Here is a 57671-nt window from a genome sequence, read left to right as displayed (position 1 = left end):
TGTTTTGGCGCGGACAGCGAAAGCCCACCAGAGCGAGCAAGGTGCCTTGAAACAAGGCGGCATTGATCTTCTGATCATGCCGCCGAAGTTGAAAGGCAGATTGCCGCTCTGGCGGGCTTGCAGCGTCGACCGGTCCGCCGTTCGTTAGAACGGCGGAACCAAAGGCGCAGCGTCGAGCCGTTACGCCGTTCGGCAGAACGGCGTAACCTACAGATCCCCGCCGGCGCCCAGCAGCTTGCGCATGACCTGTTCGGGGTTGACTGAGCCGTCGCGCGGGGCCAGGGCGGTAATCTTCTTCTGCATCTTGTACTCGTGCAGCTCGTCCTCGAGCTGGCGCACGCGGGCGCGGAGCTTCTCGTTTTCGCGCTCACGCTCCTCGGCACGCTCCTTCATATCGAGAATACGCACCACGCCGGCAAGGTTGATGCCCTCGTCGGTCAGCTGGTTAATGAGCTCCAGGCGCTCGATATCGGCACGCGAATACAGACGCGTGTTGCCGCCCGAGCGCTGGGGATTCACCAGGCCCTTGGACTCGTAGACGCGCAGAGTCTGCGGATGCATGCCGGTCAGCTCGGCCGCCACGCTGATCATGTACAGCGGTTTGTTCCTATTGTCCTCGGCCATGCTACCTGACCCCTTTCCGTCTCGTTATCGTCCATCATAAGCCCGCGGGCGTGGGCGTGTGCCACGACCGCCCTAGTACGTCGCCTTGTAACGGTTGACCTTCTCGCGGTAGTCGCGCGTGTCGGCCTCGCGCAGCTTGGTCATGGCATCGCGCTCGTCGTCGGACAGGTTCGTGGGGACCTGTACCTTGATCTCGACGAGCAGCGCGCCCGTACGGCCACGGTGCTTAACGTCGGGCGCGCCCATCTCCTTAAAGCGGAACTTCTTGCCTGTCTGGGTACCCGCGGGCACCTTCAGACGAACCGTCGCACCGCCGGGCGTCGGCACGTCCACCGTACAGCCGAGCGCCGCCTCGTAGACCGAGACCGGTACCTCCATGGTCACGTCGGCGCCCTTGCGCTTAAACAGCGGGTGCTCCTCCACGTGCGTGGTCACGACCAGGTCGCCGCGCTCGCCACCCGCAACGCCATACTCGCCGCGACGCTTGTAGCGCAGCTTGCCGCCGTCGACCGCGCCCGCAGGCACCGAGACCGTAATGGTCTGCTGCTCGCCTGTCGAGGGAATGCGATAGGTGACCTTGTGCGTCACGCCGCGGAACGCGTCCTCGGCCGAAACATCGACGGTCAGCGACAGGTCGCCGCCCTTGCGAGCACGGCTGCGGCCCGCGCCGGCACCGGCAGCGCCCGCAGCCCCGGCAAAGCCCGAGCCCCAATCGCTGCCCCAAGCGCCGTTGCCGCTAAAGATGCTGTCGAAGATATCGCCCCAGCCGCTGGCGCCCGCGCCGGCACCGTAGCCGCCGCCATACGCGCCGCCCGCGCCCGGCATGCCGCCAAACATGAGCATCTGGTCGTACTCTTTGCGCTTCTTCTCGTCCGAAAGCGTCTCGTAGGCCTCGCTGATCTCCTTAAACTTGGCCTCGTCGCCGCCGGCATCGGGGTGATATTTTTGCGCGAGCTTGCGAAACGCACTCTTAATCTCTTTGTCGGAGGCGCTCTTGGATACGCCCAGGATGTCATAGAAGGTTTTGCCTGCAGCCATCGTAGCTCCTCTCCTGTTATATCCGCCGCCCCTGCGGACGGCGGCTCATACTGTCATATGGCACTAGGCCAGAAAGGGCCCCGGGTGTTGCCCCGGGGCCCTTCTCAATTACTCCTCGGTGCTCTCGGCCGTATCGGCCGTAGCATCCTCGGGCGCCGCTTCGGGCTCCGGTGCGGGGCGCTTCTCGCCACCGTAGGTCACCGTCACCATCGCGGAGCGCAGGATACGATCCGCCATGCGGTAGCCCTTCTGGTACACATCGTTGACGGTCTCGTCATACTGCGATGCGTCCTCGACGCGACCCACAGCCTGGTGCTCGAGCGGATCGAACGCCTCGCCCTTGGGGTCGATGGGCTCAACGCCCTCGTGCGCAAACACGTCGAGCAGCTTGGCATGTACCGCGTCAACGCCATCGACGAACTGCTTAAAGTCGTCGGAAAGCTCCTGGCTGCGGGCATGGTCGATCGCGCGCTCGATATCGTCGATCACCGGCAACAGCGCGGTGACAAGCTTCTCGGTCGCGCGCTCGCGCTCGGCGATGCGCTCGTTGGCGGTGCGGCGACGGAAGTTCTCCCAGTCGGCCTGCAGACGAGCGGTTCGCTCGGTAGCGTCCTTCGCCTTGTCCTCGGCGGCCTTCTGGGCCTCTGCCGCAGCATCGAGCTCATTGCGCACGTCGGCAAGCTCCTTTTGGGCCTGCTCGAACTTGAGCTTAAAGTCGTTGTCGGCGGCTTCCTCACCGGCGCGGATAGCGGCTTCCACCATCTCGTCCTCGGTCATCGTCGCCTCCTTGTTGGAATCCTCTACCTGGTTCTCGGCAGCCTCGGCGGCCGGGGCCTCGTTGGCCTCGGTATCGTCTGCGGCCTCTACGGGAATCTTCACGTCCTTCTCCTCAGAGTCAACGGGGGCGGCGCCAGCGGCAGCCGCCTCCGTGCGAGCTTTACGGGCGGACATGATTACTTGTCCTCGTCGTCCACAACCTCGTAGTCGGCGTCGACAACGTCATCGTCGGCAGGCTGGGCACCGGCGGCACCGTCGGTCTGCTGCTGAGCGTCGGCGTAGACAACCTGGGCCAGCTCGTAGGCCACGGACTGCAGGGACTCGCCGGCGGCCTTGATGGCCTCGACGTCAGAGCCCTCGAGCGCCTTCTTGGCGTCGGCGATAGCGGCCTCGGCCTTGGACTTCACGTCAGCGGAAACCTTGTCGCCCAGCTCGTTGAGGGTCTGCTCGGTGGAGTAGCACAGGCTGTCGGTCTGGTTGCGGACCTCGACCTCTTCCTTCTGCTTCTTGTCCTCCTCGGCATGAGCCTCGGCGTCCTTGACCATACGATCGACTTCGTCGTCGGACAGAGCGGTGGAGCCGGAAATGGTAATCTGCTGCTCCTTGCCGGTGCCCTTGTCCTTAGCGGAGACCTTGACGATGCCGTTGGCGTCGATGTCGAAGGTGACCTCGATCTGCGGCACGCCGCGGCGGGCAGCCGGGATACCGGTCAGCTGGAACTTACCGAGCGACTTGTTGTCGCGGGCAAGCTCGCGCTCTCCCTGGAGCACGTTGATCTCGACGCTGGTCTGGTTGTCGGCAGCGGTGGAGTAGACCTCGGTCTTGGAGGTCGGGATCGTGGTGTTGCGGTCGATCATCTTGGTCATGATGCCGCCCATGGTCTCGACGCCCAGCGACAGCGGGGTAACGTCGAGCAGCAGGATGCCCTCGACGTCGCCGGTGAGCACGCCGCCCTGGACGGCAGCGCCGTCGGCAACGACCTCGTCGGGGTTCACGGACATGTTGGGCTGCTTGCCGGTCATGGTCTTGACGAGCTCCTGGACGGCGGGCATACGGGTGGAGCCGCCGACGAGGATGACCTCGGTCAGATCGGAGAGCTTAAGCTTGGCGTCGCGCAGGGCGTTGGTGACAGGCTGCTTGCAGCGCTCGAGCAGGTCACGGGTGATCTTCTCGAACTCGGCGCGGGTCAGCGTGTAGTTGAGGTGCAGCGGGCCGGACTGGTTCATGGTAATGAACGGCAGGTTGATGGTGGTCTGCTGGGCGGCGGAGAGCTCCTTCTTGGCGTTCTCGGCGGCCTCCTTCAGACGCTGCAGGGCCATGGGGTCCTGACGCAGGTCGACACCGTTCTCCTGCTGGAACTTATCGGCCATCCAGTCGATGACGCGCTGATCCCAGTCGTCGCCGCCCAGGTGGTTGTCGCCCGAGGTGGACAGAACCTCAAACACGCCGTCGGCGAGGTCGAGGATGGAGACATCGAAGGTACCGCCGCCCAGGTCGAAGACCAGGATGCGCTGGTCGGTGCCCTGCTTATCCAGGCCATAGGCCAAAGCAGCAGCGGTCGGCTCGTTCACGATACGCTTGACGTTGAGGCCGGCGATCTTACCGGCGTCCTTGGTGGCCTGACGCTGGGCGTCGTTGAAGTAGGCCGGGACGGTGATGACGGCGTCGGTGACGGTCTCGCCCAGATACTTCTCGGCGTCGGCCTTCATCTTTGCGAGCGTCATGGCGCTCACCTGCTCGGCGGTGTAGTCCTTGCCCTCGATGTCGACGACAGCACGGCCACCCTGGCCCTCCTTGACCTCATACGGCACGGTCTTGATCTCGGAGGTGCACTCGGAGTACTTGCGGCCCATGAAGCGCTTGATGGAGAACACGGTGTTCTTGGGGTTGGTGACAGCCTGGTTCTTAGCGGCCTTACCCACGACGCGGTCGCCGTCGGCACGGAAGCCCACGACGGACGGGGTGGTGCGGTCGCCCTCGGCGTTCACGATAATGGTCGGAGAACCGCCCTCGAGAACGGCCATTGCGGAGTTAGTAGTACCAAGGTCGATACCAAGAATCTTGCCCATTAGAAATTCCCTCTCTCTTGTGCGTTTGCACCGACTCGGCGGTCTGCCGCGCGGTGTTTCGGCTTGTCTTTCAGGATGTAGTGTATCCCCTTATGGGCCGGAATATACAAAATCTAAGTCAATTCATATAAGATTTCTTATTGCTGAGAGTTTAGGTTCACAAATGCGCAGGTAGACGCACTGATTGAGTTCTCGGCAAATCTATCGAGATCTATGTAGAGATGGCTGAGGTTTGGGCCCGAGGCCGCATGGGGTGGCTTGAGGCGACCCCGGGGGAAAGCGCGACCCGTTTCGAGCGTCGATTCCGGGACACGCTTTCCAAAAGCGCGCTCAATCGCTCAATATTTCAAGTCACCTTTAGCTAACATTTGCGCAGCTCAACGGCCCCACCTGCACGTTTTTTAGTAAACCTTGGCATACTCGGCGAACGGTATGAAGATGCCGGCCAGAGGGTATTGCAAACGGTCGCTCCCGTGGTATGTTTTTGCCCGAATCAAACCGGCGCGCATCGTCTGTAGCGTCGGTCAACAGAGAGGAAACTACCATGGCTCATCCCGTAATTGATGCCGACGAGTGCATCGCTTGTGGCGTTTGCGTCGACACCTGCCCCGCTGGCGTTCTGGAGCTCCAGGACGTCGCCACCGTCGCTGACGAGGACTCCTGCGTCGCCTGTGGCGCTTGCCAGGACGCTTGCCCCGCTGGCGCGATCACCGAGATCGTCGAGGAGTAACAACTCCCCCGCTTGCACACTCAAAAGTACACCGTGCACAAAAAGGAGGCCTCCGCATCGCCGCGGAGGCCTCCTTTTGTTTGTGAGGATAACTAATTTGGCACCGCCGCAGATTGCCGCTTAGGAGCGTTTGCAGCGTCGGCTAAGAGAGATCGTCCTCGTAGGGCATTAGATCTGCCAAGTAGCCTTTCTCTTTGAGCATGGCCTCGATCTCGTCGAGGGTTTGCTCGTCATCTGCCGCAATGCGATGGAAGTGATAGCCACTCGTCACCGTTAATAGCGGAAAGCTCTTGCCGCTCTCGATATCGTGCAGGTAGCGCTCAACATCGCGACGATTGCGAATGTCCAAGTCGGCCGTGATCTTACCGTACACGCGGTGATTGACGATCACGTTGAGCACGGCGCCACCGGCGTCGACGATGCTCGTGAGCTCATCGCCTGCCTGCTCCACGCTGTGGCGAACCTTGACCAAGCGCGTGGGCACGGCGGGGCTGCTGGGGGCCTCCTGCAGCACATAACCACGGTTGGTCGCCACGATATCGTGCCCATCGGCACGCAGCAGGGCAATATCCTGCACCACGACCTGACGGCTCACGCCCACCTCGCGGGCAAGCGCACTGCCCGAAACGGGCCCCGTGGCTCCCTCGAGCACGCCCATGATGGCACGGCGACGCTCGCGGGCGTCCATTATTTACCGTCCAGCAGACGCAGGTGCTTAAGCGAAAGGTCGAGAATCGGCGCAGAGTGCGTCAGGGCGCCCGAGCTAATATAGTCGACACCCAGATCGGCCAGGGCGCGAATGTTGCTGGCGTCCACGTTGCCCGAGCACTCGGTCTTGGCGCGGCCGTCGATAAGCTCAATCGCGGCAGCCATGTCGTCGTGGGTCATGTTGTCGAACATGATGATGTCGGCGCCGGCTTCCACGGCCTCGCGCACCATATCCAGGTTCTCGCACTCAATCTCGACCGTCGTGGTAAACGACGCATGGGCGCGCGCCATCTCAATCGCGCGCGCCACGCCACCGGCGGCGTCGATGTGGTTGTCCTTGAGCATGACAGCCGTCGACAGGTTATAGCGGTGGTTGCTGCCACCGCCGATCTCGACCGCGGCCTTCTCGAAGACACGCATGCCCGGCGTGGTCTTGCGCGTGTCGACAAGCACGGTCTTGGTGCCCTCGAGCGCAGCCGCCATCCGATGCGTGTAAGTTGCGATGCCGCTCATGCGCTGCAGGTAGTTGAGCGCCACGCGCTCGCCCGAAAGCAGCACGCGCGCGTCGCCGCGCACCTGGCCCACGTGGTCGCCGGCGTGCACCTCGTCACCGTCGGCAGCATCAAACAGCACCGAGCTCTGCGAATCCAGCAGCTCAAAGGTGCGAGCGAACACGTCCAGACCGGCGATAATGCCGTCGGCCTTGGCGATGAGCTCAACGGTAGCGGGGCGCGCCGTGGGGCACACGCTCACCGTACTCACGTCCTCAAACGTGATGTCCTCGCGCAGAGCCTGCAAAATCAGGTCATCGACGACGAGCTTCATAGTAATGGGATTCATGGTCTACTCCTCCACGGCCTGCGTGCCGGCGGCACGGGCCAAATCATCGATTGCAAGGGCATCGGCGCTCAGGGCGCGGTGGCGCCCGTCAAGCGCGGGCTCACCGGCCTGCTCCACGGCTAGCGACTCGCCGGTGCGCATATACCACGCGGCGCGGCGGCCCCAAACCAGAGACTCGAGCAGGCTGTTAGAAGCCAGGCGGTTCTTGCCGTGCACGCCATTGCAGGCCGTCTCGCCGGCGGCGTAGAGTTCGGGCATCGAAGTGTGGCCGTCCTTGTCGACCCATACGCCGCCCATAAAGTAGTGCTGCGTGGGTGTGACGGGAATGGGCTCGTCCAAGATGTCGCGGCCGTCCTCCAGGCAGCGCGCGCGGATATTGGCAAAGTGCCCGGTCACCACGTCGCGCTCGACGGGAGCAAAGCTCAGCCACTCGTGCTCGGTGCCGTCCTGCTTCATCTGCTCGCGAATAGCGGCGGCGACAACGTCGCGCGGCTGCAGTTCGTCGGTAAAGCGCTCACCGGCGGCGTTGAGCAGAATCGCGCCCTCGCCGCGGCAGCTCTCGCTGATCAGGAAGGTGCGGCCCGGCTGCGGCGAAAACAGTCCCGTGGGATGAATCTGCACGTAGTCCAGGTGCTCCATCGTGATGCCGTGCTCCTGCGCGATGTAGCAGGCATCGCCTGTGAGCTGCGGGTAGTTGGTCGAATGGTCGTATACGCCGCCGATGCCGCCCGTCGCCCACAGCGTGTGGCGGGCATGAATCTTAAACGGCTCGCCAGCATGCACGCCCTCGGCGGCATTTGCCAGCTCGTCGGCGGGACGAACTGAGTTGCCCTCGTCCACGGAAACGGCGACGACACCGGTGCACACCGTGGCGCCATCGCGCTCGCCCGTCAGGATGTCGGTCATGGCCACGTGCTCCAAAATCTGCACGTTGTCCAGCTTGCGAACGGCCTGGAGCAGCTTGGTTGTGATCTCCTTGCCCGTAATATCGGCATGGAAGGCAATGCGCGGGCGGCTGTGCGCGCCCTCGCGGGTAAAGTCGAGGCTGCCGTCGGCCTTGCGCTCAAAGTCCACGCCCATGGCCAGCAGGTCGTTGATGACCGAGCGGCTTGAGCGGATCATGATGTCGACGCTCTCGCGGCGGTTCTCGTAATGGCCGGCGTGCATGGTGTCCTCAAAGAAGGCATCGTAGTCAGAACCCTCGGGTAGTACGCAGATGCCGCCCTGCGCGAGCATCGAGTCGCACTCGTCGACCGCGCCCTTGGAGAGCATGATCACGCGCGTGCTCGTCGGCAGATTGAGAGCCGCATACAGGCCTGCCACGCCGCAACCGGCAATGACGACGTCGCACTCCATATCGGGGTATTGTTTGGTTTCCACAGGAATCCTCTCCCTTGTAATGTGGCATAAGGGATGGTCCCTCATGTCACATTGGCTTAGCGCGCCGCGTACTCGAGCATGCGGTCGAGCGTGAGCTTGGCCTGATCGGCGGCCTCGTCCGACACGCCAATCTGCACCTCGCCCTCGCCCGTCTCCAGGCAGTGCACGAGCTTTTCGAGCGTGATGAGATCCATGTTGACACAGGTGGGCTGCACCGCAGGGAAGTAGAACTTCTTGCCGGTGCCCTGGCAGCGGCGCTCAAGTTCGTAGAGCACGCCGCGGACCGTCACGATGATGAACTCGCTCGCGTCCGACTCCTCGGCATATTTGATGATGCCGGCAGTGGAGCCGATGTAGTCGGCCTCGGCCAGGACGTCGGCCTTGCACTCGGGGTGCGCCAGCACGAGCGCGTCGGGATGCGCCTCCTGTGCATCGACAATCTGCTCGACGGTAATAATGTGATGACGCGGGCAGTAGCCATTGTTGAGGATGACGTGCTTTTGCGGCACCTGCTCGGCTACGAAGCGGCCCAGGTTTTGATCGGGGATGAACAGGACGTGTTGCTGCGGCAGCTCGGAGACGATCTTGACGGCGTTGGAGCTGGTAACGCACACGTCACTCCAGCTCTTGATCTCGACCGTCGAGTTGACGTAGCAGACCACGGCAAGGTCGTCGCCGTACTCGGTGCGCGCCGCGTCGACCGTCTCGCGCTTGACCATGTGAGCCATGGGGCAGTCCGCGCCCGGCTCGGGCAGCAGCACGGTCTTGGTGGGATTGAGCAGCTTGGCGCTCTCGCCCATAAACTCCACACCACACAGCACGATGGTCTGCTGCGGCAGGCTCTTGGCGAGCTTTGCCAGGTAGAAGCTGTCGCCGACGTAATCGGCAACGGCTTGGACCTCGGGCGCCACATAGTAGTGCGCCAGGATCACCGCGTCACGTTGAGTTTTTAGTTGCTGAATGGCCTCGACGAGCTCTGTGGGCACCAGTGCCGCGCGCTCCGTTGCCGTCGTTGCCGATGCTAGGCCGGCCGCGATATCGCGTGCAAGCTCCGACGCATCCATGTTCGCGCTCTGTGCCATCAAGGCCCCTCTCTTTTGGCGAATCTTGGAGCTTTAGTATGACACCTGGCTTTACAGCTGACAAGACAGCTGTAAAGCCAGGTGTAAAGTTGAAATAAAGATTCAATCATGCGGCAGGCCCATTTTCGAACTGGCAAACTGAGGATAGCCGAGCTCTCGATAGCGTAGGAGGCATCTTTGGACGGCCGCCGCGCATGGTCGACGGCATGCCCGCCAGGCAATCGCTCGCCGGCGCCAATCCGCTACAGTGGAGCAGCCGCCGGGGTCAGCTGCTTGATATAGGCCCACATGCGCTGCTTGGCCGCTTTGTCGGTCAGCGCCGCCTCAAAGCCATCGAGCGCGAGCACGCGGCGGCCCTGCACATGGGCGATCAGACCGGGCTTGAGCATGGCGGTGTCGAAGTCATCAATCGCCACGAGCATGTCGGCGTAGGTTTCGCGCATGACATCGGCCGCGCTGTTATCGAGCAGCAGCACCGCCTCGGGGTCCAAGGCCTCAAGCGCCTCGCGGAACAGGTCGCACGGCAGGGCGTGGCCCACCGCCACAGCTCCGTCGCCTGCGCCGGCAACACTCGCCAGCACGCAAAAATCTTCGGGCGCGTAACCGATTGCCCCGAGCGCCTTGCGCAATGCGGCACCATCCGCGCCGGCGGCAAGTTCGCCGCCCGAACGCTCGGCATCATCCAAATCGCCTTTGACCAGTACGATCGGCGAGCACGCGTTGCCCGCGATACGCACGCCACGGGCCGCAAGCGATGCAAGCTCCTGCTCGGCCGCCTGGGCGATGGCTTCTTTTTTCTGGCTTTGTGACGTGGGCATGCGCTCTCCAATCGTTTGCGTGCCCACCATTATATAAAAGAGCCGCCCGCGAGTGGTTGCTTTGCGGGCCGCTGGGTATAAGCACGGTCGTACTGAGTTTTACGCGGCCGAGCCGCGTCGCATCATGGAGGTCACCATGGCTGACATTAAGCAGATTACCCCCGAGAACTTCGATTCCGTCGTTAGCGACAACCTTCCCGTACTGGTTGATTTTTGGGCGCCCTGGTGCGGGCCCTGCCGATCGCTCTCGCCCATCGTTGACGAGGTGGCAGACGAGCTGGCCGGCAAGCTGGCTGTAGCCAAGTGCAACGTCGATGACAATCAGGACCTGGCCATGAAGTTTGGCGTCATGAGCATCCCCACGCTGGTTGTCTTTAAGAACGGCGAGGAGGTCGACCGCTCGGTCGGCGCGCTGCCCAAGGCAAGACTGCAGGCACTGCTGGAGAAGCACCTGTAATACGCTGGTTACATTTTGACGTCCTGCCGCCGTCCATGAGCGCTTTTGCACCGCTCGCCGGACTTCTGGGTGCACCGCATGCGACCACGGATAGTATGGTAGATACAAACAGCCCCCAGTGAACGGGTGCGGGTCAGACGGACTCGCACCCGTTTTCTTATGCGGTAGCGCCCCGTGCGGGCGTAGTAGAATCTGAACCACTGGATTGCCTCGAGCATAAGGAGATTTCCCATGCATGACGTCGGAATGAACATGAGCCAGCTTGCCATGAGCGTCAAGCAGGTCGACGACACCATCGAGCTCGCCCACGAGTGGAGCCATCAGCTGCTGCATGCGACCGAGAATTTTGACATGGAGCGCATTGGTGCCAAGCTCGAAGCTGCCATGACCGCACTGCACGAGGCGCATGACGCGCTCGAGGGCTACGAGGAAGCCATCGAGGCTGACCACAACTCCGTCGGCTCCGTAAAGCTGGTGTAGGGTGTCCGAACACGAACACGAGCACGGCTGCGGGCACGACCACCGCAACGGCACGGGCGACGAGGCGAGCTGCCGTTGCGGCGGCGGCTCCGAGCTGGTCCGTTTTTCGGTCACCGCGCCCGATGACCTACTGCGCCGCTTTGACGAGCAGATCGCACGCCGCGGCGACGTGGCCAACCGCTCCGAGGCAGTGCGCGATTTGATTCGCGCCTCAATCGCCAAAGAGCAAATGCGCACGCCCGATGAGCACGTTATCGGGTCGCTCACCATGATCTACGACCACCATACCGGCGACCTGACGCGCCGTCTGGACGAAGTGCAGCACGACTACACCGACGAGATCGTATCGACCATGCACGTGCATCTGGATCACCACAACTGTCTGGAGATTCTGGCGCTCAAGGGTCGCGGCGAGCGCGTCTACGAACTGGCCGACCGCCTGCTGGGCCTGCGCGGCGTTAAGCACGGCGAGCTCACCTGCGCCGCCACCAAGCAAAGCCTGGGGCTATAGCGGGATTTCCCGCAGCGCACCTGCCAAAAAGGGACAGGTTTGTTTTGGCGGGTTTAGAAGTTTTACCTACCAAAATAAACCTGTCCCTTTTTGGTCGGTTTTGATGAGGGGTGTCGCATGCGGCATGCGCATATTCATGTGACGGGCATTGTGCAGGGCGTTGGCATGCGACCGTTTGTGTATCGCGAGGCCATGGCGCATGGCATTTGTGGCTGGGTGCTCAATGCGGGCGACGGCGTGCACATCGAGGCGCATGCTCCGGCCGATGCGCTCGATGCTTTTGTTGCCGCGCTTTCTGAGCATGCGCCTGCGGCAGCCCGCGTAGAGCATATCACCGTTGCAGACCTGGAGCCCGACGCTTGGGATGCCGACGATGAGCAGGTCTTTCGTATCGTAGCGTCGCAGGATCAGACCGTGCACACGACGCTCATCTCCCCCGATATCGCCACCTGTGACGACTGCCTGCGCGAACTGTTCGACCCCGCCGACCGCCGCTATCACTACCCCTTTATCAACTGCACTAACTGCGGCCCACGCTTTACCATCATCCGATCGCTGCCTTATGACCGAGCGGCCACGTCGATGGATTGTTTTCCCATGTGTCCCAAGTGCGCCGCGGAGTATGCCAACCCACTCGACCGGCGTTTTCACGCACAGCCCGATGCCTGCTTTGATTGCGGGCCACATATTACCTGGCGCGAGGCAGAGGGCGACATGGAGCTCGAAGGCTCGGGGGCGACGCCAGCCGTCGGCAGCACGTGCGAAACCAGCGATGCCATTATTGACCGCTGTGTCGAGTTGCTGGCCAGCGGCGGTATTGTCGCCATCAAGGGCCTGGGCGGATTCCATCTGGCCTGCAACGCCGCCAACGAGCAGGCGGTGGTCGAGCTGCGCCGTCGCAAGCGCCGCAGCAACAAGCCGCTTGCCGTTATGGTGCGCAGCCTTGCCGATACTGAACGCCTGTGCCATGTCGATGATGCCGAGCGCGGCTTGCTAACCGGTAGCATCCGCCCCATCGTGCTATTGCGCCGGCGTGCTGTTGGCGAGGGAGATTCCCCCGACGCCCTTACACTCGCGCCATCCGTCGCGCACGACCTTCCCGAGCTCGGCGTCATGCTCCCCTACACTCCGCTTCAGCATCTGTTGCTTGCCGCGGCAGAAGCCCGCGGTATGCACGCGCTCGTCATGACCAGCGGAAACCTGAGCGAAGAACCCATCGAGACCGACGATGACCTTGCCTGGGAACACCTCGTTGCCGCCGGCATTGCCGACGCGCTGCTCGGCAACGACCGCGCAATCCTCTCGCGCTACGATGATTCCGTGGTGCGCACGGTCGGTGGGGTCGTTATGCCCGTGCGCCGCGCTCGCGGATATGCGCCTCGGCCGTTGCCGCTGCCGGCACTCGACGCTGTCGCGCCCTGCGTGCTCGCCTGCGGCCCACAGCAAAAGGCAACGATTGCATTCACACGCGAGGACGCGAACGGCGAGGCGGCCTGTTTTGTGTCGCAGCATATCGGCGATGTTGAAAACGGCGGGACCTTCGATGCCTGGAACGCCGCGCGCACGCGCTTGGAAGATCTCTTTGACTTGGCGCCCGCCGCCTTGGCCTGCGATCTACACCCCAGCTATCTATCGAGCCAGTGGGCGCGCGAGCAGGCGCGAAAATGCAATCTGCCGCTCGTCGAGGTGCAGCACCATCATGCGCATATCGCGAGCGTAATGGCCGAGGCTATCGTCGCGGACCAGCTTACAACCGACGCGCGCGTCCTTGGCATCGCCTTTGACGGCACCGGCGCCGGCACCGATGGGACCATTTGGGGCGGCGAGTTTCTTGTTGCAAGCCTTGGCGGCTTTGAGCGCGCCGCGCATTTGCGCACCTGGGCGCTCCCCGGTGGGGCGGCCTCCGTGCGCGACGCCCGCCGCAACGCCTTTGCCCTGCTCACTGAGCTCGGCCTGCTTGAACACCCGGGGGCCGATCGGCTCTTGGGCAGCCTAGACGAGCAAACACGTAGCGTGACGGCAACGATGATCGAACGTGGCATCAACAGCCCGCGCACCAGCAGTATGGGTCGCTTGTTTGATGTCGCAGCCGCGATCCTGGGCATTTGCGGCCAAGCGACCTACGAGGGTGAACCCGCCATCGAGCTTGAGGCCGCCGCCTGGCGCGCGCTCGGCGGTAAGACCGTTCGTCTCGACGGCAATCATGCAGGCGTATTCACGTCTGCCGACGACTCCCCCATCTTGGACCCCCAACCGCTCATCGAAGCTCTTCTGAATGGAATCGAGGCAGGCGCGCCGGCCGACAGGCTCGCCCTCGGGTTTCACATCGCCATTACGCACGCTACGACCCACATCGCAAGCGAGATCTGCGCCCGTGAAGGCCTCGACACCGTCGCGCTCTCGGGCGGCGTGTTCATGAACCGACTTTTGCTCCAGCTCCTCACCCGTGAGCTCAAAAGCGTGGGTCTCACTGTCTTGGTTCCCCACTCCGTGCCCGTCAACGACGGCTGCATCGCCTACGGTCAGGCCGCCATCGCTCGCGCTCTCCTCGCGCAGACAGCATCGCGATAGGCGTTTTTCCAGCCTGCGCGCCACCGTCTCACAGGTGTAACGCGTTTGCTCGTGACTCCCGCGAGCGCTACCATCAACTGATGGGTAATTAGGCGCCTATCCAGCGCAAAACGTATAAAGGGGAACATTATGTGCCTTGCCGTTCCCGGTAAAGTGGTCAAACGCGACGACGACCTTAAGGCGACCGTCGACATGATGGGCATCGAGCGCCCCGTTTCGCTGCGCCTCGTGCCGACGGCACAGGCAGGCGACTATATTCTCGTGCACGCCGGCTTTGGCATTCAGATTGTCGACGAGCAGGAGGCCCAAGAGACCCTCGAGCTCGTCAATACTATGACCGAGCTGGCCAAAGAGGACCAACTCGCCACCAACCCGGTCGAGGCATACTAGTGGCGGCGACGCAGCCGGCTCGCTCCGGTATCGACTTTTCGGTATTTCGCGATTCCAAGCTGGCCCGCGAGCTCATCGAACGCATCCGTGAACTCGTCGGCGACCGCACCATCAACCTTATGGAAGTCTGCGGTACGCATACCGTGAGCATTGGCCGCTATGGCTTTCGCTCCATTATGCCGACGGGACTCAAACTGCTGAGCGGCCCGGGGTGCCCCGTTTGCGTCACCGCCAACCGTGACATCGATCACGCAATCGCGCTTTCCAACATGGACGGCGCCATCATCACCACCTTTGGCGACATGATGCGCGTGCCCGGATCGTCCACCTCGCTTGCCGCGCAAAAGGCGGCGGGGCGCGACATCCGCATCGTTTACTCTCCGCTCGACGCACTCGACATTGCCGAGCAAAATCCCGAACGCCCGGTTATCTTTATGGGCGTCGGCTTTGAGACCACAACGCCCACCATTGCCGCCGCCATCCTGGAGGCCGACGCGCGCGGGCTCCAGAACTTCTCGGTCTACTGTGCTCACAAGACCACGCCGCCGGCTCTGCGCGCGATCTCCAACGACCCCGAGACGACCATCGACGGCTTTATCCTGCCTGGTCACGTCGCTACCATCACAGGCCTGGCACCCTTTGGGTTTTTGGTCGATGAGTTCGAGACCCCGGGCGTGGTCACCGGGTTTGAGCCGGTCGATATCTTGCAGGGCATCTGCATGCTGGTCCAGATGGTTGTCGAAGGCAGGCCGGCGATCGACAACGCCTACCGCCGCGGCGTCAATGCAGACGGCAATCCCGTAGCACGCCAGCTGGTCGAGCAGGTATTTGAGCCGTGCGACGCCACGTGGCGCGGGCTGGGACCGATTGCCAATTCGGGTCTTTCCATCCGACCCGAATTCGCGCGCTTTGATGCCGGCGCCCGCTTTGACGTGCCCATTGAACCGACGGTTGAGCCACGCGGATGCCGCTGCGGCGACGTGCTGCGCGGTGCCATCACGCCAAGCGACTGCCCGCTGTTCGGCCACGCATGTACGCCCGAACACCCCGTCGGCCCCTGCATGGTGAGCTCCGAAGGTAGCTGCGCGGCGTACTACCGCTACCGCGACTATTAGGTTCCGCCGTTCTAACGAATGGCGGACCGGTCGACGCTGCGCCTCACCCATATAATTCCACCCACGATTGGAGTTTTCGATATGTCCCATAGCGTTACCGATAGCACCGTCCTGCTGGGTCACGGCTCCGGCGGCCAGATGATGAAACGCATTATCGATGAGGTCTTTCTGGATGCCTTTGGGTCGCCCGAGCTGCTTGCTGGCAACGATGCCGGTGTCGCCGCGTTGCCCGCAAGCGGGCGAATCGCCATGTCGACCGACAGCTTTGTGGTAACGCCGCAGTTCTTCCCCGGCGGCAATATCGGCCGCCTCGCCGTATGCGGAACCGTCAACGACGTCGCGACCTCGGGCGCTAACGTGCGCTACCTCTCATGCGGCTTTATCCTCGAAGAGGGCTATCCCATGGACAAGCTGCGCCAAATTGTGCAGACCATGGCCGAAACGGCGCACGAGGCGGGCGTGTCCATAATCACCGGCGACACTAAGGTGGTCGAGCGCGGCGGTGCCGACGGCGTCTACATCAATACCGCCGGCGTGGGCGAGGTTCCCGCAGGCGTGACGCTCAGCGGTGCCAACTGCCGGCCCGGCGACGCCATCCTGGTGTCGGGTACGCTAGGCGACCACGGCATCGCCATCATGAGCCAACGCGAGGGCTTGGCGTTTTCGAGCGACATCGAAAGCGACGCTGCGCCGCTCAATCATCTGATTGCCGACGTGCTCGCCGCCGCCCCCGACACCCGCTGCTTCCGCGACCCCACACGCGGCGGCCTAGCATCCACGCTCAACGAGTTTGCCCAGGCCAGCGGCGTTGCCATGGAGATCGACGAGGATGCCGTGCCCGTGCGCCCCGATGTGCAGGCGGCATGTGAGATGCTCGGCTACGATGTGCTGCAGGTAGCAAACGAGGGCAAGATGGTCGCCGTGGTGCCTGCTGAGCAGGCCGATGCCGCGCTGGCGGCCATGCGTGCCGCGCGCTACGGCGAAAACGCCGCGATTATCGGCCGCGTGCTGCCGTTTGGACCGGACGCTCGGCCCGTCGTGCGCGTACGCACCGGCTGGGGCTCGACCCGCATCCTCGACATGCTCGTGGGAGAGCAGCTGCCAAGGATTTGCTAGCGGCTGCTCTGCAAGCTGCCCAGCATCCGACCACAATCGGCCCGCCCATTTTCACTGGGACGTTGGCCCACTCAAACTGCGGGGAGATGGAAGGGCCCTCCTGCCGAGCTGATCGGCAGGAGGGCCCTTCGCTTTGCAAGACCATACTCCTTGCAGTATTTACCTGTCAGGCAGACGCTCGCTACGCCGCGCGACGCTTGGTGTAGAAAAACCAGCCGCCGACGGCCGCGATACCGACGATGCCCACGGCAACACCGGCGATGGCAAAGCCGTTCGAGCCCGCGTCCGCAGCCTTGTTGGCGGCGCCGGCGCTCAACGCGGCGGTCTTGCCGGACGTGCCCGACTTTTTGCCGCTCTTGTCTGTCTTGCCGGCGACGGAAGACTCCGTCGAATCCTTCTTGCCGGATTCGGCCTCGGCCTTGGAATCGCCAGCTGCCTTGGCGCCCTCGCTCGAGGAAGCACCGGCCATCTTGGCGGCCACAGGAGCCATTACGCCCGCAAAACCGGCGGTCCCGTTGCCGGCACCGCCGTCCGACCCGGCACCCGGCGTCAGGACGCCCGGCGCCACCGTGGGCTTCTGCGGGTCCTTGCTGCTCGAGCCCTTGCCCGCCGTCACGGCCGTCTTCCAGGCAATCGTCTCTCCCGAGGAGACACGATACGTCGTGAGCGCGCGGAGCGCCTGCTCGGTCGCCATGGCGTTGGCCGCGCCGCCCTTGCTGTGCGCATAGCCGTTGCCGCCGTCCACGCGGTACAGGTCCAGCGCGCAGACCACGTTGGTCACGGCATTTGCAAACCCGTTAACGGGGTTGGCCGGGTCACGGTCGAGCGAAAGCAGCGCGAGGATCACCTGGGCATTGGCCTCGGCAGAACCGAAATCACAGGTGCCCGCGCTCATCTTGCCCTTGAGGTAGGAGAGGCCGTTCTCGATGGCAGCATCGACCTTGGTGTCGCCCTCATAGGGCGCCACGGCCTGGATCGCCATGGCCGTCAGGTCCACGTCGCCCAGACGCGTACCCTCCACGGCGTCGTCGCTGCCGAGAAGCTCGCAGACGGCGTCCGCGAGGCTCGCGCGCGTCCAGGCAGAACCGGCGGGTACATCCGAGCCGCTCGCATTAAGCGCCATCAGCGCAAAGATCTTCTCGTTGGCGCGCGTCATATCGGTGCGGCTGCAGATGAGCTCGACCAGGTTGACGCCGTCATAGTCGGTGATGTCCTCGCCGATGGCGGAGAGGGCCAGCGCCACACGCTCGGTCTCAGTCAGAGCGCAGGTCGCACTCCCCCACTCGGCCTTGTGCTTGGCCAGCGAGGTGCGGTAGTTGTCGAGCAGCTTGGAATCGATCTTGCGGCCCGCCTTGGCAAAGTCGTAGATCTCCCACTCGTCGCCGTACTGGAAGGCGTCGGAGCTGCGGCGCACGTCGATGAACGCAGCGGCAGCATCGATGCCCGCCGAGGCGGACTCACTCGTGGCGGGGCTCGCGGCCACACCGGCCACGGTGATGGTAAGCGTCACGGGCTCGGCACCGGCGGTCGTGTCCACCGGCGTACCCGTCGCGACCACCGTGCCGGCCGAAAGCGCAGTCACCGTGTAGTCACTCGAGGCCACGTACAGGCCGTCATCGGGAGCGCCGTCGACGTGCTTCCAGGCGCCCTTCTCGATGCGGTCGATGCCCACGATACCCGAGGCGTCCTTGCCGTCGAGCGTCTTGAACGTCCAGGTGAGGCCGGGCTCGGTCACGCTCCAGCCGTCCGCGTCGTTTTTACCGGTAAAGGTCAGGTCGAGCTTTTGCGCCGAGCCGGCCTTGAGGTAGAGGCTGTCCGTGCCGGCCGTCACGCTCGCAAGCGGATTTTGGTAAGCATAAGTCACGTCGCACGACGCGCTGATGACCTTGCCGTCGGCGTCCGTGTCGGGCAGCGTCGCGGTAAACGTGGTGGTGCCAGCCTTGTACGCCGTGTAGCCGATCTCGCCCGCGGTGGCGTAGGCCGCCACGGCAGGATCGCTGCTCGTCACGGTAAAGTTGTCGCGGTTGGTGGCGTTGTCGGGCGCCACCACCGGGCGTGCGTGATCGGTCAAAAACGCGCCGCGCTCGGAGAGCGGGTTGCGGCCCTGCAGGTAGACGGTGGCGCCGTCCTCGTTATAGCCCATCGAGATGGACGTGGCGGCCACGGCTTCTGACGTCAGCGTCACGCTCTTGGAGCCAGCGCCCGCAGATGCGACGTCGCGCGGGGTAACGGTGATCGTGGCACTGCCGGCATGCTTGAAGTAAAAGCAGGCCGAGTAGTCGTTGCTGTAGATGGTCGTAGGATCGCTCGAGGCAAAGTGGAAGCGGCTGAACGAAACGGGCACGTACTCGTCCTTATCGGCGTCGACGTAATGCACGCGCACCTCGAGGTTGCGCACCTCAGAGCCCTGGACGGTAGCCGCACCATCGGTCACGTCGCTCACGGTGCCGTCGGAGGCACGATACCACAGCTCAAAGTCATCGAACTGTTTGGCCTTGGCCTTGATCTTGATGGTGGCCACGGTCTGCTCGGAACCATTGGCCTTATGCTCGGTGGCGGTCACCGTGCCGGTGGCGTTGTCGTAGATGTAAAGCTCGCCCGTGGACTCGTTGATACCGATGTTTCCGCGGTTGGCATCGTCGGTGCCCCAGGTGACGGTGCTCGTGGCCGGCACGCCCTTAAGCGCAAAAACGCCAAGTTTGCGGTAGGCGTTCACAGCGTCGGGCGAAACCTCGAGCATATGGTCGGCAACCGCCTGGCTGGTGCCGTCGTTGGCCGTGAAGCTCACGGTGTAGGTGTCGTCGGGCGTGGTATCCTCGGGCGCCTGGTAGCTGTTGCCCGAGCCAAAGACCGGCGTGCCATTTTTATCGATACCCCAGCTGCTGCCGTTGGCGCCGCAGTTAGCGTTGATGAGGTCGGCGAAGGCGTCGGTGGCCATGTCGGCCGGGTCGACGGCATAGGCGTTGACGAGCGCCGAGGCGGGGGCGTCCATCTTGTTGGTGAGGAATGCGCCCCAGTAGGTGTTGACGAGCTGGCCCGCGTTGTAGGTCGCGAACAGCGCGCCCGCCGTGCCCTCGGAGGTCGACACGCAGTTGGACACGATGCCGCCGTCGAGCGTGCGCGCAAAGCCCGCAACGCCCTTGCCGGTCACGCTCGTGGAGCAGTTGAGCACGGCGCCCTGCACACTGTTGCCCAGGGGGCCGAACGCCTTGCCGTCCGTCGCTTGCTTCAGTTTGCCGGCAAACGAGATGTTCTGCACCACGCCCGTGGAGGCAACGCCGCCCATGAGCGACTTCACGCCACCGCCGTTGGCGAAGGTGATGGTGTGGCCCTGGCCGTCGAGTGTGCCCGCAAGTATGCCCATGGGAGCAAAGAAGTACTCGTCATCGATGGTAATGTCGTTGTCGAGAACGTAATAGGCGTCGGCGTCGGCGTCGGCGGGCTTGAACTTGTTTTCGAGGTCGCTCTGCGAGCTCAGGTGCACTACGTTCTGCGGCTGAGCCACGGGCTCGGTGGGCTTGGGCTTCTCGAGCGCGGCAATAGCATCGGTGAGCGTCTTGGTTGCGGCGTTGACCTCGGCCTGCTTGGCGTCATCGTTGGCGTAGACGTCTTGAGCGCTCACAAGGGCCTCAGCGAGCTTCGACCAGCTCTCGGCCGTGTAGTCGTTCTCGATCTTGGCGTTGGCATCGTCAATCGCAGCCTTGAGGGCATCCTTGTTCACGACGACCGCAGCGCCGCCCGAGATCAGCACAGGCAAACCGCCCTGCGCAGACCAGGTAAAGCCGGTGGCAGGGGCATCGGTGTTGAGCTTATCGACCGAGGCCTGGGTCTTGAGGTCGTCGACAGAGATTTTGCTGCCAAAGGAAGAATCGACCTTGTAGCCGCACGCCTGATCGCCCGCAGTGAACAGATTGTTGGTCACGGTGCCAGACTGATACCAGGCAACGAGGCCGTAACCGCCAAAGGGCATGCCGCTGAGGCTGCCGGCGTAATACGAGTTGAGCACCGAACCGCCATCGAGCTTGCCTACAAGACCGGCAGCGTCAGCGAAAGTCCAATTGTCGTCAGAGGGGCTTGCCGTCGACCAGCACATTTGCACGGTACCCGAGCATGTGGTGGCGATAGGACCGTCGGTGCCAGAAATCGTCATCGAACCCGTCACGCCCAGATTCTGTACCGTACCAGCCACGCTCTTCGCCAGCGCCTTGCCGTTGAGCACGATGCTGTGGCCCTGGCCATCGAGCGTACCGGCCACGGTCTCGATCTGTTGGCCAGCCTCAAGGCTGATATTCGCCGCGAGCTTCACGACAGCCCCGGCCTCGATGGTGGTGGGCAGCTCATCGGCAAAAGAGACCATCACGGTCTCGCCGGCCTTGGCGACGCGCGCGCCGCGTGCCTGCTGAGCATCGGCATCCTCGTCGTCGATGTCCGCCGCGGCAGCAAGGCTCTCATCGGCAGACGGAGCGGCCTCGGAGCTCGCCTCGTCCGCCGATGCCTCGGCGCCTTCAGCACCCGTCTGCTCGTCCGCAGTGAAACTCGACTCGTCGGCATTCTCGGCAGTATCCGCCTGCTGCGAGGCCTGGGCCTGCGCCTGCACAGCGACCTCTGCCACGCCCTCGGCAAATGCCGACGTACCCGGCATCGACCAGACGAGCAGCGCCGAGAAAGCAGCGGCTCCCAGGCGCTTGAGCATAATGTTGTTTCGCGTCACCCATTCTCCTTCTTTCGCGAACCTGCAATAGAGCCATGGCGAAGAAGGCGGGACAGGCGATACCCCGGCAGCACAAAGGCCCACGTCAGCCACCCTATCGGCAGCAAAACGCACGCTCAGCAGCACCCCTTGTAGACCGGAATCCAGCGGCAAACAGAGAGGCCCTCGGTTTCGAGAAGAGCGCGGGCAGGTAATCTGACTCGCGGGCGCGCCCGCATACAGTAACCGCCTTGCTCGGGATTCTCACCCGATTCCCCTTTATGCGCTCGCGCGCACCCGTGCTCCGGCTTCTATTTTTAATCGGAGGAAGTGTACGTTACCGCAGGTAAATCGGTCAATGCGCTACACAAAAAACCGCCATACCCGAGCCATATGGCTCCCGGATGACCACCTATAGGCAACCCATATCGCCACTAGGCCGCTAACGAACCAAGCCCGCCCGCAAGATTGAGCGGGCCGAATGTCCCCCGTGGGACTTTTGACCCGCTCATTCCCGGTTGGACGACACGCGCTATTATGGTTGCCGTTTACGTGAGCTATTTAGATGGGAGCGTACCTATGGCTGCTTTTTCCACCGTGATCTTTGACCTTGACGGCACCATCCTCAACACGCTCGAGGACCTGGCGGCCGCCGGCAACCACACCTGCGAGATGCACGGCTGGCCCACGTTTGCCGTGGACGAGTACCGCTACAAGGTGGGAAATGGCATGCTTAAGCTGGTTGAGCGCTTTATGCCCGCCGAGTACGCGGGCGACGGCCGTATGTTTGAGCAGACGCTTGCCGAGTTTAGGGCCTATTACGGCGAGCACAAGGAGGACCATACCTCACCCTACGCCGGCACGATTGAGATGCTCGACCGTCTGCGCGCAGCGGGCGTTCAACTTGCCGTGCTCACCAACAAGGACCATATTTCGGCAGCCCCGCTTATCGAGAAATACTTTGGTTCCGAGCACTTTGCGCTGGTGCAGGGCCGTGTCGATGCGTTTCCGCCTAAGCCCGAAGCGCCCGTCACGCTGCATGTGATGGAGGAGCTGGGCGCCGATCCGGCAACCACGCTCTATGTGGGCGATTCCAATGTCGATGTTCTGACCGGCCACAACGCCGGCCTTAAGAGCGCCGGCGTCAGCTGGGGCTTCCGCGGCCGCGCAGAGCTGGAGGCCGCCGGCGCCGACTACGTGGTGGACAGTCAGGCAGAGCTCGCAGCACTGGTGCTGGGCGAATAGCGGAGCCGCCGCTCAGCGCGGCTGCGACAATTCTTCCGCGAGGAAAGCGCATCCCGTTTTGGAGCTCCGGAATGGGATGCGCTTTCCGCTTGAGCCCCGTCGGGGAAACGACATCCCGTTTTGGAGCAATATTCCGGGTCGCACTTTCCGCAACCCACCCCATCCGGAAACCGCGACCCGGAATTCGCCCAAATACCGGCTCGCATTTTCCCGAGCGTTCGCGATGCAACGCTGGCGCAAGGGGTGTCCCCAACTGCCGGCAGAAAAGGAACGTCCCCAAGTGCCGCCCCAATGACTACCATGGCAACGCCGCAGGTAGAGGACGGACAGCGAGCGGGCACCAGAGCGAACAAATTGGCATGAAAAGAGGACGGCATAGACCTTCTGGTCTATGCCGTCCTCTTTGAATGACAAGTTGTCGCTCTGGTGCCCGCGCAGCGTCGAGCAGTTGCGGCGTTTGGTAAAACGCCGCAACGAACTAGCTCATCATCGCATTCATCATCTCGTTGGTTGCGGAATCGTCGGCAGACCACTCGCCGTCGTCATTGCAGGAGTACTTGAAGGTGACCTTGGTGTCCTTGGTCTTAGCAGCCTTGGTCACATCGACCATAACCTGACCGGCCATCTTGTACAGCTCGTCATCGGAAGGCATCGAATCGAGCGCGGCGACCTTCTCCTGGTACTGGGTGGCAAAATCCTCAACGATCTGGTTCATGGACTTGCAGGTAATGGTGACCTCGGCAGTTGCGGTACCCTTGTCCTCGTCGACCGTCACGTCGCCGATCTTGTAGTCAAAGCCCTCGAGATAGCTCTTGGCATACTCCTTGGGATCGATGCCCAGCTGCTCGAACTCGTCGCCCGAGGCCTCTTCCAGGCCGGCGAGGAAGTCGTCGCCACCGTTCTTGACCTCGTCAAACTGCGTCGTAAGATCCTCGGTGATGAGTTCCTCAACCGAAGGGCCTCCGCAGCCGGAAAGCACAACCACGCACGCGACCAGAACAGCCATCAGGGGCGCAAGCAGCAGCTTCTTCTTCATGACATTCCTCCCAACAAGCGGCACCGCGCTTCCCGGCGCGGTGCACGTCGTAACAATAAGGCCATACTAGCCGCTAACGAACACCCCGGGCAAAGCAAAGGCGCAGTCGGCTCGATTTAACGTCCGAACGGTTTACCGTTCCGCCCAACGCGCAATAAAACGTTCCGCCGCATTGTAATAAAAAAGGGCGGCCGGATAACCCGATCACCCTTGCACATCCTTATGTTGCCGCAGTTTACTTGCGGACGACCTTGACGATGGCATCGCCGGCGGCGACAGCGGAGTCAGCCTCGACGGCGAGCTCGACGTCGGCGAACTCGGCGGTGTTGGACACAGCCACGACGACGCAGTCCTTGTAGCCGGCAGCGGCGATCTTGGCGCGGTCGATCTTGAGCATGGGCTGGCCAGCCTTAACGACGTCGTCGGCCTTGACGAAGCCCTCGAAGCCGTCGCCGTTCATGTTGACGGTATCGACGCCAACATGCACCAGAACCTCGATGCCGCTATCGGACTGCAGACCCACGGCGTGGCCCATGGTGACGGTCACCTTACCGTCGCAGGGAGCGTAGACCAGATCGTCCTCGGGCCACACGGCGCAGCCCTTGCCCAGAACCTCGCCGCCAAAGACGGGATCGGGCACGTCGGCCATCTTGATGACCTTGCCCTTGACGGGCGAGCACAGCACGTCGGCGCCGGCAGAAGCAGAGATGGAGGACGGAGCAGCGGCAGCCGCGGGCTCAGCCTTCTTCTTGAACATGTCAAACAGACCCATACGTTTTCTCCTCTTGATTAAGCGCAACGTTATGCGCATGCCTATGGTGATTATAGTGCCAAATGGCCAAAATACTAAGGCGAGGGCTCGAATCGCAAGCCCTTCCAAGCCCTTCCCAAAACCTTTTCCCCAGTGGCACTCATATTGTCGATTAAGCCAGACCCTCGGTGCCGTTGGACTTGATGATCTTCTGGTAGGCGTAGAAGCTGTCCTTGCGGCGGCGCTCGTAAGTACCGGTGCCGTCGTCGTACTTATCGACGTGGATGAAGCCGTAGCGCTTGCGCATCTCGCCCGTGCCGGCGGACACCAGGTCGATGGGGCCCCACCAGGTGTAGGCAATCAGGTCGACGCCGTCGGCAATGGCCTCGCCCATGGCCTTGACGTGGCTGCGCAAGTAGGCGATACGATACGGATCGTGGATGGAGCCGTCCTCCTCGACCTCATCGTAGGCGCCCATGCCGTTCTCGACCACCATCAGCGGAATCTCGTAGCGGGCGTAAATCTCGTTGAGGGCGATGCGCAGGCCCAGCGGATCGATCTGCCAGCCCCAGTCGGTGGACTCCAGATAGGGATTCTTGCCGCCAAAGGTCATGTTGCCCTCGGTCATCTCGTGATCCTTGTGGGTGCCCACGGTGCCGGACATGTAGTAGCTAAAGGTGTAGAAATCGACCTTGCCGTCGGCAATATCCTGCAGGTCGCCGTCCTCCATCACAAGCTCAACGTCGTTCTCGGCCCAGAAGCGCTTGGCATAGAACGGATACTTGCCGCGCACCTGCACGTCGGAGCAGTACCAGTTCATGGTATTCATCTCCTGCTGCGTTGCGAACACGTCGGCCGGATCGCACGTGGCGGCATAGGAAAGGATGAAGCAATCCATGTTGCCCATCTTAAACTGCGGGTAGTGCTCGTGGGCATAGCGCACGACACGGCCGCTGGCAACAAACTGGTGATGCAGCGCCTGCATACGCTCCTGCGGCGTGGTGTGGACCGCCGAAGCCGGGCCCTCAAAGCCCTGGATCATGCTGGTCCCAAAGAGGTTGCCCATGTCCTGGGTGCCGCAGTTGATCTCGTTGAAGGTGAGCCAGAACTTGACCTTGTCCTGATAGCGGTCGAAGACGGTCTGGCAGTACTTCTCAAAGAAGCCGATGAGCTCGCGGCTCGCCCAGCCGTTGTACTTCTCGACCAGATGATAGGGCATCTCGTAGTGCGACAGGGTCACGAGCGGCTCGATATTGTGAGCGCGCAGGCAGTCGAAGACGCGGTCGTAGAAGGCGAGGCCGGCCTCGTTGGGCTCGGCGTCGTCGCCGTTGGGGAAGATGCGGCTCCAAGAGATGGACATGCGGAACATGGTAAAGCCCATCTCGGCGAACAGCGCGATATCCTCCTCGTAGTGATGGTAGAAGTCGATACCGTCATGATTGGGGTAGAAGCGGTCGGGGTCGATGTCGATCGTAATCTGACGCGGCTCCTTGTAGCTGCCGCCCAGGAAGTGGTCGTCGACGGAAGGGCCGCGGCCGTCCACGTTCCAAGCACCCTCAAACTGGTTGGCGGCGGTGGCGCCACCCCAATAGAAGCCCTCGGGGAACTTGATGTTTGCCATGAGCATCTCCTTTGCATCGCGGTTCGATAAGCCGAGTATCGCCCACGCACGCGACAGACAGGGGCAGGGGTGCCAAACCCGACACTTCTTTTCGCAGCGGCACCCCGCCGCCACCCCGCCCCTGACACTTCCTGACACCTGCCAAAAAGGGACTGCCAAAAAGGGACAGGTTTATTTTGGTCGGTTTTATCTGGGCAAACGCTGGCGATACGCTGCCGGCGTGCAGCCATAGCGCTCGGCAAACTTTTTGTAGAAGAAGCTCATGTTGGCGTAGCCGGCCTCGCGCGCCGCGGTTTCGGCAGTGGCACCGGCGTCGAGCAGTGTTGCCGCGCGTGCCAGGCGGCTCTCCTGCACGAGCTGCATAAACGTGTGGCCCGTCTGCCGCTTGAGCAGTGCGCTTGCGTAGTTGGGACTCAGATGGAGGTGGCGAGCTACGTCCTCGAGCGTACAATCGCAGGCATGGCGCTCGATGTAGCCCACGGCGGCCGCGACCTGCGCCGAAGGCAGCCTGGGCATGTCCGCCTGCAGCAGCGATGTCTCATAGCTTTGCATAAGTTCGACCAGCAGCAACTCAAACAGCTTCGACACGATCTGGGGACTCGCAGCCGTCGGCTCCAGAAGCTCGCACAGCATCTCCTGCATATATCGGCGCACGCGGCGGCTGTTGCCCGTGCGGAAATGCACATGACCGCGGTGGTCGGTTTCGTCATTGAGGGCATTAATGAGGAACTGCGAGACGGTGCTTGACGGCGACAGGCTCTGCTCTAGGCTGCGGTGCAACATCGGCCGCGAGATGACGATGCTCAGCATAATGTCATGCTCGCCGAGCTCGCCTACGGCATGTGGACAGGCGGCGTCGAGTAAGAGCACCTCGTTTTGGGCAAGCATGAGCTGTTCGCCGTTGACGGTCTGCGGCGCATGCCCGCGATAGACATAGCTGATTTCGACATAATCGTGCACATGCTCCGGTACAGGGTTGAAGCGCGAGCTGCGCACGATTGATAGGCCCTCAGGCATGCCTTCTTGGTGCAAGGCTCGCGTCGGGTCACCGATTTTATGGATATGTTTTTCACCGATATTCTGTTGATGACCCCAGCTGAACGCATCATTCCAGTCATAGCGGGCGCCCGCGTGGTAAGCACGCTCGCTGTCGGTCAGCTCGAGCAGAAGGCTGTCTAAACGTGCAAGATCCATGGCATTACAATCGTTGATTCGGTCATATTCTGCTGTGGTTTTGATATTAGCAGGACGGCGCGCTCGGCGTACTCTGACTTCAATCGATTTAAAAGGTTGGTTTTAGAGGAGTGGATATGGCGGCACACGACAACCATGTGCTTCCGTTCTTGTGGCTCAAGGGCGAGGCGCACGAGACGATTACCGAATACCTGGAGCAGATCGCCGGTGCGAACATCCGCGAGGTCTGCCTCGAATCGCGCACGCATCCCGAGTTTTGTCGCAACGGCTGGTGGGCTGACCTGCGTTTTATCATCGGCGAGTGCAAGCGCTTAGGGTTGAAGATCTGGCTGCTCGACGACGCCCATTTCCCCACGGGCTACGCCAACGGCGCGCTTGCGGGCGAGAACGTCGACCCCGCGCTTAAGAAGACCGTGCTCAAACATCGCACGGTTACGGTCGTCGGTCCCCAGCCGTCCACGGTCATCAAGCTCGGCAATCTTATGGATCACACGGAGCGCTTTGTGGGCGCGGCGACTTTCGACGCCGCCGGCGCACCGCTCGACCTTGAGCTCTCCGTTGAGCAGGCCGACGGCACCCCCGCTCGCCTGCGTTTTGACGCGCCCGCCGGCATCACCACCGTCGAGCTCTTCGTCACCAGCCAAAAGACCGGCTTTCGCGATGAGTACATCAACATGGTCGACGCCGATTCGTGCCGTGTGCTCATCGATGCCGTCTACGAGCCCACGTTTGAGCACCTGGGCGACGAGTTCGGCTGCACCATACTGGGGTTCTTTACCGATGAGCCGGGCTTTATGAACGAGAAGGGCACGGCTCTCGACGATGCTTCTACCAGCAGCTTTATTGGACGCGGCGATATGTCACTGCCCTGGTCGGACGAGCTTGCCAGCCGCCTGTGCAATGCACTTGGCGAGGACTGGCTCACCAAGCTACACGGCCTTTGGACACGCGAGGCAGATGGTGCCCGAGCCCGTCACGCCTACATGGACATTGCCACGCAACTCTACCGCGCATGCTTTGACGAGCAGATTGGCGACTGGTGCCGCGAGCGCGGCGTCATGCACATCGGACATGTGATTGAGGACAAAAGCTGCCACACGCGCCTGGGCCAGGGCGCCGGGCACTACTTCCGCGCGGTCGCCGGACAAGATATGGCGGGCATCGACGTTGTCATCAACCAGCTTGCCCCCGGCATCGACCACGGGCGCTACAGCTACTTCCACGGCGCGTGGAACATGGAGTTCTTTACCTACGCGCTTGCCAAGCTGGGCTCTTCGGCCGCGCGTCTCGACCCAAAAAAGCAGGGGCGCTGTATGGCCGAGGTCTTTGGCGCCTTCGGCTGGCACGAGGGCCTTCGCGAGATGAAATGGATCGCCGACCACATGCTCGTCCGCGGTATTAACTGGTTTACGCCGCACGCATTTAGCATGGCGCCCTTCCCCGATTGGGACTGCCCGCCGCACTTTTACGCACACGGCAACAATCCGCAATGGCCGCACTTTGGCCAGCTCATGAGCTATATGAACCGTACGGCAACGCTGCTTTCGGGAGGCAGCGCCACGCGTCCCGTCGCCATCCTGTACCACGCCGATGCCGAGTGGGCCGGCAGCGCCATGCCTATCGAGCGCGTGGCTGCCGAGCTCACGCGCGCGCAGATCGACTTTGATTTTGTGCCCGCCGAGGCTTTTGAGGATGAGGACCGTTACGAGGTTTCAATTGCTGATGGAATGCTTACCGTAAACGATTGTCGTTACCAGGCGTTTGTTATGCCAGGAGCTTCATTTATTGGTTCGGCGACGGCGCGGGCCGTAAGGCGCATGATGGATGCGGGAGTTATGGCCCTCGCCGTCGACGAGGTGCCGAGCGCGCTTTACGACGCCGATGGCGTGGTTGAACTGGGTGAACTTGCAGCGACTCCGCTTGCCGATATGGCGGGCGTGCTGGCGAGCGTTGGGCTGCAGACGGTTGTCACCGACACGCCCCAGCCCTGGCTGCGCGCGCTTCGCTACGAGCATGCCGGCGAGACCTACGTCATGCTGGTCAACGAGCACCCGCGCGAGTGCATCGGCTGCACAGTTAAACTCGCGCAAGGCGAGCGACTTTGCGGCACGCGCCTCGACCTGTTGAATGGCACCGATCCCGTTGCGTTTGACGGAACGCTTGAGCTCGCACCCTTCGAGAGCTGCTTCGTTGCCTTGGAGACGGACGGCGAGCTTGAGTCCGGGGGCGGCGCGGACATGGGCTCGAGCGATGCGCTCGCCCTCGACATCAACGGCCCTTGGAACGTCGCCCTCTCCCCTGCCGGCGGCGGAACCTTTGGCGCCCCGCGGGAACTCGAGCACTTGTGCGATCTCACGGCCGAGCGATTCCCCAATGCCTGCGGGACGTTCCGCTATCGCACGTTGTTCGAGCTGGCGAACGACCTTGCCGATGCCACAATCGACCTGGGAGATGTCTACGAAGTCGCGACACTTACGCTCGATGGACACCCACTCGGCACACGCATCTGTCCGCCCTATCGCTTTGCCATCGACCCGCTTGCCGCCGGCACGCACGAACTCACCGTCGACGTCATCAACACGCTCGATCATGCGATTCCCGACATCTTCGCCCTCACCGAACCCGTCGCCCCGAGCGGCATCCTCGGTCCCGTTACCCTTTGCGGGCAAAACCTGCCAAAATAAACCTGTCCTTTTTTGGCAGGTTTGTTGAGTGTGGGAGTTCGCATGGATATCAAACGCAAGATTTCCGAGGCGCAGGGCCTTACCCCTACCGAGCAACAGCTCGGCATCTCGGCCCTTGCCATGGGCGAAGACGTCCGCGGGCTCTCTATTAAGGAATTTGCCGCGCGCACCAACGTTTCCGTTGCGAGCGTGCACCGTTTTTGCAAAAAGCTCGGCCTCGAGGGATTCAAAGACCTCAAGGTCGAGCTCATCCGTCAGGCAGCCGAGACGGGTAACCGGCGCGACGTGGACATCAACTTTCCCTTCGATGCCACCTCCACTCCTGCGCAGGTGATGGAGCGTATGGAGGGGCTCTATCAGACCACTTTGGCCGAAACGCAGGAGCTGCTCGACCCCACACAGCTCGACCAGGCCGCCAAGCTTATCGTGCGCGCCGGCACCGTGGACATCTACACGGGCTCGCATAATCTGTATCCAGCGGGAATGTTCCGCGATCGCCTGCTTTCCGCCGGCAAAAGCGCGACGTGCCACGACAGTGTCGAGGCGCAGGTGCGTACGGCGCTCGCCTCGGGCCCCGACCATGTGGCAATCGTTATCTCCTACAGCGGCCTTGCCCCCAACCTCAGGGAGATCTTGCCAATCCTCAGCAGTCGACATGTCCCGGCCATCGTCATCGGCACACCGCACTGCGCCCGCATTCACCCCGGCTTTGCCGCCTATCTCACGGTGAGTGATCACGAGAGCATGACGCATCGCATCACACAGTTCGCCAGCCACATCGCCGTGCAATACGTGCTCGATTCGCTCTACAGCAGCTACTTTGCCAAAGATTACGCCCGCTGCTCCGAGTTCTTAGAGCGGTCGTTTCCCTACACCCGCCTGCCCGGACTCAAGTAGCGACGAGCGTGGATTTTCGGACACTAACCTAACGAGCGTGGATAATCTCCCACTTTGAGCCCGCGCACAGGCCAAAACCGGGAGATTATCCACGCTCATTTTGGGTCCCCTGGGAAACGCATGAGGAGGGCGGATAGACAGCCGTTATTTGCGAGGCGTCAGCGACGTAAAGAGCCCGTGTTGGTTGCAGTAAAGATATATCCTGCCGCGCCCGGTAATATGGAAGCGCGGCTGCACCGATTGCTCTGGATAGAGCTTCTTAAAGCAGACGCCGTCCATAGTCGCATATGCCACAAAGCTAATGTAGTGATCCTTGGTCATGGGATGATCGAGCGTGACGTACCAATCGTCCTCGATGCGCTCGATGGAAAAGGCGTGGTCCGCGTCCGGCTCTTCGGCCTCCTGGGGAAACATCGTGGAGCCACAGCAGCTAAAGCTGCCTTCTCCGAGCGCGTGCACAACGTTTCCGCAGATAGGGCAAACGTAAAAGACGCCTTTGAGCATATTGCCTGCACGGTTGGCGTTGGCCCGAATGTCACCAGCCAAAAGCTCAGCCACGCTTATGCCGAGTCTCTGGGCCAAAGGCTCAACGAGGGAAATGTCGGGAAGGCCGCGGCCGGATTCCCACTTGCTGACGGCTTTATCGGTCACACCAAGGCTTTCCGCCAGGGCGCGCTGGGTGAGGCCGCGCTCTTCGCGCAGCTGCTTAATGGCATGCGCTGCCAAAAAAGTATGGGAGGCATTGGTTTGCCGTGTCTGGTTCATGGGCTGTCCAATCAAATTGAAGAAATGGAGTGAACCGGTTCGACAGTCAGTATCCATTTGAAGGCCAGGCTCGACAACCTACGCTGCGTAGACATGCGCCAATCGAACGAGCGCGGATTTTGGACGCTCATCCTAAGTAGTCATTTAAGAACGTCCCCAATGACTACATCAGGAGTGTCCCAAAGTGCCGGCAAAAAAGGAACGTCCCCAAGTGCCGCATCGCCAGCAACGGGAGTGCCGATGTTTTGGTAGCGACAGCGAAAACCCGCCAGAGCGAGCAAGGTGCCTTGAAACGAGGCGGCATTGACCTTCTGGTCATGCCGCCGAAGTTGAAAGGCAGATTGCCGCTCTGGCGGGTTTGCAGCGTCGAGCTGTTACGCGGTTTGGTAAAACCGCGTAACTAACGGACGCCGTACTGCTCGTAGTAGGCGTCGATAGCGGCCTTGAGCTCGTCATCGATGACGACCTTGCCGTCGATCTCGTGGTTGTAGAGGGTCTCGACGACCTCGGCCATGGAGACGATGCTCGCGACGGGGAAACCGTACTTGGCCTCGATCTCCTTCTGCGCGGTGGTCACGCCACCCTTGCCGACCTCCATGCGGTTGAGGGAAACGATAAGGCCCTTGATCTCGACATCGGCAGCAGCCTTGACCTTGGGGTAGGTCTCGTCGATGGACTTGCCGGAGGTGGTGACATCCTCGACCATAATCACGCGGTCGCCGTCCTGGGGCTCATAGCCCAAAAGGTTGCCCTTGTCGGCACCGTGGTCCTTGGCCTCCTTGCGGTCACAGCAGTACTTGACCTCCTTGCCGTACAGCTCGTGGTAGGCAATGGCGGTCACGACGGCCAGCGGAATGCCCTTGTAGGCCGGTCCAAACAGCACGTCGAAGTCGTCGCCAAAGTTATCGTGAATGGCCTGGGCGTAATACTCGCCCAGCTTCTTGAGCTGATAGCCCGTCACGTAAGCGCCGGCGTTCATAAAGAACGGGGACTGACGGCCGCTCTTGAGCGTAAAGCTGCCGAACTTAAGAACATCGGACTCGACCATAAACTTGATGAACTCTTGCTTGTAAGCCTCCATGCGGGCTCCTCTCGTAATCGCGTACGTGTCTTCCAGTTTAGCGCAGGCAAGGCGCGTTGCGGGCGCGCTTTGGGGCCTCAGCATTCTGTAAAGGCTTTGTCAGGGGCAATGGTTTTCCAAACAAAGGGGTTGACACGGCAAACCCCCTCATCAAAAATACGGGCGGATTAAAACGGGTACGAGATACCCAAAGCGCGCCGCGCCCGGCCTTAAGGGGGTGTGCCATGGAAGGCAGCCATAGTCGAAAAACCTGCATGTCGCCCTCGGCACGCCGCGAGGATTCCGCGCACGCATAAGCGCCACTAACCGATCGTCAAAACCACCACAAAGGTGCCTGTCCCTTTGTGGTGGTTTGAAAGCATGACGTGAGCGACATCTAGGTTTTTTGAAGCAAATACGACACGTACGCTAACTCCCTTCAACAAGGAGGACCCTATGCTGATGCTCAAAACCGCCACGGTACTCGAAGCCATCTCCAAGCGCCGCCGCACGGCGCGCCCCGCCGCTCACACCGGCCTTGCCAAGAACACCATATTCGCCGCCACCCATAGCGCCGAGGACGCCCTCGTGCTGCTTGACGCCAGGGCTGGCGGACTCGGTACCGAGCACGCCGCCGAGCGCCTAGACGCCGTCGGCCCCAACACCATCGAGGCGCCGACCAAGACACTCGCCCGCCGCATCGCCGACGCGTTCATCGACCCCTTCGCCGGCATCCTCGCCGCGCTCGCGCTGGTCTCGCTCTACATCGATGTGCTCGCCGTACCCGAGCCCCAGCGCGACCCCTCCACGGTCATCGTTATCGGCATCATGCTGCTGGTATCTGGCGGCATGAAGTTTATCCAGGAAGCCCGCAGCGGCAATGCCGCCGAGGCCCTTAAGGACCTGGTTTCCAACACCTGTACCGCCCTGCGCGACGGCGAGCGCCTCGAGATTCCCTTCGACGAGCTCGTCCCCGGCGATGTGATCCGTCTCTCTGCCGGCGATATGGTGCCGGCCGATGCCCGCATCATCGCCACGCGCGACCTGTTTGTGATCGAGTCTGCACTCACCGGCGAGAGCGAGGCCGTCGAAAAGACCGCTGCCATCACCGTCGCCGAGGGTGCCGACAGCTCCGCGCTGCCGCTCTCTGTCTGCAAGAACATCGTCTTTACCGGCACCTCCGTGCAAAACGGCACCGCTATGGCACTTGTCGTAGCCACCGGCTCGGACACTTACCTGGGCGGCATCGCCAAGATACTCAACGGGCGCAGCGAGAAGAGCGCGTTTGACCGCGGTGTCTCGAGCGTCTCCATGCTGCTCGTGCGCCTCATGCTCGTTATGGCGCCGGCCGTCTTTGCCATCAACGCCGCCACCAAGGGCAACGTCATCGACGCGCTGCTGTTCGCCACGAGCGTGGCCGTGGGCATCACGCCGCAGATGCTTCCCGTCATCGTGACCACGAGCCTGTCGCAGGGCGCCAAGGACCTCGCCCGTCGCCAGGTTGTCGTCAAGGAGTTGCCGGCGATTCAAAACCTCGGCGCGATGGACGTCCTGTGCTGCGACAAGACCGGCACCCTCACCGAAGACCGCATCGTGCTCGAGCGCTACCTCAACACCGACGGCAACGAGGACGCGCGCGTGCTGCGCCATGCGTTTTTGAACAGCTTCTTCCAGACCGGCCTCAAAAACCTTATCGACCTGGCCGTTATCGACCGTGCCGACCTGACGCCCTCGACCGTCGCGCCCGATTCCATGCTGGGCCAGAGTCTGCGCGACCGCTATACCAAGGTCGACGAGGTTCCCTTCGATTTCTCGCGCCGTCGCCTGAGCGTAGTTGTCGCCGACGCCCAAGGCAAAACCCAGATGGTTACCAAGGGCGCTGCCGAGGAAATGCTCGAGATCTGCTCCTTTGTCGAGGTCGATGGCATCGCTCAGCCGCTCACCGACGAGAGGCTCGCCCAGATTCGAAAGCAGGTCGCCGGACTTAACGCCGAGGGCCTGCGCGTGATTGCCGTGGCGCAGAAGACCAATCCGCGCTGCGTGGGCGAGTTTGGCATCGCCGACGAGTGCGACATGGTGCTGATGGGCTTTTTGGCCTTCCTCGATCCGCCCAAGGCGAGTGCCGCGGGCGCCGTCGCCACCCTCGAGGCCAAGGGCGTGGCGGTCAAGGTCCTGACCGGCGACAACGATCGCGTCGCCGCCACCGTCTGCGAGCAGATCGGTATCGACGCGAGCAATGTCTTGCTGGGCTCCGAGATCGATGCGCTCGATGACGCCGAGCTTGCCGAGCGCGCCGAGCACACCCACCTCTTCGCCAAGCTCTCGCCGCTGCAGAAGGCGCGTCTGGTGCGCGTCATGCGCGAGCTGCTCGGTCACACCGTGGGCTTTATGGGCGACGGCATCAACGACGCCGCCGCCATGCGCGCGAGCGACTGCGGTATCTCGGTCGATTCGGCCGTCGACATCGCCAAGGAATCCGCCGATATCATCTTGCTTCAGAAGGACCTGGGCGTGCTCGAGCGCGGCATCATCGAAGGCCGCCGCACCTACGGCAACCTGCTCAAGTACCTCAAGACCACGGTGAGCTCCAACTTTGGCAACGTACTGTCCGTGACCGTCGCGAGCCTGTTCCTGCCGTTTTTGCCCATGAGCGCCCTGCAGCTGGTGTTGCTGTCGCTGGTCTACGAGATCGTGTGTATCGCGCTGCCGTGGGACACCGTCGATGACGCCTGGACCGCCCGTCCGCGCGCCTGGGACGCCGCGTCCATTAAGGGCTTTATGCTCGAGTTGGGTCCCGTGAGCTCGCTGTTTGACATCGTAACCTTCGCCGCGCTCTTCTTTGTGGTGTGCCCTGCCACCGTAGGCGCAAGCTGGTCCGAGCTCGCCGGGACGGGCAACGCCGCAGGCATGGCGGCCTTTGTGGCGCTCTTCCAGAGCGGCTGGTTTGTCGAGTCCATGTGGTCGCAGACGCTCGTGATCCACATGCTGCGCTCCCCGCGCCTGCCGAGCCCGCGCGACCACGCCGCGCCCGCGCTGTGCGTTCTCACCGTACTGGGCCTGGCGCTCGTCACCTGGCTGCCGGCAAGCCCCATCGCCGATGCGCTCGGCCTCTTGCCGCTGCCGGCGAGCTTCTTCGCGCTGCTCATCGGCATCGTCACCGCCTACATCGCGCTCACTCAGCTGGCAAAGCGCCGCTACATTGCCCGCCACGGCGAGCTGCTGTGACGCCCGAATCGTGGCGCGCGACCCATCAGGCGGTCAAAAAGTCCCGTCTCAAGTTAAACCACTCATTTAAGTACGTCCCCAATGAGTGCGGCGGAATGGCTCCCCTTGACAGCTTAAAGCCGTCATGCAGGAACCATTCCGTCGCAGCCTTATGAAAGGGACTGGGTTGTAAATGTTGGAGAAGAGCCGTTAGCGCCCAGGGGTCAGGATCACCAGGGCGTCGTGCTCAAAGGGATGCTGAGCCACGCGCACGGTGCCGTCACCGTTGTCGCGAACGGGCAGCTTGGCGATGCGCTTGTCTTCCATGTCGAGAACCGTCGCCGTCCAGCCACGCGCGCCGTCGAGCTTAAACTTGAGCGCCGTGGTGCGCGGCAGGTACGCGACGACACGATCGCCAACGCGCGCCACGCGGATGGCCTCGCGCGCGTCGTCGAGGAGCTCCTGCGCCGGAACCACAGCAAGCGCGTCATCGCCAGCCGAAGCGCCCAGGCCGGCAAGCACGTGCTCAATCGCGCCAAAGTCCCAAACGCCCGCAAACTGCAGACACTCCTGCCAGCGGAACGGCATATCGAAGCCCTCGCCCAACACCGAGCCCTGGCTCTTGCTAGTCTGCCAGTTCCAAACACCGTGCGCGCCATAGGTCACACCCGCGCTGGCACCGGCAAGAATCGACGACCATACGCTCGCGCGGCAATCCTGCGCGGTGAAGCGCCAGTACACATTGCGCGACGCACCCATCTGCTCGTAACAAGGCTCAGAGTTGACCATCGGCTTTTTGGGATAGTTGGCGATAAAGTCCTGCGGCAAGTGCCAAGCCTCGGGCTGGCCCTCGTAGTTGTGCCCGGGCTGGAACATATAAAAGTCCAGACGGTCCAGATACTGCGCCGGAATGGTGCGATTGCCGCGGTTGATATGCATGGTGCGCAGCGCCTCGGGCGCACGCTTGACGACCTCGTCGAGCGCGTCCTCGTAATAGGCAATCGCCTCGTCGCCGGCAAAATCGGTATCACCCGTCACCACGTAGACAGGATCGAACTCGCCCAGGTTCTCGACGACGCGGGCAACGTGGGCGCGAACCTCCTCACGCGGCATAATCTCGGCACCGCAACGCTCAGAGACCTTGGCACCCCAGGTACCGGGCACGTAATTGCACCACATGAGCACGAGCGCCGGACGAATGCCGTGCTCGACGGCAGCGCGACACATGGCGGCGGCACGATCCCAGTACGCTTGGTTGGGTCGGGACCAATCAAAATGCACGCCGTCCTCGCTGGCATAGGGCCAAATGCCCAGATCGGGGCAGCAGCGATCCCACTGCGGCAGCGTGTTGATCTGCAGCACGTTCATGCCCTGCTCGGCGCGACGGGTCAGATAGTAGTCCCAATCGGCCTCGGCAATGCTCGTAAACGCGCTCCAGCACGTATCGGCAAACCAAAAGAATGGCTTGCCCTCGCACAAAAAGCCGTCCTGGCGACCGTTGACGGTCAGCTTTCCCAAACTCATCTGCATGTCCTTTCGTTTGATAAAGGATTTGCGAACCGCCGGAAACTTTCGCGGTAACCCCGCGCGAAAGCCCCTGGCGCTTAGCAAGCCCCGGCGAGTAGGCGCCACGCGCCCCCAATCAGTCTACCTTGTAAGAAGGGCCCCGCCGGGCTTGCGCCTGACGGGGCCCTGTCGTGTAGGTAAGGTCGTATGTGACCGAATGGTTTGGCCTTAGGCCTCCATCTCGGCGAGCTCCTCCTTGGAGAAGCCAGTGGCAAAGACGACGGCTGCTGCGATGACAAAGGAGATTGCCATACCGACGATAGCCCAGACGGTGTTCATCTGTCCACCCTGCAGGTAGTTGGTGAAGACCAGGAAGTTGGAGGCACCGCCGGCCAGGTAGTAGGTAACACCCATGAGGCCGGAGAACACAGCGCCGATGGCACCGCCGATGAACATGCCGAGCATAGTGCGACGGAAGCGCATGAGGATACCGAAGAGCGCGGGCTCGGTGACGCCGCCGGCGATGGCGGAGATGACGTAACCGATGGCGAGAGACTTCTCGTCGGGGTTCTTCATCTTGAGGAAGGCACCGAAGGCGCAGCCCCAGACGGCGGCCATAGCGCAGTTGGTGGAAACGAAGACGAAGGGATCGTAGCCGGCAGCGATGATCTGAACCTGAGCGAGCAGGATGACGGGCATGTGCATGCCGCAGACCACGAAGAGCTGCCAGAAGGCGCCGAGGATGGCCATGACGATCAGGATGCCGATGCCGCCAAGGTCAGCAAGGCCGAAGAGGGCGTTGGCGATCAGCGTACCGATCTCGTTGCCGATCGGAGCGAGGACGATGAAGGCAATGGGGATCGTGACGATCATGGTGCAGAACGGCGTGAAGACCGTGGACAGCACGTCGGGCATGACCTTCTTAAAGAACTTCTCAACAAAGTACAGGACGGGCACCGAGAGAATGATCGGCAGGACGGACTGCTGGTAGTTGGCAGCGGCAATCTGGATGCCGTAGACGGAGATGATTCCGCCACCCTCCTGAGTCGCGACACTCACGACGGACGGGGCCATGAGAGCGCCGCCGAGGAGCATGCCCAGAACCGGAGAGGCGCCGAGCTTCTTAGCGGCGGCATAGCCCAGGTAGATGGGGATAAAGGTGAACGTGGCCTCGTACAGCGTGGTGTAGAGGAACGTATAGGTCGGATCGGTATCGGAGAGCACACCGAGCATGGTGGGGCCGAGGACGGCCGCGATGGTGCGGAACAGACCGCCAGCCATGAGCAGTGGGATGAGCTGGGTCATGGAGCCGGACAGATAGTCGAGGATGATGTTGGGCAGGTTCTTGAGCTCGAACTTCTCCTTGGGAGCATCGAGGTTCTCGTTGACGGCCTCACCCTGCTTGACGCCGGAGATGGCGACGAACTCGGCGAGCACCTTGGGCACGTTCTGGCCAATGATGACCTGGAGCTGGCTGCCGGCGAACTGGCAACCCAGAACACCCTTGACCTTCTTGATCTTCTCCACGTCGGCCTTGCTGTTATCCTTGAGCGTCAGACGCAGGCGCGTCATGCAGTTGGTGGCAACGGAAACATTCTCCGCGCCGCCCACGAGCTCGAGGACATCGGTGGCAATCTGCTTGTTATCTACTGCCATGGGACCCCTCCCCATATCTTCGTGTGCCAGCCCCCTTGGGCTTAGGCACGCCTTTGGCCCGGCGACTATAACCCCTTACGGTTGCCGGACCCTTGGATACGCTTTTGTAAACAAGGTGTTTACTGAACGTTTACAGGCTTTAGTTTACACGGAGCGCCTCATTTGTGGCAATTTTGCCGTCTGAAGTCCGGTGAACGGTAGGAAATCGGGGGTGAGCGTATTTAAATGGCAGAAGATGGTCTCTTTGGCCATCTATTCATATATAGCTCTTTACGTGGGCTTTTATTTTGATAAACACCTCGCTGACCTGTTACCTCATCAGCAGAAGCCCTGCTAGAAGTTAGTAAACATATGTTTAGTGGTTCATTGCGTGTTCAGTTTTGCCGTTTACCGAGTTTATCTGCTTGTTCTGCAATTCTGGATTAAACTAAACATGTTTATATTGTATTGCCGCTTATGTTTCGTGTTGGCGGCACAAGGGAGGCAGCTCATGGAACTCAAATCGTGTACCTACGCAACCGTCACCACCTTGGGCGACTTTGGCCCCTGGATCAGCAAGGTCGTACTCGACCTGCCCTGCACCGTGCGCGCCAACGATATCGACGCAAGCACCTTCCATATATATGTAGAGCGTCACGAGCGCACGGGCGAGGTCCTGATGCGCAAGGAGCGCGGCGCCGACCATGCCGCGCCCTCGGTGGGCTACATCGACGTTCTCCGCGCGTATCCGTGTGACGAGAACGGGCGCAAGCTCGCTGTGGGCACCCACGTGGCGCTCGAGGTCGCCGAGCAGCGCCTGACCAAGACCATCGAAGGCGGCGTCATGGGCTCGCGCATGCTCGATGACCAGCTGCGCATCACGCAGCTCACAGCTCTTCCCGGCAACGACGGCGACGATCCCACCTGCGGCCTGGTCTTCGACACCTGCCGTGGCGATATCTGTCCCGCGCTCAAAGGCTGGAGCAACGCCACGCAAAAGACCGCCGTCAACGGCATCGCGCTCGAATACGGCTTCTTTGAGCCCAGCTTTAAGGCCGAGGACTCAGCATGCTTCAACCCCTTTGCGCCCGAGGCAACGGTTGTGCCCCAAAAGGCCCCGCTCGTGGTGTATCTGCACGGCGCCGGCGAGGGCAAGGGCACCACGCAAGGCGAAGGCGCCACGCGTGCCTATATCGGCAACCGCGTCACAGCCATTAGCCAGGCGCAGATCCAGCGCTACTTTGGCGGCTTCGCCTGGGTGCTCGTGCCGCAGTCGCCCACGTTTTGGATGGACAACGGCGTCGAGCAGCTTGGTCACTCCAACCAGAGCACCTACTCCCCCGTGCTCAAGGCGCTTATCGACGAGTTCGTCGCCGAGCATGCCGACCGCATCGACACCGACCGCATCGTGGTCGCCGGCCTTTCCAACGGCGGCTTTATGACCCTGCGCCTGTGCGCCGACTACCCCGATTTTTTCGCCGCGGGCCTTCCCTGCTGCGCCCCGTGGTACAACGCCACGGACGAGGACGTGGCCGCGCTCGCCAAGACGCCGCTGTGGTTTACGCACTCCAAGGGCGACGAGCTTGTGTCACCGCAACAGACCGTGCTGCCGCTCACGGCGCGCCTGCGCGATGCCGGCGCCAACGTGCACCTCACCTACTTTAGCCATGTCGAGGACCTGACCGGCGTGTATCGCGAGGCCGACGGCTCGGCCAAGAAGACGTTCAACCACGGCGTGTGGATCCACCAATTCAACGACCTGTGTTATCAAGACTTCGACGGGGGCAACGTACTCATCGACGGCGAGCCGGTGGGCTGCTGGGAGTGGTCGGCCAGGGTCGACCGCTAAGCCCTCCCATCGCGGGGACCGGGGTTTAGTCTCGCAAACGTCCTCGGGCATGCATGGGCTGGCGCTTTGCGCTTCGCGCTGCGCCTGCCCATGCCCCCTGCGGAATGTTTGCAAGACTAAACCCCGGTCTCCGCTGCGTTGACGTTGCTGTGACCCTGGCCGGCCGCTTCTAGCGGGCCGCCGGGTCGGTGGCGATGGGGGCATGGGTCCTGTCTTGCCTTGCGCGTAACTGGCTGAATTGATTTTGATTGGAGCTGTTCCTATGTCCCAGAAGTTGACTCGGGTGATTGTTACCACTGATATGGAAGTCGATGATATGAACTCACTTGTTCATTTGGCTCTGTATCTCAACTTGCTTGATGTTCAGGCTGTGGTGTATACGGCTTCGCAGTATCACTTTCTTGGGGATGGGGTTCATACGCTCGGCGAGGTGAATTCGCATTGGCGGACCAAAGGGCGGCGCTCTTATGAGTGGGCTGTTGTGCCTCATGAGCCCGATCCGCTAGCCGGCGAGCTTCGTGAGTATCGGCCGTTTCCCGAGCATTGGATTGAGAGTCTCTGGAGTAATGAATATGCCCAGGCTTGGCCGCAGTTGCAGGCAAATGCGGACGCCGCCGGTGAACCGCCGTTTCCCACGCCTGCCCAGATGATCGAGCGTACGTTTGTGGGAAATGTTGCCTTTGAGGGTGATGTGACTGAGGAAACTGAGGGGTCTCGCGTAATTGCGCAGGCGATTCTGGATGATGATCCGCGTACGTTATGGTTGCTCAGCTGGGGTGGTATGAATACGATCGTTCGCGCCCTCATGAGTATTGCCGAGCGCTATCGCGCCACGCCCGAGTGGCCCGCCGTACAGCAGCGGGTCTATCAGAAGGTGCGCGTGATGGGCGTTGCCGATGGTGTGGGGCAGGATAACTCGTGGCTCGACCATGGGCGCAAGCTCTTTCCCGAGCTCATCTTTTGGCGTACGCCCTATATGTATGGCAACTATTTCGACGCCAAAACAGCTCAGCCCGATACGCTGCCGCTGTTTAAGGCTCCTTGGCCCGAGCAGAATCTCACGCAGGGCAACGGCCCCCTCATGGCGCGCTATATGTTCTATGGCGATGGTAAGGTCTACGAAAACGAGCCCGAGCGCTTTCAGTTTGGCAAGCATGCCCGTCTGGATTGGAGCCTGGACGGTATGCCCGCGGTGCAGTTTGAGCGCGGCGACTTTATGGCCGAAGGCGACAGCATGACCTATATTCCGCTGCTGCCGTTTGGCCTGCGCGGCATCGACGACCGCGACTTCGATACACTGCTGGGCCGCATGTTTCTTGATGGACACCCCGATGCGAGCGCGCCCGCCGGTTTTGCCGCCCTCGGCACGCCCGCAGACGACAATCTCAATCCCTACCTGCGCGCCTATCAGGAAGACTTTGCCGTCCGCGCGCAATGGTGCGCCCATGATCCGGCCATCTGCTCGCATCCGGCACATGTTGTCGAGGCCACGGCCGACCGCAGCGCCGCAGCCGGCGAGCGCGTCGCCCTTGCGGCAACCATCGTCGACCCCGACGACAAGGGCTTCGATGCACATTGGGATGTGGCCGTAGATCCATCGAGCTATGCAGGCGTCCAGGATTTGTCGATGTGGCAAGAATGCACGGTGGACACCGCTTTCATCGTGCCCGCCGACGCGCAGCCCGGTGACCGCTTCGTGCTCACCCTTACCGTGCAGACGCGCGCCGAGCGCCCCTGCACCCGCTACGCCCAGGTTGCCGTGACCGTGGCGTAGCAAGGGCAACGCCCACATTCGACAAAGAGTGTCCCCCAGGCGCCAAACGAGCGAGCGGGCACTCATTGGGGACGCACTTAAATGAGTAGTTTCACTCATTTAAGTGCGTCCCCAATGAGTACGTCCCCAATGAGTAGGAAAAATGGGCCATGTGTCCCAGTTGTGGAGACTCGTTGAGCCGTCTGGGTATCGTGAAAGATCGCGCACTCCCCCATCATCAAAAGTGACACACGCTACCAGTTGATGGGAGGCAGCCATGGGCTTCTTTGACAAGATGTTCGAGAAGAAAGAGTGCGCGATCTGCGGTACCGAGCTGGGACTTCTCGGCAAGACCAAAATCAACGAGGGCTACCTGTGCAAAGAGTGCGTCGGCAAGCTCTCCCCCTACTTTCACGGCTATCGCTCCAGCACCGCGGACGATATCCGCGAGCAGCTCGCCTACCGTGAGGCCAATGCCGAGCGCCTGGCGTCGTTCAATCCCACGCGCACGCTTTCTGCCGGGCGCACCAACATCATGCTCGACGAAGACGCGGGCCTGCTGATCATCACTTCGCAGAGCCGCTGGCGCGACGCCAATCCCGACATCATCGAGTTCTCGCAGGTACTCGGCTGCGATATGGATATCGACGAGCATCGCACCGAAATCTATCGCGAGACCAAGGACGGCGAGCGCGAGAGCTACAACCCGCCGCGCTACGACCTGGATTACGACTTTAATCTGACCATCCACGTCAACACGCCGTACTTTACCGAGATCAACCTGCGCGTGAACGACTCCACCATCGACCAGCGCGGTTCCATCGAGTACCGCGAGGCCAAGCGCCAGGCAACCGAGGTCCGCGACGCGCTGGTGCAGCTGCGCCAGGAGACGCGCGACAGCGTCGTGGCCGCCAAGGCCCCCAAGACCGCAGTCACCTGCCCCTTCTGCGGTGCGACCACCATTCCCGATGCCAGCGGGCGCTGCGAATACTGCGGCGGCGCTATCGGCGCATAGCACCCGGCACGGAAAGGACCGATCATGGCCTTCGAGAGCGTCAACTATCAGTGCCCCGCGTGTGGCGGCCCCCTTCACTTTACCAGTGCCGAGCAAAAGCTCGTCTGCGACTACTGCGACTCGCGTTTTGAAGTCGAAGAAGTCGAGGCCCTCTATCGCGAGCGCCAGGACAAGGCCGATGCCAAAGCCGATGCCGCAGCAGCAGCTCCCAAACCCGCTGTCGATGATGCCGTGCAGGAGCTGGCCCAAAACGCCGGCTACATCTGCTCGTCGTGCGGCGCCGAGCTCGTGTCCGATGGCACTGTCGCCGTTACCACCTGCCCGTACTGCGGCAACTCCGCCGTGGCACCCGGCCAGCTCTCGGGAGATTTCTCGCCCGATCTGGTGATCCCGTTTAAGCTCGGACGCGACGATGTCATGACCGCGCTCAAGGAACACTACAAGGGCAAGCTCCTACTGCCCAAGAGCTTTGTCACCGGCAACCACATCGACGAGGTCCAAGGCGTCTACGTACCGTTTTGGCTCTACGGCGCCCGCGTTAACGGCGAAGTGTACTTTGACGCGACCAACGAGACCGTAACCGAGGAATCCGACCGCACCGTCACGACCACCGACCACTACGATGCCTACCGTAAGGGCAATATCTCGTTTGAGCGCGTGCCCGTCGACGGATCGTCCAAGATGCCCGACGGCCACATGGATGCCATCGAGCCGTTTGACTACGACGCGCTGCGCCCGTTCTCGGTCGCCTATATGCCCGGCTACATCGCCAACCGCTATGACGAGGATTGCGAGACCTGCAAAGCGCGCGCCGAGCGTCGTATGGAAGAAAGTACGATCTCGGCCCTGCGCGAGACCGTCGTCGACGAATATGACGATGCCACAGTCGAAAGCAAGCAGCTCGACTACACCTGGGAAGACAGCAACTACGCCCTGTTCCCCGTGTGGATGCTTTCCACCTCGTGGAATGGCAAGAGCTACCTGTTTGCCATGAACGGCCAAACCGGCCGCATGGTCGGCGAGCTTCCCTGCTCCAAGCCCAAGCTCGCTATCGCCTCGGTGCTGTTCTTTGTGATCGGATTTGTTCTCTCCCAAATTCTCTTTATGGGCGGGAACGCCTTCGATCCGGACTACTTCGCCTTTGATGTCGAGGGCATCCTCATCAACATCGTCGCGCCGCTGATCATCGTGATTATCGGAGACGTGCTGCTGGTAGGCCAGCTCAAGACGGCCAACGAGGCCACCCACGCCGATGAGTATTGTGGCGAGCTCGACCTGACCGAGAAGCACGACACCTTCAGCCACACCGAGACCACCGTCGTCATGAAGGACGACAAGGACGATTAGCCATTCTGACCAATACCGCCCGGCCTTTGACGAGAAAGGAAGATCACCATGGGACTCTTGAAAGCTGGATTGGGTGCTGCCGGCGGCGTCATGGCCGACCAGTGGAAGGAATTTATCTATTGCGAATCGATGCCCGCTGATGTCTTGGCCTGCAAGGGCAGCAAGCGCACCGGCGGCCGTAGCTCCAACACGCGCGGCGAGGACAACGTCATCTCCAACGGCTCGGTCATCGCCGTCAACGACGGCCAGGGCATGCTCGTGGTGCAAAACGGCAAGATCATCGAGGTCGCGCTGGAGCCTGGCGAGTTTGTCTTTGACACCGGCAGCGAGCCGAGCGTCTTCAGTGGCAACCTGGGCGACTCCATCAAGGAGACGTTTGCCAACATCGGCAGCCGCTTTACCTTTGGCGGCGACGCGGGCAAAGACCAGCGCGTCTACTTCATCAACACCAAGGAGATCATTGGCAACAAGTACGGTACCGCCTCGCCCGTGCCCTTCCGCGTGGTCGATAACAACATTGGCCTGGATGTCGACATCTCCGTGCGCTGCAACGGCGAGTACTCGTACCGCATCACCAACCCGCTGCTGTTCTACACCAACGTGTGCGGCAACGTAACCGATAGCTATACGCGCGACAAGATCGACAGCCAGCTTAAGTCCGAGCTGCTCACCGCCCTGCAGCCCGCCTTTGCCAAGATCTCGGAGATGGGCATCCGCTACAGTGCCATCCCCGGCCACACCACCGAGCTCGCCCGCGCGCTCAACGAGGTCCTCTCGGCCGACTGGCGCGACCTGCGCGGCGTCGAGATCGTGAGCTTTGGCGTCAACTCCATCGCCGCCTCGCAAGAAGACGAGCAGATGATCAAGGACCTGCAGAAGGCCGCGGTCATGCGCGATCCCACCATGGCGGCAGCTAACATCGCCAGCGCCCAGAGCGATGCGATGCGAGCGGCAGCCGCCAACCCCAACGGCGCGATGGCCGGCTTTATGGGCATGGGCATGGCAGGCGGCATGGGCGGCATGAACGCCAGCCAGCTGTTCGCCGCCGGCCAGGCACAGCAGCAGGCCGCCCCGCAGCCGGCTCCGGCACCCGCCCCCGCACCGGCTCCTGCCGCTGCCCCCGCGGCCGGCACGTGGACTTGCAGCTGCGGTGCCACCAACACCGGCAAGTTCTGCTCCGAGTGCGGCAGTCCCGCACCCGCCCCGGCACCGGCCAAGTGGTTCTGCCCCAACTGCGGCAGCGAAAACGGCGGCAAGTTCTGCAGCAACTGCGGAACGCCCAGGCCCTAGCCCCTCTATCTGGTAATTGGCGGGGGATCCGCCACCCCCGCATTTGCTTCTATGGGTTTCGTTCGATAAAGGAGGACACCATGAAGACAACGTTCAAAAAGTCCGTACTCGCATTTCTGACATGCGTCCTTGCGCTCGCCTTTGCCCTGACGGGCTGCAGCGGCGGCGGCAAAGACCCCAAGGCCAACTTCGTCGGCAGCTGGGAACTCTCGGGTGGAACCCTGGAGGGCGAAGAACTGACCGATGAGTACATGAAGATGCTCGAGGATTGGGGTGTGCACTGCGTCCTGATTCTCGATGAGGACGGTACAGGCGCCCTCGACCTGTTCCTTGAAGTCGTCGACCTTAAATGGGAGGCAAAGGACGCCACCACCGTAACCATCACCGCCGAAGACGAGTCGCATGACATGAAGCTCAAGGACGGCAAGCTCATCCTCGAAGAGGATGACGGCAATCTTGTCTTTACCAAGTCCGACAAGGATCTGTCCGGCACGGTGAAGAAGGATCGCGAAGCGGCCGAGAAGGAAGAAGAGATCGACGAGGCCGTCGAAGACGACGACGTCCAGAAGATTGAAATCTCCCCCGCCGTCACCGTTGCCGATGACGACCTGTGCACCATCACCATCACCGAGAAGTTCAAGGACGAGTGGGGCGACATCGGTTTTGTCGTCAACATCACCAACAAGAGCGACAAGGACCTGACCTTCTACGCTCCTTCCGGCAAGACCAACGTCAACGGCACCATGAAGGAACCCTGGTTCTCGGCTCACCTGATGCCCGGCACCAACGCCACCGAGGAATTCACGTTCTCGAGCGGCGAGCTTGACAGCCTTGACGACCTGGTCAACACGACCATCGGCATCGACGCCTACCTGACCGATTCCTACGAGGACGTCGCCTCCTACAGCGCAACCATCGCGTAGCGGTAGACCACGACAGCCGCGGATTGGCGGACACATCCGCGCACACCAGACGGGGCCGCAGGAGTTGATCCTGCGGCCCCGTCGCTTTTATGCCGATGCGTAACGAGCGTTAGCGCTCCATGTTGGGAACGATGCTGCCCTCGGTCACCGCGCGCACGGCCAGGCGCATGATGTTGTCGTAGCCGGTCTTGTTGAGAATCTCCGAGATGCGGCGTTTGATGGTGCCCTCGCTCATAAACAGCTCGGCCGCAATCTCGCGGCGGCTTTTACCCTCGCAGGCAAGGCGCAAGATCGACAGCTCGACATCGTCGAGGGCCGCCGTGCCGGAGAAGATGCTCTCGGGCGGCTTGGGAAACGTGCAGTAACCCGCCAGCGTGGAGCGCATCACGGCGAATAGCTCGTCGATACCGACGTTCTTGTACACAAAGCTGTCGACGCCCGCCTCGCGCGCCTGGTCCACAAAGGTGATCTCGGGCATACCCGTCATGATGATGACGCGACACTCGGGCAGTTGTTCTTTGATGCGCGCCGCCGCCACGATGCCGTTGGAATCGTGCTCGGTGCACACATCCATCAGTATCATGTCCGGACGCTCCTTGAGCACAACGTCCAAGGCATCCGAGGCGTCGGCGATCGCGGCGATAACGGTCATGTCGGGCTGGTCGCCCACGGAACGCGCCAGGCTCTCGCGCAAGATAGCCTGGTCTTCGACGATTAACACGCGGATCATGAGCTTCTCCTTTGGACCGTGGCGTTGGAGGCGAGCGGGATGGACACTGCAAGCGTAAAGGGCGGGGCGGCGTGGACTTCCAGGCTGCCGCCCAGATTCTGTGCGACATGCCTCATACCAGGGATACCCGTTCCCTCGTGATACGATACGGGTGCAGGCGCGCCGTCGTTAGAAACGGTCATCCGCGCAACAGCACCGTCTTCCGACGTCTCCTGCCACAGGCGCACATGGACCTGATGGGCCTGCGCATGCTTGGTGGCATTGGTCGAGGCCTCGCGGATAATCTGCAGAAAGGCTGCAGCGACACGCACGTCCTCAGGCAGCGCGCCCTCAACATCGATCTGCACGCTCACCAGACCAAAGGCATGGACGATATCGCCCAGTTGCTCTGCCGGTTCGGCGTCGCCCCCGCTGCGCAGATCGGCAGCGATTGAGCGCAGCAGCGGGTCGATCTGCTCGAGTGACTCGTCATCCAGACGTCCCTCCTCCAGATAACGATGGAGGATGGACAGGCGCTGCCCGATCACGTCGTGCACGCGAGCGCGCATACGCAGATAGGCCGCATTGTCAGCAACTTTTTTGACCTCTTCGATCTGCGATTGAAGTTCTTGGCCCGCAAGCTCGAGCAGTCGGTTGGCGTGCGCCAGGCGGTCATGGGCATGTGCGTACTCCGTCACGTCCAAGCCGATGATGCGCTCCAAGGGGCGACCCGAAATCATAACGTCGTCGCACACAAACAGGCGAATCTCGGAGGGAGAAACCTCGACCACCGCGCGTGTCTCACCAAAGCGATCCAGGTCAATTCGAACGCGGTCTTTGCTGCTCTCGGGCATCTGGGCGCTGAGCTTTCGAAGGCCGTTCCATGTGCCGCTCATATCGTGCAAGTCGGTGGGCATGTGAAGCTCAGCGAGGTTTTTGCGCATGCAGCGGTTCATGAGCAACGGATGGCCCTTTGAATCCAGATACAGGATGCCGACGGGAATCACGTTGATGGTTTCGATCGTCGAGAACGCGGTGATATCCTCCTGGCGGTTACGGACGTCCATCAAGAGCGCCGCGATGGAACGGAACAGGAAGAACGCTCCCTCTGCGATAAGGACAACGGCCCACGCCGAGCCCATGGCAAAAACCACCGGCGGTGTCACGGCGGCAACAAGCAGCAGCTCGGCCAGCATGACGGGGCGACGATAGTGCACCATAAGCACTACGCCGTAGGCAAAGATCGCGGCATTGAGCCACAGCGCTCCGCCCATTGCCCTGGCGCAAACGTCAAGCGGCGCCACCAGATATGAGCCAGACGACGCGAACAAAATGACAGCCGAGATGACCAAGTGAAGCACAAGGCTCGCCTCGTAGGCGCAAATCACCTTACGGTTATAGGACGAGCGGCGCGATGCGATGAGCGGGACGTGGATCGTCTGTAGACACGCAGCCAGGGCAAAGACAACATCGAGCGCAACGATTTGGGGAAGGATGAGCGAAATCTGCATCGTTACTCACCCGCCCTCGGCATCAAGACGATCATGCGCAGCTGGCCGGGCTCGCCCTCAAGGCGGTATGCCACGTTGCGCCCTTGCAGAGCGCTTTCGAGCTCTTGCGCAGCGGGCGTCTGCGAAAGATCTTCATCATCGTTGGAAAAAAGCGTGGCGCGCAGCTCGACACTGCACCGGTCATGGTCACCCAAGTGATACATGAGCGCCGGGTGGTCGGTGGTGTAGGCAAAAAACGCAAAGTCATACACGCAGTCGTACAGGGCGCTTACCGTACTGGCGTGCATCGGGCGCCGTATGGCGATAATCGAGGCGCAATCGACATCGATGGTGCGCAGGTCGCTTGCGAGCTCGTTGGCAATGAGCTGAATGCGGTCGCGATCAAAGCCGCTCTCCCCGTGCTGCGCCAGCGTGAGCGACCCCTTGCGCTTGCAATAGGCGACGAGCATCTTGGCGCGCTGCAGCATGCGGTAACGCTCGTGAGAAGACGCTTCGTCGGTCAACGGCGGCAGCGAGCTCAGCAGGTCATACATCTCTTCGAGCGCGCGGGCGAGTGCCTGGTCCACGTCTTGGACCAGCAAGGTCTCGGCCTCTTGATCTGCCAGATGCGTCTTAAGATCGTAGTCGGCCGTGAGCAGCTCATTTTGGCGCTGCAGCTCCATGCGACGATGTGCCAGTTCACGGTTAAGCTCGTTGAGCTCCGACACGTCTTGGGCAAGCAGGGCCGATCCGCCCAGCAGTGGAAAGGCGCGATACATTACATCGGGATCGGACGCCACGGCAAAGGCATGGGCATGCCCGTGTTCCTGGGCCCGAAGCTCTTCGCACACGCCCGCCGGCATTGGCTTCGACACCGGTGTGGCATAGACTTCCTGCAGGTCGCGCGTTAGAACTTTGAGGTCGAGCGGCAAGGTGTCGAAAATGCCGGCGATGTCGTGATACGACGGAATGACACCGCAATCGAGACAGATTTCCATCGCCACCACGCACAGGACGCAATAGACGAGCGAAAAGTTGAGCCTCCATGCCCAGGGCACGCGCAGAGCATACGAGATGGCAAAGAATGCGCCACCCAGCAGTACGAGCGCCGCCGTGCCCGAGAAACGCTGGACGCGAAAGGACGAGGACCGACCAACCAGGATAAAAAAGGCCACAAAGTTAAAGGCCGTCCACAACAAGACAGCGAAATAACCCCAGCCGTACGTGTAATCATTGCTCCAGGTGTCGCTTGTACGGTCAAAGCGGAAGACCTGCTGGTGAAAATCGTTGGTGAGCACAAATCCGATAAGCAGGATGGCCACAATCCACAGCGCAGCGCAGTAGCGGCGACCCAGGCGGTGCTGTTCCACGCCCGCAAGGCGCAGGCCGCACAGCTGGTAGAGCAGCGGAATGAACGTCATGGGCACGTAGTACAGGTACCACAGCACGGTGGCATAGAACGGCGTGAACGACTTGTATTTGAGGATGACCTCGATCATCCAGAGGGCACAGATAGTGGCGACGGCAACAAGGCGGCGGCGCAACACATAGTCCAAACAGCGCAGGTACGCCAACACACCCCAAATTGAAAACGCAATTCCGGCTATGAGCAACGGGAGGGAGCTCGAATGAATGAGTCCGTCCACAACCTCTTTGGATACCTCACCATAGGCAGGCACGGTGTTGGAAAGCTTGGGGTCGGAGGCGAACAGCGCCGGCAAGACTGCCAAAAGCATGAGGAACAGCGCAGTGATGGCGCCAGCGATAGCGAAGACGCGGTAGCGGTATACACGATGCGTTATGCCAACAAGGAATCGCGGCATGGCGAAGAGCCTGCCGCCCCTGGGATCCGCCACGGGTGCGGATCGGGCGGCCGCGTGGCCGATATGTCGCTCGCAGGTACCCATAGTGCTTTTAGTGTACCGACAGGCGGGCCCAAAAAGCGGGCCACATGTCCCAAAATCCGCCGACGGCAAAGGGTGCCCCCAGCGATTAGCCGTTTAAGAACGTCCCCAATGAGTAGTTCTTAACTTCTTTTGCTTTCTTTCACTTCTTTTAACAAAACACCCGACGGGCATAAGCTGCTCGCCGGGTGTTTTGGTTAGGAAGCTGTGGTTGTTGGGAAAGCCTAGGCCAGGTCCTCGCCGTTCGTCTCGATGACGTGTTTGTACCAATCGAAGCTCTTCTTCTTGGAACGCTTGAGGGTGCCGTTGCCCGCATCATCGCGGTCGACATAGATAAAGCCATAGCGCTTGGACATCTCGCCCGTGCCGGCAGACACCAGGTCGATCGGGCCCCAGGTGGTGTAGCCCAGCAGGTCAACGCCGTCCTCGGTCACCGCATCGCGCATCGCGGCGATGTGCTGGCGCAGGTAGTCGATACGGTAGTCGTCGTTGATGGAGCCATCCTCCTCGACAACATCCTTGGCGCCCAGACCGTTCTCGACCACAAACAGCGGCTTCTGATAGCGGTCGTACAGGTCGTTGAGGGTGATGCGGAAGCCCAGCGGATCGATGGCCCAGCCCCACTGGCTCTCCTGCAGGTAGGGGTTCTTGGCGCCGGCGAAGGCGTTGCTCTGGGTGCGCTCGACATCAGGGTTATCGGCACCGGCGGAACAACGGGTGCTGTAATAGCTAAAGCTGATGAAGTCGACGGTGTTGGCGGCCAGGATCTCGCGGTCCTCGTCCGTCATGCCCACATCGATGCCCAGACGCTCGAGCTTCTTGACGGCATAGGCCGGGTAGTAACCGCGGCTCTGAACGTCGACAAAGAAATAGTTGCTCTGGTTGTCGAGCTGCGCCTGGCGCACATCGCCCGGACGGCAGCTGTAGGGGTAGTAGCTACCTGCGGCAAGCATGCAACCGATCTTGACCTCAGGGTCGATCTCGTGAGCGATCTTGGTTGCCCAGGCGCTGGCGACGAGCTCGTTGTGGGCGGCCAGGTACTCGACGGCCTCCTTGTTCTCGCCCTCCTCAAAGACCAGACCGGCACCCATAAACGGCAGGTGCAAGATCATATTGATCTCGTTGAAGGTAAGCCAGTACTTCACCAGGCCCTTGTAGCGGGTGAAGATCGTGGTCGCGAGGTTCTTGTAGAAGTCGATGAGCTTGCGGTTACGCCAGCCGCCGTACTCCTTGATAAGGTGGATCGGGCAGTCGAAGTGCGTGATGGTCACGAGCGGCTCGATGCCGTGCGCCTGACACTCGCGGAACACGTCCTCGTAGAAGGCCAGGCCGGCCTCGTTGGGCTCGGTCTCGTCACCGTTGGGGAAAATGCGGGTCCACGCCAGGCTCATGCGGAAGGTCTTAAAGCCCATCTCGGCAAAGAGGGCGATGTCCTCCTTGTAGTGGTGGTAGAAATCGATGCCGGTCTGCGCGGGATAGTAATAGCCGTCCTCGAAGTCGAGCATCTTGCGCTGGCCGGAGACCACCGCGTAGCGCTCGGGGCCGTGCGGGGCCACGTCCACGTTGGCCAGGCCGCGGCCATCCACGTCGTAAGCGCCCTCGCACTGGTTGGCAGCCGTCGCGCCGCCCCACAGGAAGTCTTTACGGAAAGCCATGCATCAATCCTTTCACACGCTGTTTGTCGTGGCTTCAGTATCCCCGTAAGCAGCGCGCTACTCAACGACAGCGGCGCAGGCCGACACTTCTTTTCGCACGCAGGCGCCCCGCAGCCGCCCTCGTCTGACACTTTTTGATACCTGCCCGCCCAAACCGCCAACCACCACAAAGGGGACAGGCACCTTTGTGGTGGTTTGGGCCCGGTTTGTCTCGATCTGTAACAGGTAGGCCGCCAAAACCGGGCCTGGTGTTACAGATCGAGATCTTTCGGGCACCCTCTACGATTTATCTCAATCTGTAACAGGTAGAGGCGATTTAACCCGCTAGATGTTACAGATCGAGACAAACAGGAAGCCCCTAGTCGCAGGTGATGTCGAGGTTTTTGCCGACGAGGCCCACGTAGCCGCCTTCGGCTGCCTTGGGGCTGTCGGCGTGGCAGAGGACCCACTTGTCGGCCTTCCAGTAGCAGTAGCTGTCACCGGCGGCAGGCATGTCGGCTGCAGCCTCGGGGCGCGGGCCATTGGTGCCCGCCGGCAGCGCCACCATCACCTGGAAGCCACCGTCGTCGACCATGCAGGGCGTGTAGTGGAGCGTGGTGTTGAAGACCTCAACGACCTTGCCCGCCGGCACGCGGAACGCCTTAACGCACGCGGTGTCAAGCTTGCCGTCCTCGATCTCCCAGCGATGCGCCACGAGCAGGATAAAGTCGCGGGCGCCCAGGTTAAACTCGCTGGCGCGGTGATACTCCAGGCAGTTGAGGCGTGTGTTGTGCCCGTTGCACCAGCCGAGCTGGAAGGGGCGGCCGCCGTACATGAGAAAGCCCAGCTTATCGGCATCCTTGACGCCCTCGAGCTCCGGCGCGCTTGCTACGTACTTACTGCCCTCGGGGATGGGCGTGGCAGAGAGCGCCTCGATGAGCGGAGCGGTCAGGTTGGACGGAACGTCGTTCCACACGCAGCCATAAGATTTGAACTCGTGATCTGATACAGAGTAGATATGCATGTTCGCTCCTGTTCGTTTATGTGACAGTACGAACATTCTAGAACATCATTCATCCACGACCACGTTCAATACCGAAAACATTGCATGACGAAATCACCCGCTCAAAAAGCGACATGCAGTTTCCTAGTCGAGACAATCTTTAAGAAACTCAATAACGCTCATACACCAGTAGTCGGTCTCCGGCGCATGGGGCTTCATCAATGCGTGCCCCCCTTCTGAATACATGACTCCCTCATGGTGTACTCCAGCTGCATCCAGAGCATCGACCATCTTTTCATAATTGTCGGGCGATACAATATCATCGTCAGCGCATTGCCAAAGATATGTCGGAGGATACTGCTCCCACACATGCTGATTAATACAGAAATCATCGAGCGAGTCGCGACCAGCCCCGCCGCACACCGAATCAAGAAATCTATTGTCTGATGCGTTCTCAAAGCCATGAAGATCAATCGGTGCATAACACAGGGCCAAGGCTTTTGGCGCCTCGCATCCGTAGGACGCAAATCCCTTGTTGTCCGTCCCCCACTCGGCAGTTAAATGCGCACCAGCAGAAAAGCCGATAACTGCATAACTTTTTGCGACATTAAATTTCGCTGAATTCTCCAGGACAAAACGGACGGCTCGATTTAAATCGTCGATTGGGCGCGGCATCAAAGGCTCGACCCTCACCCTGTATGACAGCACGAACACGTTATAGCCCGCATCGTTGAGCTCGGGGGCAACGGGAAAGCCTTCCACTTGATGACAAACGCTCTGATAACCTCCGCCCGAAACCGCAATGATAAAGGGAGCCCTGGGTCTCCCGGGAAAGAAGAACAGTTTCGTATTGCGCCGAGTCGGATCACGGATGCAGTCGGCTTCATCCCAAATATCGTAGGCAACCTGCCTCCCGTCATCCACGAGCTCGACAATTCGATTCAATCCACGCAAAACGCGAGCAGTTTCATATGGATTAGCATCAGAATTCATATGAGACACAATGGGTTTATTCCACATGCGCTCCCAAGTTGAAGGCCGGCAAAGCATAAGGTGCTCGCCAAAGCCAGCGAACTCAGGAAGGAGCGCGATTTCGCCAAACGTCATATCGGCAGTAATTGTCATAGCTAGTCACTCCAAAAATGAGGGTGGGCTCGCGTGAATCAACGGCAAGCCCACCACATGCAATCTGCCGCGGGGTTTTCGGCAGCTTACATCCCGAATAATTGTCTACTCCACTACCGCCTCTTCATCAGGGCGATACAGGATGTAAACGAGAACGAAGTTAAGAATTAAACCGACGACATTGCAAAGAATTGCGCCGATGAGGCTGCTCATATCACCAGAAGGATCCATATAACCGGGGAAGCTAAAAATGCCGCTCGACGTCATAACGAACGTACAGGTGTTGAAAATCGCCGGGATAACAGCACTGATTGCTCCGGCGACCATGGAAGCGATAATGATCTTCTTGTGCACCAAGATGATGCCGTACAGCGCCGGTTCCGTAATCCCGAAAAAGCCCGTAATGGCACAGCTGAACCCAAGACTCTTTTCACTCGGGTCCTTCGAGCGGAGGGCAAACGCCAAACAAGCGCCGACAACACCCATGCTGCAGCAGAGAAGTCCAAGGATAGGATCGGAGCCGACAGTCATAATATTGTTGATGGAAAGCACGATCAGGGCCCAATGGAGTCCAAGGGGGATCATAACGAGACCGAATATCGGCCCGAGAATAACGCCGCAAAGGACGGGGCTGAACTGATAGACCGCCAGCACTGCAGCCGCAAGCAAAGAGCTCGCCTGCTGAATAACGGGGCCGATCACAAGGAGAGAGACGGGGGCGGCAACAGCAACCGTCAGGAACGGGACGAGCGCAAATGCCACAACATCGGGAAGAACCGCCCGCAGCCACTTATTAAGAACGGATGCGAACCAAGCCGCCACGATAGCAGGAAACACCGTGGAGGAATAGCTCACCATTGTGAACTTCATGCCGAGCAAATCCAGCGCATCGCCCGCTCCGGCCGCAGCAACGAAAGTCGGATAAACCAGGATTGCGCCGAGTACCGCACCGATATATCGATCGGTTCCAAAGAACTGAGCAGCAGATGATCCGACAAGAACGGGCAGGAAATACATGCAGGCATTTCCCATGCCGTACAGCAGAGTGTATATTCCGCTCTCGGCGGAAACAGCACCCGCCGTTGTCAGAATGCTAAGGATGGCGTTTATCATTCCGCATGCGATCAAGGCAGGAAGAACGGGCATCATGATGCCGCTGATGAACTTCATTAGCTTTCCCAGAAAGCCCTTAGTCTCTCCTTCGCTTGCCTCGGAATCTCCGGCGTCAATCCCGGTTTCCTTGGCAACGATTTCATAGACCTTATCGACCTTAGGTCCCACAATCACCTGATATTGCCCCGCGGAATGGCGAATGTCGATCACGCCATCAATCGCCTTGACTTTTGCATCGTCTACGATGCTTTCGTCCTTAAGGTTGAACCTTAAACGAGTCATGCAGTGAGCTACAAATGTAACGTTGTCTGCGCCGCCCACCATCTCGAGAATCTCGGCAGCGAGCTTGGTTGTATCTGCCATAAATACCATTTCTCCCATGTTGAGTTTTATATGTAACCATCAGCAAAGCGCGCGCCTTTGCCAACTAATTACCTTGTTTTCGATGCAATTCGATTGATGTGCATCATGAGGTAGAGTCTTTCTTCGTCTATAAGTTCCCGCCCCGTCAGTCGGCTGAGAACAGAAGCAATATCATCGGCGCACATTGATGCCACCGGATATTCTTTTTTGAGCGAGAGGTACATCTTGCGGTTGTCGCTCACGATGCTTTCGCCAGAGTTCAACCTATTGAATAAGTACTGAAGATGGGTTGCGAACCTTGCGTAATCGAAACCTTCCCGATCAACTTGAATGCCAAGCCGATTTTCAACAGCAACGGTTGACTCCTCCAGAACACGATCGTAGATATCCGCGCTAAACTCTTTAACTACTTCGCATGAGTCCGAATCGGCCATGTTATTGATAAACGCCATGGCAATTCCAACTGCCTCATGAGCTGGAAGCCTAACGTTAAGACGTTTCCTGATTATCCTAAGTGCATACTCGCCGATTTTAAATTCGACGGGATATTGTTGGCGGACATCAAACGATAAAGGCATGCGGACAACGATATTTTGCTCTTTGCGCTTAACCGCATACGCGATATGGTCCGCAAGGATAAACGGCAAATTAGGGCTCACCTCATAAGGCAGCAAACCTGTCGACATATCAATAACATCCGAGGTAAGCTCGAGAAGCTCGTCGGGGACCTCGTCAACGAGAGCGATGTAGCGAGAGCTAACGTTATAAAACGTTCGTTGAATCTCCGAAAGAGGGACCTCGTCTCCGACATTCTTGAACCCCAGACCACGGCCGAATGCAACCAACTGTCTGCCATTTCCATCGACGCAGAGGACAGCGCTGGTATTAATTCGTTTAACAATTTCCATGTGCCCCCCTAAACAGAACAAGGCTCCCGAAGCAGAATCCGACAATCAATGTCAACAGATGCTGCTTCAGGAGCCTTGCCTGAATATCACTCTGAGAACTAGTTTAAGCGAGCTAGTGCTAATGACCTCGAATAAACACTTCTAAACAGTTAAACGGTCGATATCTCCGTGTGAACGGTTTGGAGGCAGAGGGCGGCCCTATGCCTGCTGATAGTGCAGGTGCTTCTCGTCGATATCGGCCAGATCGCGGT

General features: G+C 61.0%; 46 protein-coding genes and 1 riboswitch (2 of these 47 running past the window's edge). Of the genes, 19 read left to right on the top strand and 27 right to left on the bottom strand.

The annotated features are described in order from the left end of the window. Positions 1-148: the 3' portion of a hypothetical protein gene (locus DW823_RS09765; RefSeq protein ID WP_158567253.1), read on the top strand. Its footprint begins 23 nt before the window's first position; only the last 148 of its 171 coding nucleotides appear in the window; the start codon falls outside the window, past its left edge; its stop codon occupies positions 146-148. Positions 149-207: 59 nt separating this feature from the next. Here the strand turns inward: DW823_RS09765 and DW823_RS03115 are convergent, their stop codons facing one another. The 4 genes from DW823_RS03115 to dnaK form a co-directional block, all read right to left on the bottom strand. After that, complete coding sequence (locus DW823_RS03115; protein WP_006235210.1) at positions 208-624, bottom strand: heat shock protein transcriptional repressor HspR; 417 nt, start codon at positions 622-624, stop codon at positions 208-210. A gap of 72 nt (positions 625-696) precedes the next feature. After that, positions 697-1662, bottom strand: coding sequence for a DnaJ C-terminal domain-containing protein (locus DW823_RS03110; protein ID WP_006235211.1), 966 nt, complete (start codon positions 1660-1662; stop codon positions 697-699). 108 nt (positions 1663-1770) lie between these two features. Further along, complete coding sequence (locus tag DW823_RS03105) at positions 1771-2613, bottom strand: nucleotide exchange factor GrpE (protein WP_118080212.1); 843 nt, start codon at positions 2611-2613, stop codon at positions 1771-1773. 2 nt (positions 2614-2615) lie between these two features. After that, on the bottom strand, positions 2616-4508 hold the full coding sequence (gene dnaK, locus DW823_RS03100; protein ID WP_006235214.1) for a molecular chaperone DnaK: 1893 nt from the start codon (positions 4506-4508) through the stop codon (positions 2616-2618). 544 nt (positions 4509-5052) lie between these two features. Between dnaK and DW823_RS03095 the strand changes: the two genes are divergently transcribed. Further along, on the top strand, positions 5053-5238 hold the full coding sequence (locus DW823_RS03095; RefSeq protein ID WP_118080210.1) for a DUF362 domain-containing protein: 186 nt from the start codon (positions 5053-5055) through the stop codon (positions 5236-5238). Between the two features lie 142 nt (positions 5239-5380). Here DW823_RS03095 and DW823_RS03090 read toward each other — a convergent pair whose 3' ends face one another. The 5 genes from DW823_RS03090 to DW823_RS03070 all read right to left on the bottom strand — a co-directional run bounded on the left by DW823_RS03090 (position 5381) and on the right by DW823_RS03070 (position 10066). Then, complete coding sequence (locus tag DW823_RS03090; protein WP_118080208.1) at positions 5381-5926, bottom strand: transcription repressor NadR; 546 nt, start codon at positions 5924-5926, stop codon at positions 5381-5383. Then, complete coding sequence (gene nadC / locus DW823_RS03085; RefSeq protein ID WP_118080206.1) at positions 5926-6786, bottom strand: carboxylating nicotinate-nucleotide diphosphorylase; 861 nt, start codon at positions 6784-6786, stop codon at positions 5926-5928. The genes DW823_RS03090 and nadC overlap by 1 nt, the downstream gene beginning before the upstream one ends. A gap of 3 nt (positions 6787-6789) precedes the next feature. Further along, positions 6790-8166 (bottom strand): L-aspartate oxidase, encoded by a 1377-nt coding sequence (locus tag DW823_RS03080; RefSeq protein ID WP_233542969.1) that lies wholly within the window; start codon positions 8164-8166, stop codon positions 6790-6792. Positions 8167-8222: 56 nt separating this feature from the next. After that, positions 8223-9248 carry a quinolinate synthase NadA gene (gene nadA, locus DW823_RS03075; protein ID WP_118080203.1) on the bottom strand — a complete coding sequence of 342 codons (1026 nt, stop codon included), beginning with the start codon at positions 9246-9248 and terminating at the stop codon, positions 8223-8225. A gap of 242 nt (positions 9249-9490) precedes the next feature. Then, positions 9491-10066, bottom strand: coding sequence for a hypothetical protein (locus DW823_RS03070; RefSeq protein WP_118080201.1), 576 nt, complete (start codon positions 10064-10066; stop codon positions 9491-9493). A gap of 136 nt (positions 10067-10202) precedes the next feature. Here DW823_RS03070 and trxA point away from each other — a divergent pair, with 136 nt between their 5' ends. The 7 genes from trxA (at position 10203) to hypE (ending at position 16706) form a co-directional block, all read left to right on the top strand. After that, the gene (trxA, locus tag DW823_RS03065) at positions 10203-10523 is read left to right on the top strand and encodes a thioredoxin (protein ID WP_118080314.1); all 321 of its coding nucleotides are present in this window, start codon (positions 10203-10205) and stop codon (positions 10521-10523) included. 231 nt (positions 10524-10754) lie between these two features. Next, positions 10755-11003, top strand: coding sequence for a hypothetical protein (locus DW823_RS03060; RefSeq protein ID WP_118080198.1), 249 nt, complete (start codon positions 10755-10757; stop codon positions 11001-11003). 1 nt (position 11004) lies between these two features. After that, on the top strand, positions 11005-11514 hold the full coding sequence (gene nikR, locus DW823_RS03055; protein ID WP_199574326.1) for a nickel-responsive transcriptional regulator NikR: 510 nt from the start codon (positions 11005-11007) through the stop codon (positions 11512-11514). A 117-nt stretch (positions 11515-11631) separates the two neighbouring features. After that, complete coding sequence (hypF, locus tag DW823_RS03050; protein ID WP_118080195.1) at positions 11632-14085, top strand: carbamoyltransferase HypF; 2454 nt, start codon at positions 11632-11634, stop codon at positions 14083-14085. 129 nt (positions 14086-14214) lie between these two features. After that, positions 14215-14475 (top strand): HypC/HybG/HupF family hydrogenase formation chaperone, encoded by a 261-nt coding sequence (locus DW823_RS03045; RefSeq protein ID WP_118080193.1) that lies wholly within the window; start codon positions 14215-14217, stop codon positions 14473-14475. After that, positions 14475-15590, top strand: coding sequence for a hydrogenase formation protein HypD (gene hypD, locus DW823_RS03040; protein WP_233542968.1), 1116 nt, complete (start codon positions 14475-14477; stop codon positions 15588-15590). The genes DW823_RS03045 and hypD overlap by 1 nt, the downstream gene beginning before the upstream one ends. Positions 15591-15671: 81 nt before the next feature. After that, a complete protein-coding gene (gene hypE / locus DW823_RS03035; RefSeq protein ID WP_118080191.1) occupies positions 15672-16706 on the top strand; it encodes a hydrogenase expression/formation protein HypE in 1035 nt (344 codons plus the stop codon). 181 nt (positions 16707-16887) lie between these two features. On the opposite strand, the gene DW823_RS03030 is transcribed toward hypE, so the two are convergent. Then, on the bottom strand, positions 16888-21417 hold the full coding sequence (locus DW823_RS03030; RefSeq protein WP_118080188.1) for an FIVAR domain-containing protein: 4530 nt from the start codon (positions 21415-21417) through the stop codon (positions 16888-16890). Positions 21418-21584: 167 nt separating this feature from the next. Further along, a riboswitch (cobalamin riboswitch) is annotated at positions 21585-21712 on the bottom strand. Positions 21713-21975: 263 nt separating this feature from the next. On the opposite strand from DW823_RS03030, the gene DW823_RS03025 reads away from it, so the two are divergent. Next, positions 21976-22641: an HAD family hydrolase gene (locus DW823_RS03025; protein ID WP_197032175.1), complete on the top strand. Its 666-nt coding sequence runs from the start codon at positions 21976-21978 to the stop codon at positions 22639-22641. Between the two features lie 478 nt (positions 22642-23119). Here DW823_RS03025 and DW823_RS03020 read toward each other — a convergent pair whose 3' ends face one another. From DW823_RS03020 to DW823_RS03005, 4 genes are all read right to left on the bottom strand, one after another. Continuing rightward, positions 23120-23677: a hypothetical protein gene (locus tag DW823_RS03020; protein WP_117634513.1), complete on the bottom strand. Its 558-nt coding sequence runs from the start codon at positions 23675-23677 to the stop codon at positions 23120-23122. Between the two features lie 235 nt (positions 23678-23912). Continuing rightward, complete coding sequence (locus tag DW823_RS03015) at positions 23913-24449, bottom strand: PTS glucose transporter subunit IIA (protein ID WP_117634515.1); 537 nt, start codon at positions 24447-24449, stop codon at positions 23913-23915. 151 nt (positions 24450-24600) lie between these two features. Continuing rightward, positions 24601-26049 carry a glycoside hydrolase family 1 protein gene (locus DW823_RS03010; protein ID WP_118080186.1) on the bottom strand — a complete coding sequence of 483 codons (1449 nt, stop codon included), beginning with the start codon at positions 26047-26049 and terminating at the stop codon, positions 24601-24603. Between the two features lie 186 nt (positions 26050-26235). Further along, a complete protein-coding gene (locus tag DW823_RS03005) occupies positions 26236-27243 on the bottom strand; it encodes an AraC family transcriptional regulator (RefSeq protein WP_118080184.1) in 1008 nt (335 codons plus the stop codon). Positions 27244-27359: 116 nt separating this feature from the next. Between DW823_RS03005 and DW823_RS03000 the strand changes: the two genes are divergently transcribed. Then, positions 27360-29927 carry a glycosyl hydrolase gene (locus tag DW823_RS03000; RefSeq protein WP_118080181.1) on the top strand — a complete coding sequence of 856 codons (2568 nt, stop codon included), beginning with the start codon at positions 27360-27362 and terminating at the stop codon, positions 29925-29927. A 42-nt stretch (positions 29928-29969) separates the two neighbouring features. Further along, on the top strand, positions 29970-30824 hold the full coding sequence (locus DW823_RS02995; RefSeq protein ID WP_118080179.1) for a MurR/RpiR family transcriptional regulator: 855 nt from the start codon (positions 29970-29972) through the stop codon (positions 30822-30824). Positions 30825-30968: 144 nt separating this feature from the next. On the opposite strand, the gene DW823_RS02990 is transcribed toward DW823_RS02995, so the two are convergent. Together DW823_RS02990 and pyrE are read right to left on the bottom strand one after the other, a co-directional pair. Beyond that, the gene (locus tag DW823_RS02990) at positions 30969-31589 is read right to left on the bottom strand and encodes a helix-turn-helix domain-containing protein (RefSeq protein ID WP_117839941.1); all 621 of its coding nucleotides are present in this window, start codon (positions 31587-31589) and stop codon (positions 30969-30971) included. Between the two features lie 400 nt (positions 31590-31989). Then, positions 31990-32670, bottom strand: coding sequence for an orotate phosphoribosyltransferase (gene pyrE, locus DW823_RS02985; protein ID WP_118080177.1), 681 nt, complete (start codon positions 32668-32670; stop codon positions 31990-31992). Between the two features lie 435 nt (positions 32671-33105). Here pyrE and mgtA point away from each other — a divergent pair, with 435 nt between their 5' ends. Beyond that, positions 33106-35874, top strand: coding sequence for a magnesium-translocating P-type ATPase (gene mgtA, locus DW823_RS02980; protein ID WP_118080175.1), 2769 nt, complete (start codon positions 33106-33108; stop codon positions 35872-35874). A gap of 189 nt (positions 35875-36063) precedes the next feature. Here mgtA and DW823_RS02975 read toward each other — a convergent pair whose 3' ends face one another. Both DW823_RS02975 and DW823_RS02970 read right to left on the bottom strand, forming a co-directional pair. Beyond that, on the bottom strand, positions 36064-37377 hold the full coding sequence (locus DW823_RS02975; RefSeq protein WP_118080309.1) for a DUF4038 domain-containing protein: 1314 nt from the start codon (positions 37375-37377) through the stop codon (positions 36064-36066). 210 nt (positions 37378-37587) lie between these two features. Beyond that, positions 37588-39015, bottom strand: coding sequence for a PTS transporter subunit EIIC (locus DW823_RS02970; protein WP_055252140.1), 1428 nt, complete (start codon positions 39013-39015; stop codon positions 37588-37590). Positions 39016-39505: 490 nt separating this feature from the next. Between DW823_RS02970 and DW823_RS02965 the strand changes: the two genes are divergently transcribed. The 6 genes from DW823_RS02965 to DW823_RS02940 all read left to right on the top strand — a co-directional run bounded on the left by DW823_RS02965 (position 39506) and on the right by DW823_RS02940 (position 47171). Continuing rightward, complete coding sequence (locus DW823_RS02965; protein WP_118080173.1) at positions 39506-40843, top strand: prolyl oligopeptidase family serine peptidase; 1338 nt, start codon at positions 39506-39508, stop codon at positions 40841-40843. A gap of 262 nt (positions 40844-41105) precedes the next feature. Continuing rightward, the gene (locus DW823_RS02960) at positions 41106-42617 is read left to right on the top strand and encodes a nucleoside hydrolase-like domain-containing protein (protein ID WP_118080171.1); all 1512 of its coding nucleotides are present in this window, start codon (positions 41106-41108) and stop codon (positions 42615-42617) included. Between the two features lie 256 nt (positions 42618-42873). Then, positions 42874-43611: a DUF4428 domain-containing protein gene (locus DW823_RS02955; protein WP_055252143.1), complete on the top strand. Its 738-nt coding sequence runs from the start codon at positions 42874-42876 to the stop codon at positions 43609-43611. 24 nt (positions 43612-43635) lie between these two features. Next, positions 43636-44958 (top strand): hypothetical protein, encoded by a 1323-nt coding sequence (locus DW823_RS02950; RefSeq protein ID WP_118080169.1) that lies wholly within the window; start codon positions 43636-43638, stop codon positions 44956-44958. Positions 44959-45006: 48 nt separating this feature from the next. After that, positions 45007-46248, top strand: coding sequence for an SPFH domain-containing protein (locus DW823_RS02945; RefSeq protein WP_089573532.1), 1242 nt, complete (start codon positions 45007-45009; stop codon positions 46246-46248). A gap of 80 nt (positions 46249-46328) precedes the next feature. Beyond that, on the top strand, positions 46329-47171 hold the full coding sequence (locus tag DW823_RS02940) for a hypothetical protein (protein ID WP_099432494.1): 843 nt from the start codon (positions 46329-46331) through the stop codon (positions 47169-47171). A gap of 109 nt (positions 47172-47280) precedes the next feature. Here the strand turns inward: DW823_RS02940 and DW823_RS02935 are convergent, their stop codons facing one another. From DW823_RS02935 to DW823_RS02895, 9 genes are all read right to left on the bottom strand, one after another. Then, positions 47281-47901 (bottom strand): response regulator transcription factor, encoded by a 621-nt coding sequence (locus DW823_RS02935; RefSeq protein WP_117778716.1) that lies wholly within the window; start codon positions 47899-47901, stop codon positions 47281-47283. Beyond that, entirely contained in the window at positions 47898-49391 is a 1494-nt protein-coding gene (locus DW823_RS02930) for a sensor histidine kinase (protein WP_118080166.1), read from the bottom strand. Before DW823_RS02930 ends, DW823_RS02935 begins: the two co-directional genes overlap by 4 nt. 2 nt (positions 49392-49393) lie before the next feature. Next, on the bottom strand, positions 49394-51193 hold the full coding sequence (locus DW823_RS02925; protein WP_158567252.1) for a histidine kinase N-terminal 7TM domain-containing protein: 1800 nt from the start codon (positions 51191-51193) through the stop codon (positions 49394-49396). A 305-nt stretch (positions 51194-51498) separates the two neighbouring features. Then, positions 51499-52929: a 6-phospho-beta-glucosidase gene (locus tag DW823_RS02920; protein ID WP_118080160.1), complete on the bottom strand. Its 1431-nt coding sequence runs from the start codon at positions 52927-52929 to the stop codon at positions 51499-51501. 358 nt (positions 52930-53287) lie between these two features. Then, on the bottom strand, positions 53288-53932 hold the full coding sequence (locus DW823_RS02915) for a DUF4867 family protein (protein ID WP_117773695.1): 645 nt from the start codon (positions 53930-53932) through the stop codon (positions 53288-53290). Between the two features lie 123 nt (positions 53933-54055). Further along, positions 54056-55036 carry an alpha/beta hydrolase gene (locus tag DW823_RS02910; RefSeq protein ID WP_118080158.1) on the bottom strand — a complete coding sequence of 327 codons (981 nt, stop codon included), beginning with the start codon at positions 55034-55036 and terminating at the stop codon, positions 54056-54058. A 105-nt stretch (positions 55037-55141) separates the two neighbouring features. Further along, entirely contained in the window at positions 55142-56512 is a 1371-nt protein-coding gene (locus DW823_RS02905) for a PTS transporter subunit EIIC (protein WP_158567251.1), read from the bottom strand. 68 nt (positions 56513-56580) lie between these two features. Beyond that, the gene (locus DW823_RS02900) at positions 56581-57420 is read right to left on the bottom strand and encodes a PRD domain-containing protein (RefSeq protein WP_099432486.1); all 840 of its coding nucleotides are present in this window, start codon (positions 57418-57420) and stop codon (positions 56581-56583) included. A 198-nt stretch (positions 57421-57618) separates the two neighbouring features. Continuing rightward, positions 57619-57671: the end of an S-ribosylhomocysteine lyase gene (locus DW823_RS02895; RefSeq protein ID WP_118080155.1), read on the bottom strand. It continues 436 nt past the right edge of the window; 53 of the gene's 489 nt are visible here — the last part of the coding sequence; the start codon falls outside the window, past its right edge — the gene reads right to left on this strand; the stop codon is at positions 57619-57621.

Source organism: Collinsella sp. AM34-10 (assembly GCF_003469185.1).
In the GTDB taxonomy this organism is placed as follows: Bacteria; Actinomycetota; Coriobacteriia; order Coriobacteriales; family Coriobacteriaceae; genus Collinsella.
The sequence above is the reverse complement of the archived record's forward strand: the minus strand, read 5'-3'. Positions and strand labels throughout refer to the sequence as shown.

Bases quoted from the DNA above. Each gene is read 5' to 3' on its own strand.
- DW823_RS02995 (WP_118080179.1), top strand. From the start codon at position 29,970: ATGGATATCAAACGCAAGATTTCCGAGGCGCAGGGCCTTACCCCTACC.
- DW823_RS02905 (WP_158567251.1), bottom strand. From the start codon at position 56,512: ATGGCAGATACAACCAAGCTCGCTGCCGAGATTCTCGAGATGGTGGGC.
- DW823_RS02975 (WP_118080309.1), bottom strand. From the start codon at position 37,377: ATGAGTTTGGGAAAGCTGACCGTCAACGGTCGCCAGGACGGCTTTTTG.
- trxA (WP_118080314.1), top strand. From the start codon at position 10,203: ATGGCTGACATTAAGCAGATTACCCCCGAGAACTTCGATTCCGTCGTT.
- DW823_RS03025 (WP_197032175.1), top strand. From the start codon at position 21,976: ATGGCTGCTTTTTCCACCGTGATCTTTGACCTTGACGGCACCATCCTC.
- DW823_RS02915 (WP_117773695.1), bottom strand. From the start codon at position 53,932: ATGCATATCTACTCTGTATCAGATCACGAGTTCAAATCTTATGGCTGC.
- DW823_RS03000 (WP_118080181.1), top strand. From the start codon at position 27,360: ATGGCGGCACACGACAACCATGTGCTTCCGTTCTTGTGGCTCAAGGGC.
- DW823_RS02970 (WP_055252140.1), bottom strand. From the start codon at position 39,015: ATGGCAGTAGATAACAAGCAGATTGCCACCGATGTCCTCGAGCTCGTG.
- DW823_RS02990 (WP_117839941.1), bottom strand. From the start codon at position 31,589: ATGAACCAGACACGGCAAACCAATGCCTCCCATACTTTTTTGGCAGCG.
- dnaK (WP_006235214.1), bottom strand. From the start codon at position 4,508: ATGGGCAAGATTCTTGGTATCGACCTTGGTACTACTAACTCCGCAATG.
- hypF (WP_118080195.1), top strand. From the start codon at position 11,632: ATGCGGCATGCGCATATTCATGTGACGGGCATTGTGCAGGGCGTTGGC.
- DW823_RS02950 (WP_118080169.1), top strand. From the start codon at position 43,636: ATGGCCTTCGAGAGCGTCAACTATCAGTGCCCCGCGTGTGGCGGCCCC.
- DW823_RS02965 (WP_118080173.1), top strand. From the start codon at position 39,506: ATGGAACTCAAATCGTGTACCTACGCAACCGTCACCACCTTGGGCGAC.
- DW823_RS02925 (WP_158567252.1), bottom strand. From the start codon at position 51,193: ATGCCGCGATTCCTTGTTGGCATAACGCATCGTGTATACCGCTACCGC.
- DW823_RS03115 (WP_006235210.1), bottom strand. From the start codon at position 624: ATGGCCGAGGACAATAGGAACAAACCGCTGTACATGATCAGCGTGGCG.
- nadC (WP_118080206.1), bottom strand. From the start codon at position 6,786: ATGAATCCCATTACTATGAAGCTCGTCGTCGATGACCTGATTTTGCAG.
- DW823_RS02955 (WP_055252143.1), top strand. From the start codon at position 42,874: ATGGGCTTCTTTGACAAGATGTTCGAGAAGAAAGAGTGCGCGATCTGC.
- DW823_RS03005 (WP_118080184.1), bottom strand. From the start codon at position 27,243: ATGGATCTTGCACGTTTAGACAGCCTTCTGCTCGAGCTGACCGACAGC.
- mgtA (WP_118080175.1), top strand. From the start codon at position 33,106: ATGCTGATGCTCAAAACCGCCACGGTACTCGAAGCCATCTCCAAGCGC.
- DW823_RS03105 (WP_118080212.1), bottom strand. From the start codon at position 2,613: ATGTCCGCCCGTAAAGCTCGCACGGAGGCGGCTGCCGCTGGCGCCGCC.
- DW823_RS03095 (WP_118080210.1), top strand. From the start codon at position 5,053: ATGGCTCATCCCGTAATTGATGCCGACGAGTGCATCGCTTGTGGCGTT.
- DW823_RS02945 (WP_089573532.1), top strand. From the start codon at position 45,007: ATGGGACTCTTGAAAGCTGGATTGGGTGCTGCCGGCGGCGTCATGGCC.
- DW823_RS02930 (WP_118080166.1), bottom strand. From the start codon at position 49,391: ATGCAGATTTCGCTCATCCTTCCCCAAATCGTTGCGCTCGATGTTGTC.
- DW823_RS03020 (WP_117634513.1), bottom strand. From the start codon at position 23,677: ATGAAGAAGAAGCTGCTGCTTGCGCCCCTGATGGCTGTTCTGGTCGCG.
- DW823_RS03010 (WP_118080186.1), bottom strand. From the start codon at position 26,049: ATGGCAAACATCAAGTTCCCCGAGGGCTTCTATTGGGGTGGCGCCACC.
- DW823_RS03045 (WP_118080193.1), top strand. From the start codon at position 14,215: ATGTGCCTTGCCGTTCCCGGTAAAGTGGTCAAACGCGACGACGACCTT.
- DW823_RS03070 (WP_118080201.1), bottom strand. From the start codon at position 10,066: ATGCCCACGTCACAAAGCCAGAAAAAAGAAGCCATCGCCCAGGCGGCC.
- DW823_RS03015 (WP_117634515.1), bottom strand. From the start codon at position 24,449: ATGGGTCTGTTTGACATGTTCAAGAAGAAGGCTGAGCCCGCGGCTGCC.
- DW823_RS02960 (WP_118080171.1), top strand. From the start codon at position 41,106: ATGTCCCAGAAGTTGACTCGGGTGATTGTTACCACTGATATGGAAGTC.
- DW823_RS02900 (WP_099432486.1), bottom strand. From the start codon at position 57,420: ATGGAAATTGTTAAACGAATTAATACCAGCGCTGTCCTCTGCGTCGAT.
- DW823_RS02935 (WP_117778716.1), bottom strand. From the start codon at position 47,901: ATGATCCGCGTGTTAATCGTCGAAGACCAGGCTATCTTGCGCGAGAGC.
- DW823_RS02940 (WP_099432494.1), top strand. From the start codon at position 46,329: ATGAAGACAACGTTCAAAAAGTCCGTACTCGCATTTCTGACATGCGTC.
- DW823_RS03060 (WP_118080198.1), top strand. From the start codon at position 10,755: ATGCATGACGTCGGAATGAACATGAGCCAGCTTGCCATGAGCGTCAAG.
- pyrE (WP_118080177.1), bottom strand. From the start codon at position 32,670: ATGGAGGCTTACAAGCAAGAGTTCATCAAGTTTATGGTCGAGTCCGAT.
- DW823_RS02910 (WP_118080158.1), bottom strand. From the start codon at position 55,036: ATGACAATTACTGCCGATATGACGTTTGGCGAAATCGCGCTCCTTCCT.
- hypE (WP_118080191.1), top strand. From the start codon at position 15,672: ATGTCCCATAGCGTTACCGATAGCACCGTCCTGCTGGGTCACGGCTCC.
- DW823_RS03090 (WP_118080208.1), bottom strand. From the start codon at position 5,926: ATGGACGCCCGCGAGCGTCGCCGTGCCATCATGGGCGTGCTCGAGGGA.
- DW823_RS02920 (WP_118080160.1), bottom strand. From the start codon at position 52,929: ATGGCTTTCCGTAAAGACTTCCTGTGGGGCGGCGCGACGGCTGCCAAC.
- DW823_RS03110 (WP_006235211.1), bottom strand. From the start codon at position 1,662: ATGGCTGCAGGCAAAACCTTCTATGACATCCTGGGCGTATCCAAGAGC.
- nadA (WP_118080203.1), bottom strand. From the start codon at position 9,248: ATGGCACAGAGCGCGAACATGGATGCGTCGGAGCTTGCACGCGATATC.